Genomic DNA, 57,671 nt, shown 5'->3' on the forward strand with positions numbered 1-57,671 from the left:
AGCAGACCTTTGACGATATCAAGCGCAAGTATCAGACGGATGGCGAATTCCGCCGCGCCGTGGACCGCTACATGGATGACTTCCAGCGTCTTCTCGAGGACGTCGCCCGCAACGACCGTGATAACATGGTAACGCGGACTTACCTCACTTCAGATACCGGCAAGGTCTACACAATGCTTGCTCACGCAAGCGGTCGCCTCCGCTAAGAAACGGAAATGAAGAAAAACGCGGCCTTCGGGCCGCGTTTTTTGTTGGTTGGACTATCGGCCAGCAACAGGCTGCGTCAAACCAAAGAAAAAGGGCCGGCAACTAATCGCCGGCCCTCCTCATCAATCAACTTTCGCGGGCTCAGAGCGTCGTTACCGTCCAGCTCACGATTTCGCTGGCAGTCCGTTCAAAGGCGGCGTCGAGCGCCTTCACATAAGCTGCATTCGTCGCGCCGCCGACGGGAATGGCCGTACGGAAAACACGGGTCGCACGAACCTCCCCGTTCTTATCGTTCATCAGCCTCACGGCCAGCTCGACAACTGCGAGCTTTGGCGAAGCATAAGCCTGAATGCCGAACATTCGAAGATCGGTGAGGATCTGATAATTGATTGCCAGTCCGTCTCCCGGGCGGCCAATCCCGCCAAATATACCGGTATTTTCATAGGCTTGCACCAGACGAGACTGCACGATGTTTGTCAGCCTGTCTCCCCATTGAGCGCCCTTCAGATATTCGATGGAACCCGGTGCGGAACTGACGACTATATTCTCGCTATCAAGCGCCTTGAGAGCGGTTGGCGTCGGAACCAGCAACTGCACATTCTTACGGCTCGGTGAAGTCACACCAGGCTGAGGCGCAGACAGATTGAACGTGTCGAGCGGTGTTGTCGTCCCGCAGCCGGCAAGAAGCAGGCCGAAAATAAAAGGAACCGAAGCTGTGCGGAGAACGACGCGACGTGATTTCATATCATTAAAGCCGGTTTTGAAATTCAATGACGCGTCCTCCCGTCATAACGAGGTACATTCCCCTGACCGCCAAAGATAAGACGCTGGGGATTGCGCTCAAGATCGGTGATAGCTTGTTCTATGCGCTGAATGGAACGGCGGCTGTCAACCACGACGGACTGGACATCCCGCAGTCCCTGTCCGGAAAAACGCTGCAGATTGTCCGCGATAGGTCCCAGTCGCTTGTCGAGATTGTCTGACGTTTGCCGAATGGACTCCAATGTCGCCTTCGCTTGGGCAACAACACCATCCTTGTCATCACTGGACAAAAGCTTGTCGGTCTTGGCCAGGATGGCATCAACGCGCACAGACGCGGCATTCAAGCGAGCCATCATGTCCTTGGCGTCGGTCACGATCTGGTTGATATTCCCGGTATTCTGGCCGAGTTCCTCAATGATGTTGGCATTCTTCGCCAGAGCGTCGGTGAACGTCTTCGTATTATTGATGGTATCTGTCAGTGGGCCGCGCGCATCCTTCACGAAGCCTTCCAACTGACCGAGCACCGAATTTGCGCGGGCAGCAATATCCTGCGCGGTTGCGAGAAGATTGTTGATTGAGGATGGATCGGCATCAATGCGGGCAACACTGTCTACCTTCGCAGCCTCTGTCAGAAGATTGGGCTCATCAAGGCGGCCGCCCTTCAGCTCGATATAGGCCTGTCCTGTCAGCCCCTGAAAACCAAGAGTTGCTGCCGTTGAGCGAGTAATAGGCGTGGTCGCGTTGACGCGGGTCTTGACGATAACCATTTCGGGATTGGTTTCATCAAGATGCAGCGCCCGTACATCGCCAACCTTGATACCGTTGAACAGAACCTGACTTCCGATCGAAAGGCCTGTGACCGAACCTGGAATACGAACGTCGAGTTCCAGAGAATCGCGTGCTTCCCCAAAACGGGCGATCCAGAACACGAAAGCGAAAGCCAATAGGCTGACGATCAGCGTAAAGACACCCACCAGTACGTAATTGGCTTTAGTTTCCATATCTTATCCAGTCTGCAAGCGGCTGCCGGGCCGCCGTCTCGTTGGCGCCGACGGATCGATCTGACGCGCACGCTTGCCCCGAAAATAGGATTTAACCCACGGATCGTCCACCGTCAGCATGTCTTCAATAGTGCCGCTGACGAGCACCTTCTTGCCCCCAAGCACAGCAATCCGATCGCAGATTGCAAAAAGACTGTCGAGATCATGCGTGACCATATAAACGGTCAGCCCCATCGTATCCCGCAGATTGGCGATCAGGTCATCGAATTCGGCTGCACCAATGGGGTCCAGTCCCGATGTGGGCTCATCAAGAAACAAGATATCCGGGTCCAAGGCCAGCGCGCGTGCCAGCGCAGCGCGCTTAATCATGCCTCCGGAGAGCTCGGATGGAAATTTTTCCGCTGTGTCCGGCTTCAAGCCGACCAGATCGATTTTCAGCCGCGCCAGCTCGTCCATCAGTTTCGGTGACAGGTCAAGATACTCGCGCATCGGAACCTGAATGTTTTCAAGAACGTTCAATGCTGAAAACAACGCCCCATGCTGAAACAGAACGCCCATGCGCATATCGATGGACATCTTTTCCAGCTCGTTCAACTGATCGATATTGCGGCCGAGAATCTCGATTTCCCCGGTCTGCTTTTTATTGAGACCAAGAATGGTTCGCATCAAGACGGATTTGCCCGAACCGGAAGGGCCGATAAAACCGAGCACCTCTCCCCGATAAATCTCAAGTGACAACTTGTCGAGTACCGTCTGGCGTCCGAACGAAACCGTTACGTCGCGTACCGAGATCATCGGCACGGCCGTCTGGCGAATGTCTTCATCCTGCGGTTGCGACCGATGGTCGATGCCGTTCTCCATAACCATTCTTTAGCTGAGCTTGGCTTCGGACTGAACCAGTGAACAGGATTGAGGGTTCAATTTTCTGTGCAACTGTGTCTCAAAGAACCCATTAAAAATAAAGAACATAAGCTGCATTTAAAAATTAATAGCCGCATAGAACATTGCGAACAGACCATCCACGACAATAACCACGAAGATTGCCTTCACCACGGAAGCAGTCACGCGGCGCCCGAGTGATTCCGCGCTTCCTCCAACCTTCATACCTTCTACCGAAGCGAGAATTCCGATGATCATCGCCATGAACGGGGCCTTGATAAGACCTGCAAAATAAGTATTCAGCGCCACAGCGTCATGCAGGCGGCTGATGAAAGCATCTGGTGAAATATTGGAATAGAACCAGGCAACACCACCTGCCCCGATCAGCGCGGCGAGATCGGAAACGATAGTGAGCAATGGCAGCACTATGACCAGCGCCACGAGACGTGGAAAGACCAGAACGCCGACCGGATTGAGACCTATGACCGTAAGAGCGTCGGTCTCCTCACGCATTTTCATGGAGCCGATCTCGGCAGTAATGGCGCTTCCTGAGCGCCCCGCGATCATGATAGCCGTCAGAAGTACGCCGAGCTCACGCAACACCAGAATGCCGACCAGATCGACGACAAAGATTTCAGCGCCGAAATAACGCAACTGAAACGCACCCTGCTGGGCAATGATTGCACCGACAATCGTCGACATCAGGATGATGATGGGAATTGCCCCCACCCCCATGCGGTCCATCTGCGTGACAATCGCAGCGAAGGGGATGCCGCTACCGCGTCCGTATTTGAGCTGGGCTCCGCGGATGGTGGCACCAAGAATGTGCATCGCCATCTTGAAGTCACTACCCAAGGAAACAACGCCACCGCCCAGCGCGGCCAGAAATGAAATAAGAAAGAACGGTTTTTTCTGGCGTGGGATGTCCAGGGTACGCTCGACGGCCTGCCCTACTTCCTCCATCAGAGGAAGCCAGGATTGACGCACACCTTCCAGTTGCACTTCCACTTGCTGCGCGACAAGACGCTGCCGCAAGCGTTCAATGAGCCAGGCGCCTGCCGTATCGAGACCGGAAACGCCAGAAATATCAATGATCGTGGCTTCTCGCTTGTCCGCGTTCTCCAGGCGGCGCACCTTGTCATCGACAAGATTGACGCTCTGCGATACCCAGCGACCGTTCATCCGTATATGGCGCACGCCGTCGTGCTCCGCCAGATCAATCTTCGGCGCAGAGTTGTCGGTGGCTCTTGCTTTGTCGGCAGTGTCGGTCAACATGGCCTACCTCATATACGAGTCGTTGAACGACCGAAATACTGCGTCCCAGAGGGCATCTCTATGCACAATACCTTGAATATCACTGTAGAACGCTATCCCATCGCCGGAAAATTCACAATCTCCAGAGGCTCCAAGACAGAGGCCGCTGTTGTTGTGTGTGCGATCAGCAACGGTTCTCGTCAAGGACGTGGCGAATGCGTTCCTTACGCACGCTATGGCGAGAGTATCGAAAGCGTAAGCGCCCAGATCGAGGCCGTCCGCTCCGCTATCGAGAACGGCGCGACGCGACAGGATATTCAGAATTTGATGCCTGCTGGGGCTGCACGCAACGCAGTCGATTGCGCTCTATGGGACCTCGAAGCAAAGCAATCGGGCAAAAGCGTTGCCGATATGCTCGGTATGCCGCCACGCCCCCTCGAAACGGCAATCACCGTTTCGCTCGGCACGCCTTCCGAAATGGCGGAATCAGCGGCAAAAGTCGCCCATTATCCTCTTATCAAGGTGAAAATGGGCGGTGAAAACGATATCGAGAAAATCCGCGCCGTCGCAGATGCTGCTCCGAACAGCCGGATCATCATCGATGCGAACGAGGGATGGACAGCCGACAATATTGCCGAGAACATGCGCGCCGCCGCAGCAGCAGGCGTCGTCCTTATCGAACAGCCCTTGCCAGCCGACAACGATCAGATTCTCAGTGAAATCGAACGACCGGTCACTATATGCGCCGATGAGAGTGTTCATACGTCGGTGGGCCTTGAAGAACTTGCCACACGCTATGACGCAGTCAACATCAAGCTCGATAAAGCGGGAGGGCTGACGGAAGGCCTCATCATGCGGGACAAGGCGATCGACCTGGGGCTTGAGATCATGGTTGGCTGCATGGTCGCCACCTCGCTCGGTATGGCGCCGGCTGTCCTGCTTGCCCAGAAAGCCAATGTGGTCGACCTCGATGGACCGTTGCTTCTGGCCCATGACCGTCACCCCGGCCTGCGTTATGAAGGCGCTCTGGTCTATCCGCCGGAAGCTGCCGTCTGGGGCTGATCTGCGCGTTGATAGCTCTCACTCCCTGCCCCGTTGACTGGAGCGAGCGCACTTTCAAAGATATCGGCGCAGGCATCCCAGGTGAATTGTTTGAGCACTGTTGCAGGCTCAAACGGCTCCATCTCCAGGGCGGCCAAGCATGCCTCGCCTAGGTCTTCGGAAAGAACGCCTGCACCGGTAACACCGACAACATCTCGTGATCCGGGGACCGGATAGGCTGCGACCGGCAGGCCGGATGCAATCGCTTCAAGCAAAACGAGACCGAACGTGTCCGTTCGGCTAGGAAAGACAAACACGTCGGCTGCGGCATAAGTCTGGGCCAGCGCTTCACCTTCGCGTTTCCCGACGAACACCGCTTCTGGAAACCGCGTCTGCAGATCATTAAGGGAGGGGCCGTCTCCAACAATTAGCTTTGTGCCGGGAACATCGAGTTCCAGAAATGCAGGCAGGTTCTTTTCTGACGCGACCCGTCCCACACAGATAAACACCGGTCGGGGCAATTCCTTCAGCACCTCGGGTCGGGGATAGAACAATGTCCGGTCGACACCGCGCGTCCAGAGATCCAGTTGCGTAAAGCCACGGGCCTTGAGGTCATCCAGTATGGATTGGGTAGGCACGAGCGTGTGCCGGGCTGCATTGTGGAAACGCCGAAGGAATGCGTAGGTCCAACTCGGAGGGACCGGAAAGCGTTCCTGCAGATATTCTGGAAAGCGTGTGTGGAAACTCGTCGTGAAGGACCATCCCATTTTCATACAGGCACGTCGAGCCATAAATCCAAGCGGGCCTTCAGTTGCAATATGCACGAAATCCGGCTGCATGGTTTTTAAGCGCCGCTTGAACGCGCCCGGTGTCGTCAAGGCCAGCCGGATTTCCGGGTATGTCGGACACGGAACTGATCTATAGTCTAATGGGGAAACGACAGTGACGTCATATCCCCGTTCGATCATCAGATCATGACACTTGGTCAACGTGCGCACGACGCCGTTGACTTGTGGATGCCAGGCGTCGGTGACGATGACGATTTTCTTCATCGGCGAAGGTTCGCCAATTCGCGAACGGGGCGCGGGAGTTGGATTATCCTGCCCTCGTCATGCTCTTCATTGTCGAAATTGACGCGTCCTGCCTTCGGGCGGTGATCACGGCGTTCGGTCCATTCGATTAGTTCCATCCGACCGTCGAAATGCTCGATCACAGCGGTGCAGCTTTCCACCCAGTCGCCCGTGTTGATGTATTCGACGCCGTTCATGCTTTCGATTGTCGCATGATGGATATGGCCGCAGATCACTCCGTCGACACCAATACGCTGCGCCTCTTCAGAAACCACATTCTCGAACTGGCCGATAAAATTGACCGCCTTCTTGACCCGGAATTTCGCCCAGGCCGAAAATGACCAGTAGCGCAATCCGAAAAGCGAGCGGACACGGCTCATCACTGTGTTTATCCAGATCGCACTGTCATACGCCCAATCGCCGAGATAAGCGATGAAGCGAGCATTGCGGACAACTACATCGAACTGATCGCCATGGATGACCAGAAACTTGCGGCCGTCCGCCGTCTCATGGATCGCCCGGTTCATCACTTCGATGCCGCCGAAATGCGTTCCCTGGAAATTTCGCAGGAATTCGTCGTGGTTGCCGGCGATGTAGATGATATTCGCGCCCTTGCGGCTTTTGCGAAGCAGCTTCTGGACGACATCATTATGTTCCTGCGGCCAATGCCAATTGCGCCGCAGGCGCCATCCATCGACAATATCCCCTACGAGATAGATTGTCTCCGCTTCATGATAACGGAGAAAATCCAAAAGCAGTTCAGCCTGTGCTGCTTTTGAACCGAGATGCACATCCGAAATGAAGAGCGTTCGGAGTTTTCTGGGCTGCGGAGCATCTGCGCTCATTGGTTGTCCCCTTCAATGGCAACCTGATCTGAGCGCAGAAAACCCGATTCCTGTCACAGCGATATGACAGCTGTTTTTATGGTGCGATGAGCAGCTTCACACAGCTTCGAATGCACTGACTATGTTTCAAGCAACCAGCTCCACCTTTGGACCAACATAACGCGATTGCGGACGAATGAGCTTGTTCGTCGCGATCTGCTCTCGGCAGTGAGCTATCCACCCCATGGTTCTGCCCATTGCAAAGACGCAGGTGAATGCCTCGCGAGGGAAACCCAGTTGCTCAAGCAAAAGGGCGGTATAGAACTCGACATTGGTTTCGAGAGCCCGATCCGGCTTGTGGCGCCTAAGAATTGCTATGGCTGCCTTTTCCACGGCCTCCGCCAACTCAACCCGGTGTTTTCCACGCTCATGCCCAAGGGATTCGATACGCTTCAACGCGCCCTTCAGGGCGTCGGCACGCGGGTCGCGCACACGATAGACCCGATGGCCGAAACCCATCAACCTTTCTCCGTCGGCAATTGCCGATTCAAGCCACCATTCAGCGTTATCGGGCCTGCCAATGGCATCAAGCATATCGAGTACCGGGCCCGGAGCTCCACCGTGTAACGGCCCTTTCAGCGCACTGATTGCGGCGAGCAGGGAAGAAGTCAGGCCAGCACGTGTCGATGCCACGACGCGGGCGGCGAATGTTGAGGCGTTCAATCCATGATCGCAAACCGCCATGAGATAAGTATCCAGCCCGGCAACTTCCACTTCGTCAGGCATTCCGGCATTCATCATGCGGAGTATGTCCGCACTATGCGGCAGTGTGGGATCAGGGCGGATGGGGCGCCGCCCCTTGCGTTCACGCAAAATGGCGGTTGTGAAAACCGCCGGTGCGGCCATCAAATGCAAGGCGGCTGTCAAATCGCCCTCGTCCGGGATGCGAGCCATCAAGGCACGCAGTGCTTCCAGCGGCGACAATTCCATCAGTGCGTCATCAAGAGCATCCGTGTGATGAAATACCTGCAAGCGGGCTTCGCCGAGCGCCTTCTGAAGCTCTTCTCCTGTCGGGAGTTGTTCGAAAAATCCGTCCCACAAAAGTTCAATTCCATCTTCGACGCTGCTGTGGGGGACCAGATCATCCAGCGATCGACCGCGGATGACCAGCCTGCCTGCAAGCCCATCAACATCAGACAGCACGGTTTCGGCAGCAACCACATCTTCAAGTCCGCTATTCATGGTATTTCTCCTTGTTTGCCTTTCGACATTGGTTCCAAGTATAATTGACGTCAATCTTGATGAAATCGATCAATGTTGGGAGCAATAATGATCTGGCTCACAGCGGAGGAAGCGCTTTCCATTCTTCAGACAAAGCCGCAAACCCTTTATGCCAACGTCAGCCGCGGCCGCATTCGTTCCAAGCCGCTGCCCGACGACCCCAGACGCAGCCTCTACAGATCGGAGGACGTGCATCGATTGGCCGAGAGGCGTCCCGGTCGTAAAAGAGACAGCGTTGTTGCTGCCGATACTATTCGTTGGGGGCTTCCCATCATGCGTTCGGGCATTTCGACCATTGTCGACGGTCGCCTGCTCTATCGCGGTCGTGACGCGGTCGAACTGTCCGAAACGGCAACCTTGGAAGAAGTGGCCGCTCTGCTATGGCAAATGAATTTCGATACGAGTGCCAGCAATCTCGACGAGACGAAATTAAGCAGACATCAGCCACAGTCTTCACCGTTAGAGCGGCTGTTTACCGTCTTTGCCATTCGGGCAGCGAACGATCTGCCCAGTTCCGGACGTTCCGCGGCAATCCTGCAGCAAGAGGCTTTCGCTCTGCTGCAGTTATTCCACAATACGATCCTTGACGTTCCCTCATCCAGCGCCCCTATGCATGAACGCATTGCGTCAGCCTGGCAAAAGCCGCGGGCGAGCGATGTGATCCGGCGTGTACTGGTGCTTCTGGCCGATCACGAGCTCAACGCATCAGCCTTTGCCACCCGCGTTGCGGCCTCGACAGGAGCGCCACTTTCCGCAGCAGTTCTTGCCGGGTTATCTACATTGATCGGCCCGCGACATGGACGTGCCGCAACTGCCGCAACGACAATTATCGCACAAGCCCGTCAGATAGGCGCGGAAGCCACCATCAAGGACCTGCTCAGGCAAGGTGCCCAATTTCATTTGTTCGGCCATCCGCTTTACGGCGAAACCCGGGGATATCCGTGCTTCCGCCATGCTGAAACATCTGGAACTGCCCGCGCCTTATCGCGATCTTGAACAATCCGCTGCAGACATTCTAGGTGAGAAACCGAATGTCGATTTCGCCCTCGCCGCAGTGACTGAAATCTATGGACTGCCGTCAGATGCGCCACTGTTGTTGTTTGCGCTCGCGCGGATCGCAGGGTGGCTCGCTCATGCGCTGGAACAGGCGGATAGTGGATCGCTGATACGGCCAAGAGCAGAGTTTACGCCTCCGCTTGAATAGCGGAACTCACCAAATTTTGTTCTCGAGTAACGCGGTTTCTGCCCTAAAAGGTGGACATATGAGCCGATGAACCAGAATCCGGTTGATCAGACTGCTTGCTTGGTGGCATGTCTTGAAAACTGAATGAATTGCGAGGACGAAGCCGTGGATTTGGGCCTGAAAGGTCGAAAAGCAATTGTGTGCGCTTCCAGCAAGGGGCTCGGACGAGCCTGTGCAGAGGCACTCGCCGAAGCCGGGTGCGACCTGGTTCTCAATGGGCGAAATGAACAAACCCTCGCAGAAACCGCGAAAGCAATTCGGCAGGCATTTAATGTAAGGGTTGACGCTGTTGCCGCGGATGTATCCACCGCTGAAGGACAGGCTGAACTGCTTTCCGCCTGTCCTGCGCCTGACATTCTCGTCAACAATAACGGCGGACCGGCCTTCAAGGATTTCCGCCGTCTCGACCGCGATGCGATCCTTCAAGGTGTAACGCAGAATATGGTTACTCCTCTGGAGTTGATCAAAGCCGTGATCGACGGAATGGTCGAGCGCCGGTTCGGTCGTATCGTCAACATCACATCGACGTCTGTATACGCGCCTATTCCTGGCCTCGATCTTTCATCCGGGGCTCGCGCCGGTCTCACCGCGTTTCTCGCGGGTGTCGCCCGTACGGTCGCAGCCTCCAACGTGACGATCAACAACATCTTGCCCGGCGCTTTCGACACAGACCGGCTTCGCAGCGGCTTTGCATTTTCCGCCCAGAAGAATGGCACAACGCCCGATGCGGAGGCTGCGAAGCGAGCGTCGGCAATTCCTGCCGGGAGAATTGGCCAGCCGAAGGAATTTGGGCAGGCATGCGCCTTCCTTTGCTCGGAACATTCCGGGTTCATTACCGGGCAGAATCTCGTTATCGATGGCGGCGCTTATCAGAGTGCGTTTTAACAGCACCAAACGATAGATCTGCAAATTTGGAAAAACTCATTCTCGAAAACGGGCCTACTGAGACTTGAGCCGATAGACTAAGAACAATAATGGCCCAGCGTGCGGAAGTTGTGAGCGAAAGCTGCGTGCAGAAACGGGATGTCACCGTTTCCTCCACGTGCAAACAAGCTTTTGCCCTGCACAAGAGATTTTGGAAAGCGATGCGACCATGACCAAGAAAACACCTTCCACTTCCCGTTCGGATTTCGATGAAGCAGCCTTGTTCTTTCACCGTTATCCGAAGCCCGGAAAGCTGGAAATTCAGGCGACAAAGCCCCTTGGCAACCAGCGAGATCTGGCGCTCGCCTATTCGCCCGGTGTAGCCGCTCCCTGCCTCGCGATCCACGAAGACCCTGCAACGGCTGCCGAATACACCGCCCGGGGGAACCTCGTCGCCGTCGTATCGAACGGCACTGCGGTTCTTGGCCTTGGCAATATCGGTGCACTTGCTTCCAAGCCGGTCATGGAAGGCAAGGCCGTCCTTTTCAAAAAGTTTGCCGATATCGACGTGTTCGATATCGAAATCGACGCGCACGAAATCGATCGCATCGTCGATGTAGTCGCTGCCCTGGAGCCGACTTTCGGCGGCATCAATCTTGAAGATATCAAGGCTCCCGAGTGCTTCGAAGTTGAAGAGCAGCTTCGCGCAAAAATGAACATCCCTGTCTTCCATGACGACCAGCACGGCACGGCGATTATCGTGGCTTCCGCAGTGCTGAACGGCCTGGAACTCGCTGGCAAGAAAATCAGCGACGCAAAGATTGTCACCTCCGGAGCAGGTGCAGCGGCCCTTGCCTGCCTTAATCTTCTCGTCAATCTCGGTGCAAAGCGCGAAAACATCTGGGTCTGCGATCTCGAAGGTGTCGTATACGAAGGCCGTAACACGCTGATGGATCGCTGGAAGGAAGTTTACGCCCAAAAGACCGACGCGCGCGTTCTGGCAGACGTTATCGGCGGAGCCGATGTGTTCCTCGGCCTTTCGGCCGCTGGCGTGCTGAAGCCCGAACTTCTCAAGCAGATGGCCGAAAAGCCTCTCATCATGGCACTCGCCAACCCGAAGCCGGAAATTATGCCGGAAGAGGCCCGTGCCGCCCGCGCCGATGCCATGATCTGCACCGGACGTTCGGATTATCCGAACCAGGTCAACAACGTCCTCTGCTTCCCTTATATCTTCCGTGGCGCGCTCGATGTCGGTGCCACTGCAATCAACGAAGAAATGAAGCTCGCGGCGGTTCGCGCGATTGCGGCGCTCGCCCGCGAAGAACCTTCCGATGTCGCCGCACGCGCTTATTCCGGCGATACGCCCACTTTCGGACCCGACTATATCATCCCCTCGCCATTCGACCAGCGCCTGATTCTCCGCATCGCCCCGGCAGTGGCCAAGGCCGCCATGGAAACAGGCGTGGCGACGCGCCCGATCGAAGATATGGAAGCTTATCTCGATCGCCTCAATCGCTTCGTTTTCCGGTCTGGCCTCATCATGAAGCCGGTCTTTGCCGCGGCTCGCGCACAGGAAAAGCCGAAGCGCGTAATTTATGCCGATGGCGAAGATGAACGCGTGTTGCGTGCAGCCCAGGTCGTGATCGAAGAGCGCGTCGCTGCTCCGATCCTCGTCGGTCGTCCACAGGTTATCGAAACGCGCCTGCGCCGCTACGGCCTGAAAATCCGTCCGGGAACGGATTTCGAACTCATCAATCCCGAAGACGACCCGCGCTATCGCGACTACGTCGATCTCTATCTGTCCTATACTGGCAGACAGGGCGTCACGCCGGAAGCCGCGCGCACCATCGTACGTACGAATTCGACCGCGATTGCCGCCCTGGCCGTCATGCGTGACGAAGCTGACGCCATGATCTGCGGTCTTGAAGGCCGCTTCGAACGCCACCTTCGTGTCGTGCGCCAGATTATCGGCAAGGTTCCCGGCATCCGCGACTATTCCGCTTTGAGCCTGCTCATCTCGCAACGCGGCGCGCTGTTCCTCACAGACACTTATGTCAACGTCGAACCGAGCGCGAACGAAGTCGCCGAAATGGCAATTCTTGCCGCCAAAGAAATCAGCCGCTTCGGTATCGAGCCGAAAGCGGCGCTGGTGTCGCATTCGAATTTCGGATCGAAAGAATCAGCAAGCGCGGAAAAAATGCGTGAAGCAGCGGCAATTCTCGCCGAAAAGGCGCCGGAACTTGAGTCTGATGGTGAAATGCATGGCGATTCGGCACTCTCGCAGGCGCTTCGCGACCGCGTTTTCCCGAACTCGCGTCTGAAAGGTGAAGCCAACCTTCTCGTGTTCCCGAACCTCGACGCTGCAAACATTACGCTGAATGTGGTCAAGATGGTTACAGACGCGCTGCATGTGGGGCCAATTCTGCTTGGGGCAGCTCGGCCGGCTCATATTCTGACCCCTTCAGTCACCTCACGTGGCGTTGTCAATATGACCGCTCTGGCAGTGGTTGAGGCTTTGCAGAAATCCGGAGAAACTCTTCGCAAAAGAGGTTAATCATCCAAAACTAAGTTAGAATTACTTAATATAAGTATAGTTGGTGGCGAGTATATTTAGGTATACTCGCCATTAATATTTAATTTACTATATTCTTCAAACATGTTTTCATCGCTATCACACACGAGGAAATCATGTCTATTATTTCACAGTGTTCTAATAGAAATTTGTTTTACTCAGTACTTTTGATAGTTTCGGGAGCGTTGGCCGGCTGCACGACGGTACCTCCCGCAGAATTGTGCTCGCCCAAGGAGCAGAAGCAGCTTAGGAAGCAACTTCTCATTACCCAGTCACTTCTGGATCGAAACGAAACCAATCTCTCGGTTTTGCGAAAGATAGCAACTCAGGATCGTTGCCTGGGAACTTTGTTTGCTCCAGCGGCAAAATCAGCCCAGTGCACCAAATTGCTGACAAAGATGGATCGGCTGACAGCGGAAACAAGAACTTTGCACGAGCGCATTCACGAGTTGAATATGGCACTTGCCGGACGCCCGTCACCGTCCAAGCATGTCAAATCATGCAAAGCCTCTTGGGTCGTCCTCACCAAGAAAGTTCAGCCGAAAGCCGCCCACATTGCGCAGCGGAAGATCAAGACCCCCGCCAGGCCGATCACCAAATCCGTCGCCACGATTACATTACCGGTCTATGAAACGCCCGCTCCCGTCAAAGCCGAGGAAGTGAACTATAAGCCCTCCCCGATAACGCAAACGTCAAACGCACCGACCTATGTTGCGCCGGTCACATCCACCCCGCCTGCTGAGCGCGCCTATACCGCAAACACAAAAGTCAGGGTCGTCGGCTCAGAGTTCTTTCCGGACCAATCAGCACTAGCAAGTCAGCCAACTCCGGACCATGCGCCTGCCCCGTGAGTGCCAGGCGTAGCGGCATGAAAAGATTCTTGCCTTTGCGACCCGTTGCTCCCTTCACGGAATCAGCCCAGATTTTCCAGGTTTGATGATCCCAGGGCGCTGGCGGCAGAAGAGTGAAAGCCTCTCTCAGGAAAACGCGATCTTCTTCCGAGAAATCCGGCGTTTCTGGCAACTCGCCATCCACGATAGACCACCAATGAGCCGCATCCTTGAAGCGGTCGAGATTTCCCCGTACCGCGAGCCAGAAGGGTTCGGCCTTGTCGCCGGAAATACCCAGTGCCGCCAAGCGCGGCTTTGCGTCTGAAAACGGCATCTCGTGTAGCAGGGCGCGATTGAGTGTATCGAGTTCCGCGGGGTCAAATTTCGCCGACGACTTCGATATCGAAGCCAGATCGAATCGCTCAGCCAGGCTTTCCATATTTGGGGAAGCCGAAACACTTTCCGATGTGCCGATCAGAACAGCAAGCGAAGCTACTGCCATAGGCTCGAATCCACCTTCGCGCAACGATCCTACCGATAGAGCTCCAGTCCTCTTTGAAAGCCCCTCGCCTGAAATCGTCGTCAGCAGATTGTGGTGACCAAATACGGGCGCTTTGGCACCAAGAGCTTCGAATATCGCGATCTGCACACCCGTATTGGTCACGTGGTCATCACCACGAATAATGTGGGTGATGCCGAGATCAATGTCATCGACCACAGACGGCAGCGTATAGAGGTAGGTGCCATCCTCGCGCACCAGTACCGGATCGGACATCGAGGCAAGATCCACCGTCTGCGGGCCGCGGACCAGATCGTCCCAATGCACCTCAGTACGCCTGGTGTTAAAAGGATCGGCATCGAAATTTGGCAGCAGGAAACGCCAATGGGGCTTGCGCCCCTCCGCTTGGAAGGCTGCTTTCTCTTCGTCCGTGAGCTTCAAGCCCTCGCGGCCATAAACGGGTGGCAAGCGACGCGCGAGGCGAAGCTTACGACGGCGCTCCAACTCATCCGCCGTTTCGTAGCAGGCATAAAGCAACCCGGCCTGCTTCAGCTTTTCGACCGCCCTGCCGTAGACATCGAAACGTTTCGACTGATACTCTACGCGATCCGGTTTGACGCCCAGCCAATCAAGATCGACTGCAATTGCCTGCGCATACTCGTCCCTGGAGCGCTCAACATCGGTGTCGTCATAGCGCAGAATGAACTTGCCGCCATTCTTTTGCGCGAAGAGCCAGTTTGACAGCGCTGTACGCGTATTGCCAATATGAATATAGCCCGTTGGCGACGGAGCAAAACGAACGGTCACAGTCATTTTATTGTCTTTCAGCGGTCGCGGAAGCGGTTCGTTATAGGGTAGCGGCGATCGCGTCCGAAATTCTTCTTGGTAATTTTTACACCAGGTGCCGACTGACGGCGCTTGTATTCAGCCAGATAGAGCAGATGTTCAATCCGTTGGACTGTTTCGAGCGAATGCCCCCGCGCAGCGATCTCGGTGTTGCTCATTTCGTTTTCGACAAGGCATTCAAGGATGTCGTCCAGAACCGGGTAAGGCGGCAGACTATCCTGATCGGTCTGGTTTTCGCGCAGTTCGGCCGATGGCGCCTTGGAAATGATATTTTGCGGGATCACTTCTCCTGATGGTCCAAGCGCACCAGTCGGCACATGGTTGTTACGCCATTCCGACATTGCATAGACCTGCATCTTGTAGACGTCCTTGATCGGGTTGAACCCGCCGTTCATGTCGCCATAAAGCGTGGCATAGCCCACCGACATTTCGGACTTGTTGCCCGTTGTAACAACCATCGAACCGAACTTGTTCGAAACCGCCATTAAAATGGTACCGCGTGCGCGGCTCTGCAGATTTTCTTCGGTGACACCGCTTTCGGTTCCCGAGAACAGCGGATACAGCGCTTCAAGAAAACCTTCGACCGGTGCAGCGATCGGCACAATATCATATCGAACCCCGAGCGCTTTTGCACAGTCAGCTGCGTCTTTCAGCGACTCGTCGGATGTATAGCGGTAAGGCAGCATGATGCAGCGCACGCGATCCTTGCCAAGGGCGTCTACACCCAGTGCCGCACAGATCGCCGAGTCGATGCCGCCCGAAAGCCCAAGCACCACATCCTTGAAACCATTCTTGTTCACATAATCCCGCAAACCGAGCATGCAGGCGGAATAATCAGCTTCGAGTCCTTCTGGAAGATCAGCTTTCTCGCCCTCTTCGCAGCGCCAGCCATCATTGTTCCTATGCCATACGGTGAGTACGATTTGCTCCGCAAACTGCGGCATTTGCAAACAGAGCGACCGGTCGGCGTTGAAGGCGAACGATCCACCATCGAAGACCAACTCATCCTGCCCGCCGACCTGATTAGCATAGACCATCGGCAATTCGGTTTCGATCACCTGCTTGAGAACCACCTGATGACGCCGATCCATCTTGGCGCGGTGATAGGGCGAACCATTCGGCACAAGCAAAATCTCGGCGCCGCTCTCCGCCAGCGTTTCAGCTACACCGAGTTCACCCCAAATGTCTTCACAGATCGGTATTCCGATGCGAACGCCACGGAAGTTGACCGGGCCCGGCATCGGGCCGGATTGAAATACCCGCTTCTCGTCAAACTCCCCATAATTTGGCAGATCCACCTTGAACCGTTCCGCAATAACCTCGCCGCCATCCAGAACGGCAATGGAGTTATGCAGACCACTTTCACGACTGAGCGGCGTACCAATAATGACGCCCGGCCCTCCGTCTGCGGTGTCGTTCGCCAAATCACGAACAGCCTTTTCGCACGCAGCAAGAAAAGATGGTTTCAGAACCAGATCTTCCGGCGGATATCCTGAGATGAACAATTCCGTAAAAAGAATGAGATCGGCTTGCATTCTGGCGGCTTCAGCGCGCGCGGCACGTGCCTTTGCCAGATTTCCGGCGATATCACCCATGACGGGATTGAGTTGCGCAACGGCAATACGGAGCATGGCGAGATTCTCGTGAGAGGCTAACATGCCCAAGCTTTAGCGCGCTTGGGCAAGCAAATGCAACGGATGCAATCAATCAACGCTTTGTTTGTCAGGCCAGATAGGTATTGGCGAGAATGTAGCCCCAGACCGCAACGACGAACACAATGGAAATCAGGACAGCGAGCGACCCGCAGTCCTTTGCAATCTGGATCTCCTTGTGAAAATCCCGGGAAACGGCATCACAAGTCGCCTCGATACCGGTGTTCAATACTTCCACGAGGAGAAGAAAGAGGATCGAGCCGACCATGAAGAGGAAAGCGAGCCAGGTCGGCGCAAGAAAGTACGCCACCGGCAACGACAGAAGAAACAGCACCAATTCCTGTTGGACGGCCTTTTCATGTCCCGCGAGATATTTCAGTGCCCGCATGGAGTTGAGAAAAGCCAGAAAAATGCGCTGCATGAATACCCCCAATATGATCGGTCACGGCAATCAATAGGCGAGTTTTCGTGAAAAGCAACAGGGCGGAGATCGAAATCGCTAGGTTACCTGCCCATCGGCGTGCATCTTCGATGTTGTTCCGATTACGTAAGTCATTACATCTAAATAGGGATAATATAATTAATTAATAGCTATCCATCGTCAAAATAGTAGCCTGAATATTTTTGGAGTATATCAAAACCACAAACTTTCGTATGTATTGAATGTCAACTACAAGGAAAGATTTATGTTTAAAAGAGCATTATTTCTTACATTCGTTTCCACATTAACGATTCTTTCCGTCGAAAAAAGCTACTCCAATGAAGGGCAGCAATTCGGCGAGAGCAAATCACAATCCTGCATGAAATACGCCACCATACAGTGCAAACCGTTTGAGAAAAGCCCCATACATGCACAATGTATAGATCAAAAATACAATGAATGCATGAGTAAGTAATTTAAACAGTATTTAGAAGATAATAATGGATGTGCGTTTTGATGCTCAACATCAAAACGCACTATCTTTGCAGGATCAGGCGATTTCCGCCAGTTGGGCACTTCCAGCATCGCGCTCCTTCTTGAGGAGTTCAGCCAGCAGAAACGCCAGTTCCAGCGCCTGATCGGCGTTCAAACGTGGGTCGCAATGCGTATGGTAGCGATCATGCAGATCCTCGGCCGAGATCGCACGTGCGCCGCCTGTGCATTCCGTTACGTTCTTACCGGTCATTTCGACATGGATGCCGCCCGGATGCGTGCCTTCGGCACGATGTATCGCGAAGAAAGATTCCACTTCCTTGAGGATACGGTCGAACGGACGGGTCTTGTAGCCGCCAGCAGTGATTGTGTTGCCGTGCATGGGGTCGCATGACCATACGACCTTACGGCCTTCCTTCTCGACAGCACGAATAAGCTGCGGCAGATGATCGCCGACCTTATCGTAGCCAAAGCGCGCAATCAGCGTCAGACGACCTGCTTCATTTTCGGGATTCAGAAGATCGATCAGGCGGATGAGATCATCCGGCTGCAAAGACGGGCCGCATTTGAGACCGAGCGGATTCTTGATGCCGCGGCAGTATTCAATATGCGCGTGATCGGCCTGGCGGGTGCGGTCGCCGATCCAGATCATGTGACCGGACGTGCCATACCAATCGCCAGAGGTCGAGTCGACACGGGTCAGCGCTTCCTCATATCCAAGAAGCAGCGCTTCATGGCTGGTGTAGAAATCGGTTTCGCGCAACGAATGATTGCTGTCAGCCGTTATCCCGATTGCACGCATGAAGTTCATGGTTTCGGAAATACGCTGAGCCAAAGCTGCATAGCGTTCTGCCTGTGGGCTTTTGCCGACGAAGCCGAGCATCCACTGGTGGACGTTCTCCAGATTTGCGTAGCCGCCCTGAGCGAAAGCGCGCAGCAGATTGAGCGTCGCCGCCGACTGACGGTATGCCATGTCCTGGCGCTGAGGATCGGGTGTGCGCGAAGCTGAATCAAATTCGATCCCGTTGATGATGTCACCACGGTAAGATGGCAGTTCTACGCCATTCAGCGTTTCCATGTCGGACGAACGCGGCTTGGCGAACTGACCGGCGATACGGCCAACCTTCACAACAGGCTTCGATGCGCCAAATGTAAGCACGACGGCCATCTGAAGGAACACACGGAAAAAGTCGCGGATATTGTCTGCGCCGTGTTCCGCAAAACTTTCGGCGCAATCACCGCCCTGAAGCAGAAATGCCTTACCTTCCGCAACCTCGGCCAACTGCTGCTTGAGCTTGCGCGCTTCACCTGCAAAAACCAGCGGCGGATAGGTGCGAAGACGGGCCTCAACGTCGTTCAGAGCCTGTGCGTCCGGATAAAACGGCACTTGCTTGATCGGTTTGCTTCTCCAGGAATGCGGGGTCCAGTTCTTCGTCATTTGAGCACCTGTTTGCTTCTATCCGCTCGATTTCTCTCGGATTATATCCTCCTTGCACGAAAGCCGGAATCCCTTAACGGACAGCCCCATCTGACAAAGATGACAGCATATCCCGGAAAACCGGCGTGCGTGATCGCGCTGATATAATGCACGCTGAAACTTTATGCCAGCAATATTCGTTAACCGAAGAAACCGGCCGCGAAAGATTTATCCGGCGACTTTCTCACCATTCACAACCCGATAGGTCGGCTTGTACATGGTGACCAGTTCTTCGGCCGCAGTCGGATGAACCGCCATCGTGCGATCGAAGTCATCCTTGGTCGCGCCAGCCTTGAGCGAAATGCCCAGAAGCTGGGCCATTTCACCAGCATCCGGCCCCATGATATGGGCGCCGATCACACGGCGGCTTGCTGCATCCACGATGAGCTTCATCAGCATTTTCTCGTTTCGACCGGAAAGGGTGTTCTTCATCGGACGGAACAGTGCTCTGTAGACTTCAAGCTCCGGATACTTCTTCGCAGCCTCATCTTCCGGCAAGCCGACAGTACCGATTTCCGGCTGCGAGAAGACGGCCGTCGCGATCAGTTCATGATCCGGCTTCGTCGGATTGTTCTTGAAGGCTGTCTCGAGAAAGCACATTGCTTCATGGATTGCCACGGGCGTCAGCTGAACACGGTTCGTGACGTCGCCCACTGCCCATATATTCGCGATATTGGTGCGTGAATAATCATCCACAAGAATGGCGCCCAGCTCATCCGTCTTTACGCCGGCCCTCTCCAGACCGAGACCAGTCGTGTTGGCTTTGCGCCCAATAGCCATCATTGCCTGACCGACTTCCAACGTGTCGCCATTATTCAGCGAAATCTTCAGGTTGCCGTCGGACTGCTTCTCGATTTTCTCGAAAACCGCTTCGCAAATGATACGGATGCCCTTTTCTTCCATGGTTTCGTGCAAGAGATGGCGCAAGTCGGGATCGAAACGGGAAAGAATTTCCTTGCCGCGATAGACGAGCGTGGTCTCGACGCCAAGACCATGGAATATGTTCGCGAACTCAACAGCGATATAACCGCCACCTGCGATGGCGATCGCCTTCGGCAGCTCGGCGAGATGGAACGCTTCATTGGAACTGATGCAATATTCATGGCCCGGCATGGTTTCCGGCATCGTCGGGTGACCGCCCGTCGCAATCAATATCTGGTCGGCCGTTATGCGGCGTCCCTCCGCCTTCAGTTCGACGGTATGCTCATCGATCAATTCAGCCCGGCTGGCGAAAATCTCGACCTCAGAATTCTGGAGCCCCTTGGTGTAGAGCCCCTCTAGCCGTGCAATCTCCTTGTCCTTGGCATCGATCAGCTTTTTCCAATCGAATGCCAATGCACCAACATTCCAGCCGTAGCCAACAGCATCTTCGAAATGTTCTGGGAACTGCGAGGCATAGACAAAGAGCTTCTTCGGGACACACCCACGGATAACGCAAGTTCCGCCCATGCGATACTCTTCAGCAAGGGCGACTTTCTTACCCATCGCTCCGGCAAGACGGGCAGCCCGGACCCCTCCGGACCCGCCGCCGATAACAAAAAGATCATAATCGAAGCCGGACATGGGATTCTCCAAAAAACATTAGGTTGGCCGATATGTAGGCAAAAGAAAAAGCCCGGCCAAGTGACCGGGCTTTCAAATTCCGTGTTACCGCTAAATTTACTGCTGTGCAGGCTGTGCCGGAGCGGCAGCAGCGCCGGCCTGTGCGGCCAGAACTTCTGCCACGCTGGTTGCCAGATCCCGGGCGATGCCGTTCTGCCAGATATTGGCGGCCTTGACGACTTCACGTGTTACAATCGGGCCTTCCGACAAAAGCTTCTTGCCAGCAGACGACGTATAGAATGCTGCGATAGCCTTCAGTTCGTCTTCCGAAAAAGCCTTCGCGTAAGCGCGAGCGGATTCGGTTTCGAGATCTGCGCGGCGGGAAGCAAGAGCCAAAGCCTTGTCATCAACTGTCTTGGTGATGAGGGCTTCCAGATTCGGATCCTTCTGAATCAGCTCGCCCTTCAGGGAGCGCGCCGCATTCGGAAGAATTTCGTCGAACTGCTCGGTGGCATTAATGGCAGAAATAGCAGCGCGGGCAGCTTCCAGATGGGCTTCAGAGATTTCCTGTGCCGATGCTGCGTGAATGCCCGACATCAGTACGAGCGCGGAAAACGGTGCAATCAGACGGCGAAAGCCAGTTGCCGGGATCATAAGTCAGTACTCCGTTCAATCAGTTCAAGACCGGTTCATGGTGCGGATGCCGTCGTTGCCGGCAATCACTGCCGCACGCGCGAGTCCGATGAAAAGTCCGTGCTCGACAACGCCTGGAATTGCGAAGAGAGCGTCAGATAGTGTCTTTGGATCGGGAATGCGGCCAAAAGATGCATCCACGATATAATGCCCACCATCTGTTACGAAGGGTGAGCCATCTTTTAAACGCAGTGCCAGCGGGCCTGCAAGGCCACACTTTGCAGCTGCTTCCTCGATAGCGCGGAAGGTCGCGCCAAGACCGAAGCGGTTGACTTCCACTGGCAGAGGAAAACGTCCGAGCGTCTCGACCACCTTGGAGCTGTCGGCAATGACGATCATTGCATCAGAGGCAGCAGCAACGATCTTTTCACGAAGAAGCGCCCCACCTCCGCCCTTGATGAGCGAGAGATTGGTATCGACTTCGTCCGCACCGTCAACCGTGAGATCGAGATGGGGCGTTTCGTCAAGCGTTGTAAGCGGAACTCCGAGTTCCTCACAAAGCTTGGCGGTACGTTCGGAAGTGGGTACGCCAATGATCTTGAAGCCGCCACTTACCTTTTCAGCAAGCAGTCGCACAAACTCCTCGGCAGTTGAACCGGTACCGATTCCCAGACGCATTCCGTCCTTGACGTGTGTGAGTGCTTCTGCGGCGGCTGCAATTTTTAACTTGCGAGCTTCATCCATACCAAGTTCCCCGAAATCCCAGCGGATTCTCATTGTCATCCGGTTCGCCTCTAGCATGCGGGCGCGGCGCAACAAAGCTTCTATTCGAACTATGACGCAGAATTTCGGATTTTAAGCAAATCTGATCGCGAGGTTGAGCCGGGGACGACAATCAGATAGGAGTTCTCTATTCCCTATTTTCACATACGAGAAGCTAATGTCTGCTGCTAATCCCAAGCCCATCATCGTTTTCGATCTCGACGGAACCATCGTCGATACAGCACCAGACCTTCTCGATAGCCTCAATCACTGCCTGGCGATATCCGGACTGAAAACAGCCGACCGTGAATCGTTGCGCAAATTCGTGGGACAAGGCGGACGCGTCATGATCGAACGCGCATTCGCCGCGCAGCAGAAACAGGCTGACGACGCGCAACTCGATAACCTCGTAGAAGAGTTCCGGGAACATTATGCGAATAATATGCCGGGGCATTCCACTTTCTTCCCAGGCGTACTGGACGCAATGGACCGCTTCTCCGCGAGCGGTTACGAACTGGCGGTCTGCACGAACAAATTCGAGGCCCTGTCGGTAAAACTCCTGACTTCGATGGGCGAAGCCACGCGATTTGCAGCGATCTGCGGGGCAGATACATTCGCTTATCGTAAACCCGATCCGCGTCACCTTACTGACACCATCGCACGTGCAGGTGGCAATCGCGAACGAGCCATAATGGTTGGCGACAGCCGCACCGACATCGACACTGCGAAAGCGGCTGGCATCCCAGTTGTTGCGGTCGATTTCGGATATACTGATCTGCCCGTGCATCATTATGGTCCTAGCCGCGTCATCTCGCATTTTGACGAGTTCACTCTCGAAATGGCGGGCGAACTTATCGCTGCCGTAACCGATCCAGTGTAACGGGAAGCAGAAAATGTCTACGCTGCGGATTCTAGTATCGGGCGCGATTTTCTTAGCCGCATTATCAACGGCGTCTGCGAATGATGGATCTCCGGGTTTGCCCGGCGTGCAACCGCAAAAACCAATCGTGGCCGCTCCACCGCCCGCTCCTGAACCGGATCAGGCACAAAGCGGCAACTGGAGAAATTTTCGTGTCGGTAACACCGACGTGTCGATTTCGGGCAGCATTAGCGTCGATGTCGGCACCGGAAACAGTCGCTCGTCCCGCCGCTAATTTCGGGAGGCTCGGGCCAGCGCCGACAGGACGGCTGGCAGTTGAGCGGGCAAATCTTCGGCGATAAGCCCATGACCGAAACGGCGGGCTGCGTCGGCATGTATCCACACAGCAGCACAGGCTCCCGCGAATGCGGGCATGCCCTGCGCAAGCAGGCCGCAAACAATTCCGGTCAGAACATCGCCTGATCCTGCCGTTGCAAGCAAAGGAGTTCCATTGGCGTTGACCACGGCCACCCCGCCCGGTTCCGCAATCACGCTATCAGGCCCCTTATATACAATGACAGCGTTGGCGCGCCTTGCCGCCTCACGCGCCTTTTCAATCTTCGAGACCGCAGCCTTTGCAATATCGGGAAAAAGCCGTCGAAACTCACCTTCATGTGGCGTCAGCACAAGTGCAGACCGGGCATCCTGCCGGCGATCGAAAAGCTCGTTTGGGTTCTGCTCAAAGGCCGTGATTCCGTCAGCATCGAGGACCAGTCCGTGGTATCCCTCTAGTCCGCCATCGGCGAGAAATAGTGCGTGCTCACGCGCAAATGCAGGATTCCCGTAGCCCGGACCGAGGACCGCCGCTCCAACCTTGCGCTCGGCAAAAAACTGTCGAACATCCTTCAAGCTGCGGGTTTCGCGAACCATGATGCTGGTCAGATTGGCAGCATTAATCGCCATCGCATCGGGCGGAGATAAAAGCGTAACCGCCCCTGCCCCAATGCGTGCTGCGGCGAGAGCCGAAAGACGCGCAGCGCCAGTCGAATGAGGGCCACCCGAAAACACGGCTGCGTGGCCGCGACTATATTTATAAGTTTCAACGCCCAGCACAGGAAGGGCACCTTCCCAAAGCTCGGGAGCATTTTCAAAAGTGTGGGGCTCGATGGCTGCAAGTATATGATCGGGAATGCCGATATCCGCGACGTGAAGCACCCCGCAATGCGCCCTTCCCGGCTGCAGCAGATGGCCGGGCTTCTTTCGAAAGAAAGTAACTGTGGCGCGCGCCCGGATCGCTGTTCCCAGGACTTCTCCGGTCTCACCCGATATGCCGCTAGGCAAATCAACAGCCACCACCGGTACGTCCGAACTGTTCAGCGCATCAATCGCAACGGCTTCGGCCCCTTGAATATCGCGGGCGAGCCTGCACCGAATAAAGCATCGATCACGCCCCCAAAACTAACGGCTGAAAACTCACCCAGATTCGAGACAGGCCCCTTGTAAAAAAGCGATGCGCGCATGGCATCCGAACCTTTTTGCGGAGGAGCCGATGCAAAACACATGACCTCCAGACCGGCTTCCAGCAGAAATTGCGCCGCGACATAACCGTCACCGCCATTATTGCCGGGTCCGCATAGAACTGCGACTGGCGAAGTGCGGGCGAACATTCCCTGAGCAACCTCCGCGACGGCGCGTCCTGCCGCTAACATTAGCGAAAAGCCATCCTTGATACCAGCCTTTATCGTCTGGCGATCCGCTTCTGCCATTTCGTGCGGGGTCAGCAACTCGTACATCGCGTACCTTTTGAACATGGGTGATTGGCGTGATTAAATACGCGGCAGCGGGCTTTATGCAAGCTTGCCTTCTTTTGAGGCGAAGTGACTATTTTTTAGCCAGAAAGCCGCGTTGATAGAACCTCTTTTCTTGCGCGTCGCCTGAGTGGCGCTTGCACTAGCATCACGATTAGTGCCAATCTCCCTCCAGATGAAGGAAATGGAAGAGAATTTTCACACCCCATTCAAACTGGCACAGTTCATGCTTCTCTATGGGTGAAGCGGGCACAATGCTCATTTCCGAAGAAGAGCGGAGACCATTCTCTGATGAAAAAGATCGAAGCCATCATAAAGCCCTTCAAGCTGGATGAAGTGAAGGAAGCCCTTCAGGAAGTCGGCTTGCAGGGGATCACTGTCATCGAAGCCAAGGGCTTCGGGCGACAGAAGGGTCATACCGAGCTTTACCGCGGCGCCGAATACGTCGTCGACTTTCTTCCCAAGGTGAAAGTTGAAGTCATCGTCGCAGACGAAACCGTGGACAGCGCTATTGAAGCCATCCGCAAGGCTGCCCAGACGGGACGCATCGGCGATGGCAAGATTTTCGTCTCCAACATCGAAGAAGTTATCCGTATCCGTACCGGTGAATCCGGCGTGGATGCCATCTGACAATACCTGCGTACAATCCATCGTCGTGCAAACAGGGAATTAATATGACGACTGCCAACGATATTCTGAAACAAATCAAAGACAACGACATCAAGTTTGTCGACCTTCGCTTCACCGATCCGAAGGGTAAGCTGCAGCACGTTACGATGGATATCGGCCTCGTCGACGAAGACATGTTTGTCGACGGCGTGATGTTCGACGGCTCTTCCATCGCTGGCTGGAAGGCAATCAACGAATCCGACATGGTTTTGATGCCGGATCCGACGACCGCCCATATCGATCCGTTCTTCGCTCAGTCTACACTCGTCATCCTTTGCGACATTCTCGACCCCGTTTCGGGCGAAGCCTATGGCCGCGATCCCCGCACGACCGCGAAGAAAGCCGAAGCCTACATGAAGTCGCTCGGTATCGGCGATACGGTCTATGTCGGTCCGGAAGCTGAATTCTTTGTCTTCGATGACGTGAAATACAAGGCCGACCCGTACAATACTGGTTTCAAGCTCGATTCGACCGAACTTCCGTCGAATGACGACACCGATTATGAAACAGGCAACCTCGGCCACCGTCCGCGTGTTAAGGGCGGCTATTTCCCGGTTCCGCCAATCGACAGCGCGCAGGACATGCGCTCGGAAATGCTGACCGTTCTCACCGAAATGGGTGTGACTGTCGAAAAGCATCACCATGAAGTGGCTTCTGCCCAGCACGAACTCGGCGTCAAATTCGACACGCTCGTGCGCAATGCAGACAAGATGCAGATCTACAAGTATGTCGTGCATCAGGTTGCCAATGCTTATGGCAAGACGGCGACCTTCATGCCGAAGCCTATCTTCGGTGACAACGGCTCGGGCATGCATGTCCACTTCTCGATCTGGAAAGAAGGCAAGCCGACCTTTGCTGGCAATGAATATGCCGGCCTGTCGGAAAACTGCCTCTATTTCATCGGCGGCGTCATCAAGCACGCAAAGGCCGTGAATGCATTCACCAATCCGTCAACCAACTCCTACAAGCGCCTGGTTCCGGGTTATGAAGCTCCGGTTCTGCTTGCCTATTCGGCTCGCAACCGTTCGGCCTCCTGCCGTATTCCGTTCGGCAACTCACCGAAGTCCAAGCGTCTGGAAGTTCGCTTCCCTGACCCGGCTGCCAACCCTTATCTGTGCTTTGCTGCCCTGCTGATGGCTGGTCTTGACGGCATCAAGAACAAGATTCATCCGGGACAGGCCATGGACAAGGATCTTTACGATCTGCCCGCCAAGGAACTGAAGAAGATTCCAACCGTCTGCGGTTCGCTGCGCGAAGCCCTGCAGTCGCTCGACAAGGATCGTGAATTCCTCAAGGCCGGCGGTGTGTTCGACGACGATCAGATTGACAGCTTCATCGAACTCAAGATGGCCGAAGTGATGCGTTATGAAACGACGCCGCACCCGGTCGAGTACGACATGTATTACTCGGTTTAAAAAAATGCGCGGACGCCGGTTCAGGTAGTCCGCGCGTTTTTTGCCTTCTACCTAGGCCCCCCAAAAAAGAAACCCCGGCAACGCCGGGGTTTCTTTGTTAGACCAATGCAATAGACATATTATTTAAAGTGCTGCGAGCACGCGGGCAGCCATCATCATTTCGATTTCACGGTTCCTGCGGCGCTCCACTGCTTCCGCATCGGCTCCCCAATGTTCGATGGTCCAATCCTCATCGATATGGGCCAGCTGCCAGCCTTGTTCCGCGGTTACTTCGCCTTTTGCTATAGCCAGTGCAATAATCGCTGACCCCGTCAGTGTCGTCATCGTATGCAGAGACGCCAGTGCGATTGGATCCTTGAAAGCAGACAGATGCACACCAAAGGCTGCTATGGCTTCACGCGGCTGCTCAATATGCATTACACCTTCGGCGAGCGAAAACCGTGCGCCAAGCCCTTCCATCCAATCGATCAGCGGGTCCCATTGCTGCGTCTGCCGAGAAACGAGTTCCTGCGGACTGTCGGCGCGATAGCAAAGCATATCTGTACCCGCAAAACGTAGAATATCCTCGAAAACCGCCTGCGGGTCCTGCGCAATTCCGTCGATTGCCGTATTGACCAAACGCGTTGCTGGCATTTTTCCGGGATCGATGACCTTTTCCTGAGCAGCAAATTCGTCCGCCACGATCACGGCAGCTGCCTTCGTCGGCAACCTCAGCAGGCTACGCGCTGGCGTCTTGACCGGACGACCGTCCAGATGGACTGCAAAACCGCCTTCAACTTCGGCTACTTCTGCTTTCTCGTAGAATCGTTTGGGCAGCTGCGCCAGCATCTGCTTTTGCGCACGCACGATGGGGTTCTCGTCGGAAAGCTGCTTTCCCGCTTCAAGATCACTCAGAATATCACGCATAGATTTATCCAGTTCTGTATCGCTGACTTGGCAGAACGTCTGAACAACTAGAGGACCTGTTCGTCCATAGTCTGCAGCAATGCATGGAGTTCGGATGGCACTTCCAGAATATGATGAGCGCCAGCTTCGATCAGTCCCTGCCGGTGATGATAACCCCACGAGACGCCTGCGGCCACAGCGCCCGCCGAGCGTGCCATCTGCATATCATAAACAGCATCGCCGATAACAATCGTTCGATTGGGTTCTATTCCCATTTCAGCACAGGATTCAAGCACCATAGCCGGATGCGGCTTCGACGGGCAGTCATCGGCGGTACGTGTGACCACGAAATGGTGCCCTATACCGTGACGTTCGAAAACAGAGCGGACGCCGCGCTGGGACTTGCCGGTTACGATACCGAGCAGAAGGTCATCCCTCGCCCCAAGCTCGCCCAGGAGCGGAAGGATTCCCTCATAGAGCGGCTCTGCGAAATCCGGCGCCTGTCGCAACATCACAAAGTTTTCCTTGTAACGTTGGGTCAGCCAGTGGACCTGCTCGTCCGGTTCCCGATTCAACAGCTTCGCAATGGCAAGATGCAACGACAGGCCGATGATCGAATGCGTTTCCTCGATTGCAGGAGGTTCCAGACCAGCATCGGCAAAACTGGTTGCCATGCATCTGTGAATGAAGTCGCCGCTGTCGACGAGCGTTCCGTCGCAATCGAAGAGTACAAGTTTCATCGGGCGTTGGATACCTTTGCCGGCTTGTTGATAATCATCAGTCCGCAACCGATCAACGCGAGAGCCGCAAATATTTTCCAGCTCAATGGCTCGTTCAGGATGAGGCCGCTCAATAACACGCCGAAAGCAGGCGTGAGAAAGGCAAAATTTGAAAGTTTCGACACGGGGTATCGGCGTACCATCCAGAACCAGAGCGGATAGGTAAATGCCACAACGAATACCGCCTGAAACAGAAACGCTGATATGGACCAGACATCTGGGCTGCGAAGCAACGGGCCACTCAACGAAATGAACGGCAACGGCACCAGCGTCGCAATCACCAACTGGTAAAGAAGTGTCTTCTCCGGCGCTGTAAAGGCCAGCCGGGTCCGCTTGATGACCAGCGTGGTTAAACCCCACAACACACCAGACACCAGCGCTAGCATATCGCCATATATTGCATGCGGTCCCGGCCTGCTGACATGATCGGAAAAGACCAGAAACACGCCCAGAAAGGCGATACACATGCCGATGAACGCACGAACAGACATGCGTTCGCCCAAAAGGAAATGACTGCCGATCGCGACCCAGAACGGCATGACATTCATCATGAGCGTTACACGTCCCACGCTTGTCAGCTCCATCGCCAGAAAAATCAGGACGAACTCGGTGCCGAACAACAATCCGGCGGTTATTCCCGCCGCAAGCGTGCCATCACGCCTGAAAAGCGGGATACGGCGCCAACAACACCAGACAAAGACACACATGCCGCCGAGCGCAGAACGTCCCGCCGCCATGAGCATAGGGTTAAAACCTTGATTGCCGATCTTGATGGCAACCTGATTAAGCCCCCAACTGAACATGATGAACACGACCAGCATGATGGCCAGCCCATCGAACGAAACTCGTCCTTCGGACGATCCCCCCGCTTCGCCTGACATTTTTAATCTTCCGCGCTTTCCTCGTCAAAGCCGAGCAGATTCCACGACTGCACCATGTGTGGCGGCAAAGGAGCCGTCACATCGATGATGCCGCCCGACGGGTTCGGAATGCGAATGCGGCGTGCATGAAGATGCAGCCGTTTCTGAATCCCGCCCGGAAACTCCCAATTCTGGTCAGCTTCAAAATATTTTGGATCACCGATAATTGGATGACCGATATAAGCGGCATGAACGCGCAACTGATGGGTTCTGCCGGTATAGGGTTCCATCTCGAGCCAGGTCAGGTTGTTCCCTGCCTTCTCAATGATGCGATAATAAGAGACCGCATGATCAGAGTCCGGTTCGCCATGCTGGCAGACACGCATCTTGTCACCGTCGGGCGTCTGATCCTTGACCAGCCACGTGGAAATTTTGTCCTCGCGCTTGCGTGGAACACCTTTTACCAAGGCCCAATAGGTCTTCTTGGTATCGCGCTCGCGAAAAGCGGCGGTTAACGCTTGTGCCGCGCCGCGGGTGCGCGCCACGACCAGCACACCCGACGTGTCACGGTCGATGCGGTGCACAAGACGCGGCTTTTCGCCCTTTTTGTTGCGCCACGCCTCCAGCATACCGTCGATATGTCGCGTTACGCCGGACCCGCCCTGCACAGCGAGACCTGCCGGCTTGTTGAAAACATACACTTTCGGGTCTTCGTACAGAAGCATCTGCGAAAGCACATCACCGTCCTGCTGGCTGCGGATTGTTCGCGCCGTAACCGGTCCAGTGGCTTTTTCATCGACGCCGAGCGGCGGAATGCGAACAGTCTGCCCGGCTTGAACACGTGTATCCGCCTTTGCCCGGGAGCCGTCGATACGGATCTGGCCGGACCGCAGAAGTTTTTGCAGGTGACCGAAACCCAGGCCTGGATAATGGACCTTGAACCAGCGGTCGAGCCGCATGCCCGCCTCGCCTGTATCCACAATCTTCTGTTCAACGACTGCCATGGAGAAACCCGATCAACTCTTCCTAATACGGCGCGTACTAGCCCGCCGGTCATTTAGTCATCTCAATAGACGCGAGTTTCGCGGATTGCTAGGCGGAATTCCCGAAAACCGAAATTGGCTGCTTTGAAGGAAACCAGTTCTCTTTCTCCAAAGAGTTTGACTTCCACACATAAACTTCACGCTCGGTTACATACGTTTTTAATTTATGGTCGGTCTTGACACCCAATCGCCACTTCTTGTCGCCATCTGATATTGATAGAACAAGCGGGCTATACCATTTAGCCCGTGAATACACGAGCGGGAGTGCGAAAGTGTCATTGCTCAAAATCTACTGGCGAGCCATGGAATATCTTGCGGTTGAGAAGGCTGCAACGATAACCATGTGCGTGGCCAGCGTCCTGGTTGCCCTGGTCACACTTGCCGAACCAATTCTGTTCGGCCGGGTCATTCAGGCTATCTCCGACAAGGGTGACATTTTCTCGCCCTTGGCGATGTGGGCTGCACTCGGCGGCTTCAACATTGTTGCCGCCGTCTTTGTGGCCCGTGGCGCAGACCGTCTCGCACACCGCCGCCGTCTGGGCGTGATGATCGATTCCTATGAACGTCTCATCACGATGCCGCTTTCGTGGCACCAGAAGCGCGGCACGTCCAACGCGCTCCATACGCTGATCCGCGCAACGGACTCGCTTTTCACCCTCTGGCTCGAATTCATGCGCCAGCATCTGACGACAATCGTTGCTCTGGCGACGCTTATTCCTGTCGCGATGAACATGGATATGCGCATGTCGCTGGTGCTTATCGTGCTCGGCGTCATCTATGTGATGATCGGGCAGTTGGTCATGCGCAAGACCAAGGACGGCCAGACAGCTGTCGAAAAGCACCACCACAAGCTTTTCGAGCATGTCAGCGATACGATCAGCAACGTCTCGGTCGTGCAGAGCTACAACCGTATCGCGTCGGAAACGCAATCCCTGCGCAATTATGCCAAGAATCTCGAGAAGGCGCAGTTTCCGGTTCTCAACTGGTGGGCACTTGCCAGCGGCCTGAACCGGATGGCCTCGACCTTCTCGATGGTGGTTGTCCTCGTCCTGGGCGCCTACTTCGTCACCAAGGGTCAGATGCGCGTCGGCGACGTGATCGCCTTTATCGGTTTTGCGCAGCTGATGATCGGCCGTCTCGATCAGATCAGCGCCTTCATCAATCAGACCGTAACCGCACGCGCCAAGCTTGAAGAATTCTTCCAGATGGAAGATGCGACTGCTGACCGTCAGGAACCGCAGGACGTTTCGGACCTCGCCGACGTCAAGGGCGACATCGTTTTCGACAACGTTACCTTCGAGTTTCCGAACTCCGGTCAGGGCGTCTATGACGTGTCTTTCGAGATAAAGCCGGGGCAGACGGTGGCTATTGTCGGCCCGACCGGCGCGGGCAAGACCACGCTCATCAATCTGCTGCAACGGGTCTTCGATCCGGCAGCCGGTCGCATCACCATCGATGGAACCGATACGCGTACCGTCAGCCGTCGCTCCCTGCGTCATGCTATTGCGACGGTCTTTCAGGACGCCGGACTGTTCAATCGCTCTGTGGAAGAGAATATCCGCGTTGGGCGTGAAGACGCCACATCTGAAGAAGTGCACGCTGCCGCTCGCGCTGCTGCCGCCCACGACTTCATTCTGGCCAAGAGCGATGGCTACGATACCGTTGTCGGCGAACGTGGCTCGCAGCTTTCAGGCGGCGAACGCCAGCGTCTCGCGATTGCGCGTGCTATCCTGAAGGATTCGCCCATCCTCGTTCTTGACGAAGCCACCAGTGCGCTTGACGTCGAAACCGAAGAGAAGGTGAAACAGGCGGTGGACGATCTGAGCCATGACCGTACGACCTTCATCATCGCGCACCGTCTTTCGACGGTTCGCTCGGCCGATCTGGTCCTGTTCATGGACAAGGGACATCTGGTTGAAAGCGGCAGCTTCGATGAGCTTGCCGCACGCGGCGGTCGCTTCACCGACCTTCTGCGCGCTGGTGGTCTCAAGCTTGAAGACAAGGCTACCAAAGTCATCGAAGGTAGCAACGTCATGCCTTTCCCGACCAAAGGCGCAGTTGGCTAAAATCAGACATGTTGCAAGCGAAAAGCCCGCGGTGATCTCATCGCGGGCTTTTGCTTTTTACCAACACGCCTGAATTTAAAGCGGCACCTCGAAGCGGAGTCCATCATATCCGGGCTCCACATTGTCCGGTGTCTCACGCAAGACGGTTTCATAATCGAGCGGAACATGCATATGCGTGAGAACGGCGCGCTTGGGCGCCAGCTTCTCAATCCATTCGAGCGCCTCGCTGAGTGAGAAATGGCTCGGATGCGGGCGGTATTGCAATGCATCGATTATAAGGACATCGGCTCCGCCCAAATAGTTGAGGCTTTGCTCGGGAAACGCGCTCACATCGGTGCAATAGACCACCGAACCAATGCGAAATCCGAGCGACTCGATATCGCCGTGCATCTGGCTGAATGGCTCAAAACGAATTGCACCGCCGGCCCCCGATATTGAAAACGGGGTTTCGGGGGCAATATCGTGCATGCTGAGGATCGGCGGATAGCTCGATCCGGCAGGTGTCTCAAAACAATAGCCGAAGGCCTCGAAGAGCCGATTACGCGTCAGCCGATTGGCATAAACATCCATCAGACGACGATTTTCGACGACGTAGGTGCGAAGATCGTCGATTCCATGAATATGGTCCGCATGCGGGTGGGTGTAGACAGCCGCATCGAGGCTGTGTGCGCCCGCATCGATCATCTGGGCGCGGAAATCCGGGCCCGTATCGATCACAACCGTTGTGCTCTTGCCGTCAATGTCAAACCGCTCAACCAGAAGCGATGCACGACGACGCCTGTTCTTTGGGTTCTGGGGATCGCAACTGCCCCAATCGCCATTGATACGTGGGACGCCGGGAGAAGAGCCGCACCCCAGAAGCGTAAAGCGCAGGCAGTTTCGGGGAAAATTCACGCTCATTTTTCCTCTGAGGGCCGAGGCATCTTGGAAAACAGCCTGAACACGTTATCACTCGTGATACGCGCAACCTCGTCATTGCTCACGCCAATCGTTTCGGCCAACACGGCGGCCGTATGTTGAACGAAAGACGGCTCATTGCGCTTGCCGCGATGCGGCAACGGGGCAAGGAACGGCGCATCTGTTTCCACCAGCAGGCGATCACGCGGAACGATGGATGCTATTTCTCGGATTTCCGGCGAGTTCTTGAATGTCAAAATGCCGGAAAAGGAAATATAGCCGCCCAGTTCAATCCCTTTTTCAGCCAGCGCTCGTCCGGAAGAAAAACAATGGAGAATGAACGGAAAAGTACCCTTCTCCGTCTCCTGCTCAAGGATTTCAGCCATATCGTCGTCTGCACTGCGTGCATGTATAACAAGTGGCAACTGGGTCCGACGTGCGGCTTCGATGTGAACGAGAAAACCTTGACGCTGCGCTGCCGGCGGAGCGTAGTCGTAGTGATAATCGAGACCTGCTTCGCCTATGGCGACAACCTTCGGATGTTCCGCAAGGCGCACGAGATCGTCAGCCGTAATGTCCAGTTCTTCATGCGCATTGTTCGGATGGGTACCGACGGAACAATAGACGGACTCATAGGCTTCCGCGACGGCACGGATCGTATCGAATTTCCTGACCCGCGTGGAAATCGTCACCATGCGCTTGATCCCGGCATCGAGCGCGCGCTGCACAACGGCATCGCGCTCCGGCTCGAAATCGGCAAAGTCGAGATGACAATGGCTATCGACAAGCATCATCGAACTCAGTTCTACTCTTCTGTTTCCACATAACGCGGGAATACCGGCTGCGGAGCTGGCAGATCGGTACCGCCGACAAGTTGGCTTGCCGTAACGTCAGAGAACTGACGCTTGTCGGCAGGAATTGCCAATATGTCTAGGAGCTTTTCAGCCGACTGCGGAATGAACGGCTGTACCATGATGCCGACACGACGGATCACTTCCGCGGTCACATAAAGGACGGTTCCCATACGCGCCGGATCGGTCTTGCGCAATGCCCAGGGCTCCTGCCCCGCAAAATAGCGGTTTGCTTCGGCAACGACAGCGAAGATCCCACCGAGCGCCAGATGCAGCGCCTGATCGTCCATTGCCTTGCGCGCGGTATCCAGCGCTGCCTCGGCCTGATCCAGAATAGCTTTATCAGCTTCCGAGAATTCACCTGGAACCGGGACTTTGCCTTCGCAATTCTTGGCGATCATCGACAGCGAGCGCTGGGCAAGATTGCCGAGATCATTCGCCAGGTCGGCATTGGTGCGATTGACAATAGCGTCATGGCTGTAGCTGCCGTCCTGACCAAACGGTACTTCGCGCATCAGGAAGTAGCGCAACTGATCGAGCCCATAGCGCTCAACGAGACCGAACGGATCGATCACGTTACCGAGCGACTTCGACATTTTCTCGCCGCGATTGAACAGGAAGCCATGTGCAAAAACCCGCTTCGGCAACGGAATACCAGCCGACATCAGGAATGCGGGCCAATAGACAGCATGGAAGCGAGAGATGTCCTTGCCGATGATGTGCGCATCGGCAGGCCAATAGCCCCATTTACCGTCCGTAGTGTCCGGATAGCCGAGGGCCGTGATGTAGTTTGTCAGGGCGTCGACCCAGACATACATGACATGCTTTTCGTCACCCGGCACCGGAATGCCCCAATCGAAGGTCGTGCGGGAAATCGACAGGTCCTTCAGCCCGGACTTGACGAAGCTCACGATCTCATTGCGACGTTCCGCAGGCATGATGAAGCCGGGGTTTTGCTCGTAAAGATCGAGCAGCCTGTCCTGATAGGATGAGAGACGGAAGAAATAGCTTTCCTCCTCAACCCACTCGACAGGCGTCCCCTGCGGGCCGTAACGAACGCCGTCCTCGCGAACTTCTGTTTCCTCTTCACCGTAATAGGCCTCGTCACGCACCGAATACCAACCGGCATATCCACCCTTGTAGATATCGCCATTATCAGCCATTGCTTTCCAGATAGCCTGGCTGGCCTTGTAGTGGCGCTCTTCCGAAGTGCGAATATAATCGTCATTGGAGCTGTTCAGCACGTCTGCCATCTGCCGGAACGCAGCCGTATTGCGGTCGGCAAGCTCGCGCGGCGTGATGCCTTCCTTGCGCGCGCTCTGCAGCATCTTGATGCCGTGTTCGTCCGTACCGGTCAGAAAGAAAACATCCTTGCCGTTCAGTCGCTGAAAACGTGCCATCGCATCGGTCGCGATCAGTTCATACGCGTGACCGATGTGTGGCTTTCCGTTGGGATAAGCAATCGCGGTGGTGATGTAATATTTTTCGCGGCTCATTATGGACCCGGTCTTTCGATGTTTGGAAGCGCGCACTCTGAACAAAACAAGGCACACGCGGAAGAAAATTCGTCAGCGGTGACATAACGCATGTCAGCGGCCATGTCACGCAAGTGGAGGCAGACCGGAACGAAAAGCGCGATGAGTTTTTTCCAGAAGGATTACCACAGCTTGCCGACGGTCGAGATTGTAGGTTTCGGCATCCACGGTTTCGCGTGACAGATCGCTCCAGAATCGCGACCAGCGGTCTGCATCATGCAGTTGCCCGGCCTCGGCGCGACGCCGAGCTTCCATTGCAACCCGCCCCAGCAGGTGGTCGCGAAACAGCTCATACTGAACTTCCGACTCACGGCCATTCAATATGCCGCCAAGCGCCTGTGCTTTCGGCAGATCGAAATTCTGTCCTTCAAGAAGGGTGTCGACCGTGTCGGAGATTTCGATACCGCCATTTGCCACCAGCAAAAGTGCCTTGCGCACACTGCCTTCCGATCGCTGGAGCAGCGTTTGCGTTACCCTACCAGCCTCCATTCCGACACCAGGACCGACATGAGACAAGGCGTCCGTAAGCGCCTTATCGTCAAGCGGCTTGAAACCAATGCTCTGGCAGCGCGACCGGATTGTCGGGAGCAAGCGTCCAGACGAGTGGGAAATGAGGATAAAGAGCGCCCGTGCGGGAGGCTCTTCCAGCGTTTTCAACAAAGCGTTGGCGGCATTGCGGTTCATATCGTCGGCTGGATCGACAATAACGATGCGCCAGGCGTGGTCCGATGCCGTTCTGGTCAGAAAATGCGTGACACGGCGAATTTCCTCCACGGGGATGCCGGTTTTGAACTTTCCGGTCTTCTGATCGAACGGACGGTTGATATGCAGGACAGCCGGATGCATGCCGCCCGCAATCTGACGCCAGAGCGGTCTTGCAAAATCCGGAGCGGTAATATGTTCTGGCGCCTGTCCATTGTTGCCATGCGCCAGCATATGGCCTGCGAGGTGAAAGGCGAGCGTTGCCTTGCCGATGCCCTGCGCACCTTCAAAGAGCAGCGCGTGATGCATGCGCCCCTCACGATAGGCTTGAGCCAGAAAATCACTGATCTCGCGGTGTCCGGAAACATAATCGCTCGCGGATGGCTCAGGCACACCCTCAATCGAATCGTGAGCTTTAGGGACGTCGAGTTCCTCGATCACAACAGCCCCCTTTCCTTTAGAACACTATCGATCTCTCTTGCGATCTCGCTCGCGATCGCGTCTTGCGGGCGATCGGCGCCGATTACCTTGCAGCGCCGAGGCTCTGCTTCCGCGATTGCGAGGAAGGCCTGCCGCCGTGCCTCGTGCACTGCGATATCTTCCTTCTCGAACCGGTCCGCAGTTTCGCTGCCGCGCCGTTTTCCGGCACGTGACAATCCCTTTTCCGCTGGAATATCGAGAATGATCGTCATATCTGGCATGATACCGTCGATAGCAATACGTTCCACTGCCGACATATAGGTGCTGTCGAGATTGCCGGTAACCCCCTGATAAGCGCGGCTGGAATCGATGAAGCGGTCGCACAGAACCACACGTCCCTCGTCCAATGCCGGGCGGATAAGCTGGTCCACATGGTCTGCTCTTGCAGCGGCAAACAGCAGCGCCTCCATCGCCGGACCGTATTTCTCCGCATTGCCGCTCAATATGACGTGACGAATTGCTTCCGCACCAGGAGAACCGCCAGGTTCTCGTGTGATGACCGGATCGAAGCCGCTTGCACGCAGGTGCTTGGCCAGCAACGCAATTTGCGTTGATTTGCCCGCTCCTTCGCCGCCCTCGAATGTGATGAACAATCCCGACAAGCCAACTTCCAAATGTTTGAATCGATGTCCAGATGGACTTCTGTGAAAGTTATTATCGGCCTTTGGTTATCAGGTCGAGCCTGGATTACGCATGGCGCAGGCTAAAGGTATTTCCGTAGCCAACCTGTGGAAAGCTCCATCGCCGCCCCCAAGGCGCGCTTTGAAAGGCTTCCCTCATCGACAGATTGAGCCGTAAAAACAGGCACATCGCGGAGAATGCTTCCATTCAGCTCAAGCTGAAGAACGCCGACTTGCTGATCGTCGGCAACGGGGGCATCAAGTGGGCCCTTATAGACGATACGCGCTTTAAGCCTATCGCGACCATTCTTCGGCAGCAACAACTCGACACGGTCCTTGACCTTCAGCGGCACATGCGCGAGCGCACCTCCGAAAACCTGCGCTTCACCAATAATTTCGTTTGGGGGATACAGCAGCACATCGTCAAATGCCGTCATCCCCCATTGCAGGAGCCGCTTTGCTTCCTCCTCACGCTCCTTGACGCTGGAAAGGCCGCTCATCGCCAGATAGAGCCTGCGGCCATTCTGCTCAGCAGACCCAACGAGTGCAAAGCCGGATGCCTCCGTAAATCCTGTACCCATGCCGTCAGCTCCCACATCAAGCCGCAGCAATGGATTGCGGTTGCGTTGCATGATGTTGTTCCAGGTGAAAGCTGGTTGAGCATAATATTTATAGTATTCCGGATGAGCGGTCCGGATATGCTGCGCCAATCTGACCAGGTCCTGGAGAGAAACCGTCTGCCCTTCAGCAGGTAACCCTGTGGAGTTGACGAATCTGGAGGCGGCCAAGCCAAGCTCCCGCGCCCGGTCGTTCATCCGCTCTGCAAAAGCGCGTTCGCTGCCTGCCAGCCCTTCCGCCAGCACGATGGCCCCATCATTCGCCGCCTGAACGATCATTCCCTGCAACAGATCAGCAACCGTCGGCGACGATTTGATGCGCGCAAACATCGTAGACGTTCCTGAAGGAGCGCCGCCCGTTCTCCAGGCGTTCTCGCTGACGGGATAAGCAGTATCGAGTGTGGTAAGTCCCTTTTCGAGAGCTTCAAATACCACTTCAGCCGTCATCAGCTTGGCCAGGGAAGCGGGAGGAATCGGTACATTGGCATTCTTGGAGAGGAGCACCGTTCCGCTCCGGTCATCTAGGAGCAACACCTGCGGCGCTTTCGTAACGAATGCTGCGTCAACAGGGGCTGGCGAACAAATAGCTGGCACCAAAACCGCCACCGAAATGCCAGCGGCAGCGGCACGGACGAATACCAGTGTTTTTGATAACAGCCCCATGCGAACCCCGTTACGTGAGCAATGTTAGAGCTTACGCAACGAATCTGACCAAAATCAATATGGCAGCTCTTATCACCGCATCGTGAGCTCAATCGAGGCGAACGACAAACGCATTCACTGCACCAGCCTTCCAGGCCGCGCGCAACAGAGCATCGTTTCCACCCTTCGTCGCCACCGCCGTCAACTCAAAGGTTGCGCCGGTTTCGGTCGGAAGCTTGGTCAGTGTGAATCTGGTCGAGCGAGGCAGCGATGACTGAATCTGTTTTGCCTCTTCCAGCGTTTCGAAAGTACCAAGCTCGACATATTCTCCATGTTCTTCAGCCAGGCGACGCTTCCACGCGCTTGAGATCGCATCCTTGGACAAGATGCTGCCATACGCACGCTCCTCAGCATAAGCAGCCACAGCAAGCCGATCGGTGGCATAACCGGCAAGACCGCTCACACCGGCAGCATTCGCCACGCCGAAGCTGGTTGCCGGACGATGCGATGGCACAGGAACGTTTGCTGGCAGCAACGGAGCTGCCCCACCAGACGGATCGCCATAGGCAGGATCGACCGCAAAAGGTGAATTTTCAGGTATAGGCGCAGAGGCCGGAACCGCTTCCATCACAGGCATCGGAACACGAGACTTCGGCGAGGTAGGCGTCGGTCCGTTCATCGCCATCATGACGCCGGTTGCCGGCTGGCCGATCGCATCACCACCTCCGGGACGGTAAGAGGCCATCAGGAATGCGTCGTCGTTCCCGTCGAGAGGCGCTCTTCCAACATACTCGACCTTCACATTCGCGGTACCGTGGTGCTGGTAATCGAGCATTTCGGCAGCTTTCTGGGAAAGATCGATGACGCGGTCGAATTCATACGGACCGCGATCATTTACGCGCACGATGACCGAGTTGCCATTGGCAAGATTGGTGACGCGAGCATAACTGGGCAATGGCATAGTTGGATGCGCGGCGGTCAGGTGCGCCATGTCGTAAACTTCACCGTTCGCCGTCAGGCGGCCATGAAAAGCTTCACCATACCAGGAGGCATGGCCAACTTTGACATAGTTCTTGTCTTCCTTGGGATAGTACCAGCGTCCCTTAACCTTGTACGGCTGACCCGTCTGATCTCGTCCGCCGCCACGCGGCAAGGGCTTTCCTTTTGCAAAAGCCACGCGGGGACTGGACTTCACACCGTATTTGGACTCGGCGAAATATTCCTTGGATCGCTTGCTCTTCGATTTCGGCTGCGGCGCCGATGCGCAGCCCGCCAAGGCGACAGCAATAGCCATGAATGACAATAAGGCGACTGAACTGCGCTTGTCTCGCAGCTTAGCCGTCTTTCCGTTGACCGAATGTTTCAGCCCTCGTTTCGAATCCATACGCCACACGCCCGTTACTCAACAAACGCAACCGGAAACGCTGGTTGCGCCTTTTTAGATTTTAGTGATGTCACCGATTCATTGACGGATCATTAAAGTTTTCGGAATTCTGCCAATTTGAGTCGCGTTGCCCTCTACTCAACTCCGCCGCACCACGTTCGTCCTGCCCGATGGAACAATCGTTCATCAGAAACGTTGAATTTTCAACAGGAAGGAGAAAACAAATGTTCAGAGCAATGATCCTTTGGCTGATGGGCGTCCCGCTCATTCTCGTGCTGCTTATCTGGTATTTTTTCTTTTGACGGTGGAACGTTCGACCCTTTGAACCGTTATTCCTACGGCTCAAATGACCTCCGAGCCAGTCACCTAACGTCATGGATTAGGCCCGTCTCGAAAGGCGGGCCCTTTTTTTCGCGCAATCGCGTTACGGCCTCGCCGTGGGATCGGGCATATAGACTTGTATTGCCTTGCGCAGCAGGCGGAAATGGGCGGGCGTCCATGTCGACAACTCCCCGTCAGTATTGACGGCGCGAGGTTTCTTGGTGCGGACAATCACCTCCGTTGTCGGAAAGGCCCGTACATCATCCCATTTCGAATGCGTACCACGACGGAGGCTTGGCAGAAGACGCAACAGCTTCCACCAGTGATCGACTTCCAGGCTGTAGAAATCGAGTTTACCGTCATCCACAGTGGCATCCTTCTCCACGGCCATGCCGCCGCCGTAGAATTTTCCATTCCCCACAGAGACCTGCAACGTACGGATTTTTTCCGTCATGCCGTCATGTTCCAGATAGGCCGTAAATAGCTCCGAACGCATGAGAATCCGTGCCGCGACAATCGCGTAGCCGAGTTTACCCCATTTCTTCTTCGCCGCGGAACTCAGCTGCTGTGCCAGTTCGGCGCTGAAACCTATGCTCGCGACGTTGAAGTAAAGATGACCGTTCACCTCGCCAAGATCGATGGGGCGCGCCTCATAAGAAGCAATGCGCCGCGCCGCCTCAACCGGATCGGCAGGAATGCCGACGGTCCGGGCAAAATCGTTTGCGGTTCCAAGTGGCAGAATTGCGAGCGGCAGTCCCGTTTCCATCAATCCTCTGGCCGCAGCATTCAACGATCCGTCGCCACCACCAACGATGACGAGATCGCAATCTCTTTCCCCAAGGATCACATCGGAAATCGTCTCGTCATCTTGCGGGCTTCGCTCGACGAGTTGGAGCCCGCCGTGCTCCAACGCGGAACGAATGTCCGCACCGTATCCCCTGCCATTTCGGGCATGTGGATTTACTATAAGCAGTGCCCGCCGCATTGTGGTCTTGCCCATGGATTTCCTGTCATCTGCAACAGCCTGCAATCTGGCTGCATGGTTGAGAGCGCCATTTGCAGATGGCCCCTCGAACTCGGATATCAATGGGACAGGTCATGAAAGATTTGTCACGGCGCTGTAGTGTTTCGTGAGGCGATGAGATCAATTGGAATGAACAAGCCAAGGCTGTCGACAAAACAGTTTGACGAGCCCAGAAAGAGAACATAGGTTGTCAAAACCAACTGTAAATCGTTCTGAAGTGACCTTCTCAGATTTGTCGCTAATTTATTGAAATGTATTACAGTTTGCGGGTATGATGTAATGGTAGCCTGTCAGCTTCCCAAGCTGAACGCGCGGGTTCGATTCCCGCTACCCGCTCCAGCCGGCCCCACTCAAAAGCGAAAGTCTACCGGACATTTTCTCCGGTCTTGGGATCGACTTTGACCTCCACCTTGGCGCCAGCCTTGGTGACATACTCGATCTCATAATATCCGCGGTCGTTCCAGTCGACTTCATCGATAAAAGCCGTATCCGCCTTCTGTTCGATTTTTGCGATTATCTCCGAAAGCTTGGAGCCTTCCGGTGGCGGTGCGGCATAAGCGGCAGCGGCGGATAAACCAATAAACAAGGTCGTAGCGGCAAGACGCATGATCTTCTCCTTTATCTACCGTAAAGGATAGGGGTTCAGGCGCCGTCTTCAAGCCCAACAGACAATTACTTGATGATAGGGCTGATCGAACCGGTGAAGGTTTGATCGATCATGGCAGAGAGTTTCGGCTCTGCTCCGGATAAAATCACAACGATGGCAAGCATCAATATCAACGGTGCGGCAAGAATGCCGCTCCTTACAGCCGGTTCAAGAATACGCCGGGTTCTGTTGTGTCGTATTGATTGCCGATTTCTCATACAACCGACAGTAGCTGAACAGACTTAACCGCCCGTTAAATAACGTAGTTAATGGGTTTTCAGCACCTGATTGTCGCTAATTTCCCTTGTTTCCGCGATATATATTCACACCGAGTTCACGAATTTTCTTGCGCAGCGTATTACGGTTCAGCCCCAGAAGATCGGCCGCCTTGATCTGATTTCCCCGTGTCGCCGTAAGGCACGCCAGGATCAGGGGATATTCCAGTTCTGCCAGAACCCTGTGATAGAGGCCCGGCGGTGGCAAATCCGAACCGAACGACGCAAAATAGCGCTGCATGTTCTGCTCGACCGCCTGTGAAATGGAGATATTTTCGATATCTCCGGCGCCTGCTGGAACCACATCCGGTTTGGTAAGCTCGGCCCGCAACTCCGTTTCGATAATTTCGGGTGAAATTTCTTCTTGCGGATAAAGTGCCGCAAGTCTTCGCACGAGATTTTCAAGCTCGCGGACATTGCCCGGCCATGGATAGCGGCGCATCATTTCCAAACCGGCAGTGCTGATGCGTTTCTCCGGCAGTCCTTCTTCAGCAGCCCGCTTGAAAAAATGGCGCACGAGATCGGCTACGTCCTCGCTGCGCTCGCGAAGTGGCGGCAGACGCAGAGGTACGACATTCAGCCGGTAATAGAGATCCTCGCGAAACAGTCCTTGCGCGATCAGCTGCCGCAAATCCTTGTTGGTTGCAGCAACGATACGCACATCTGTCCTGATCGGCGTGCGTCCGCCGACTGTCATATACTCGCCCTGTTGCAGCACACGCAGAAGACGGGTTTGCGCTTCCATTGGCATATCGCCAATCTCATCAAGAAACAGCGTGCCGCCATTTGCCTGCTCGAAGCGGCCGCTCGAGCGGTTTTGTGCTCCGGTGAAAGCGCCCTTCTCATGACCGAACAGTTCAGACTCGATCAGATCGCGCGGGATTGCCGCCATATTGATCGCAACAAAGGGTCCTTTTCGGCGACGCCCGTATTCATGAAGGGCGCGCGCAACCAGTTCCTTGCCCGTACCGGATTCACCTGTCACCATGACGGTCAAATCCGTCTGCATCATGCGCGCCAGCAAACGGTAGATTTCCTGCATCGCAGGCGAGCGGCCAACCAGCGGCATGTTGTCTGCCTGCTCGTCGGAAAGGGCTGCGGCGGGCTTGTTCTTGGGCTCCGACAGCGCTCGACCGGCTATATTGATGAGCTCCGTGAGATCGAATGGCTTCGGCAGATATTCGTACGCTCCCGCCTCGGATGCCCGGATTGCCGTCATGAATGTGTTCTGCGCACTCATGACGACGACCGGAAGGTCCGGGCGCATCTTCTTGACGCGCGGGAGAAGGTCGAAGGCGTTTTCGTCGGGCATATTGACGTCGGTAATGACCAGATCGCCGTCACCTGCCGCCACCCACCGCCAGAGCGAAGCAGCATTGGAAGTCACGCGTACATCGTAGCCTGCACGCGACAAGGCCTGGTTCAGCACTGTCCGAATGGCGGCATCGTCATCCGCCACCAATATGGTTCCAGACGGACGTCCTGCGATCATGCGTTATCTCCAGTATTTCCAGACGTATTTTTCCATGCAGGCATCAAAACCCGAAAAGTCGTGCGCGAAGGATGGCTGTCGCATTCGATGATGCCGCCATGATCACCAATGATCTTCGCGACCAGCGCCAGGCCGAGCCCGGAACCGTTAGTCTTCGTCGTCACGAAGGGATCGAACAGATGCGGGAGCATGTCCTGCGGCACTCCCGGCCCATTATCATGCACGCAGAACTCGAGAGGCAGCGCCACCCTGTCCCGCGCGCCCGGGACCTGGAGGCGAATGCCAGGACGATAGGCCGTGGACAGAACAATCTCGCCGCCCTCACGCTCACCGATGGCTTCCGAGGCATTCTTAAGCAAATTGAGAAAAACCTGCACGAGTTGGTCACGATTGGCGAAGACCGGCGGGAGCGACGGATCATAATCTTCCACGAAACGAATCTTCCGCGCGAACCCGTTCTTCGCAATTGCCTTCACATGATCCAGAACCGCATGAATATTGACCGCAGAGCGCTCGATAGGACGTTCATCCGAGAAAACTTCCATGCGGTCGACAAGTGAGACTATCCGATCCGTTTCGTCAGTAATAAGCCGCGCAAGGGCGCGGTCCTCGTCACTGACAACCTGCTCCAGCAATTGCGCCGCGCCACGGATACCAGAAAGCGGGTTCTTGATTTCATGGGCCAACATCGATGCAAGCCCGGTCACCGACCGTGCAGCGCCGCGATGCGTCATCTGCCGATCGATCTTTTCGGCCATCGTCTTTTCCTTGAAGAGGATGACCACCGCTCCCGGCAGTTCTGCGACGGGCGCCACGTAAATATCAACGATACGTTCGGCCCCAAGACGCGGCGACGAGACATCCACGCGATATTCATTCACCGGCATCTGGCTGGTGCGAACCTGATCGACCAGCGCCAGAAGCGGACTGCCGAAAGGCAGAAAGGATTCCAGTCGGTTGCGCGCCAGAATAGACGAGCCGGAACGAAAGAATTGTTCCGCATCCAGATTGGCATAGGCGATATAATTCTCGGCGCTGACCATGATGACCGGCTGGCTGATGGCATCGAGCACGACGGAAGGAATGCCGTTCGCTTCTGTTCTTTCGCGCATCAGGCAACCTCTTTGAGCGCGACTTCCGGAACTTCGCGCGTGAAGATGCGGCGCAAAGCATCGATAACGGCTTGCCGGTCGGTTTGAGTCATAACATCCGCTTTCTCGGCAGGCATACATGCCGCACCCGCATGACGATCAAGATACCAGCCAAGATGTTTACGGGAATGACGGACACCCGTCGTGCTTCCATAGTGGTCGAGCATATCTTCGTAATGCTTTATAATATATTCGAGAACTTCACTTCGCGACTTTGGGGCAAAATCACTTCCTGCGATTGCGCCGGCCAACCACGGCTGGCCATAAGAAGCACGTCCCACCATCACGGCGTCCGCCCCGGAACGGCGCAGAATTTCCTCGGCATCCTCCCGACACGCCACATCCCCGTTGGCGACTAACGGAATCTTGACCGCATCGCGAACGGCGCGAATTGCATCCCAGTCCGCCTTGCCTTCATAAAACTGGCAACGGGTCCGCCCATGCACAGTCACCATGGCGATACCGGCGCTTTCCGCCCGCCTTGCGAGTTCAGGCGCATTGATGCTCTTCTCATCCCATCCCAGCCGCATCTTGAGCGTAACCGGAACGTTGACCGCATTAACGGTGGCCTCCACAAGCGTCATTGCGTGATCAAGATCGCGCATCAATGCAGACCCGGAATAACCGCCCGTCACTTTCTTGGCTGGACAGCCCATATTGATATCGATGATATCAGCACCTTCTCCTTCGGCGATCCTGGCCGCTTCGCCCATCCAATGGGCTTCACGTCCCGCGAGTTGCACAACGTGTGTTCCAAGCCCTTCTCCGGAAAGGCGCAGAAGACTTTCCCTGTGGCGGTTGCACAGTTCGGCGCTGGCGACCATTTCAGACACCACCATGCCCGCGCCAGCCTCTGCGGCACGCCTGCGGAAAGGAAGGTCCGAAACGCCCGACATAGGCGCGAGAAAGACGCGGTTGGCAAGCGCCACACCGCCGATGTTCAAAGGTTGATCGAGAAAACTCACCAATAATGCCTATTTGATGTGCATAGTGCGATTAGCACATACATTAATCAGTCTCACTTTTCAACGCAAGGAAAAGCGCGCGCAAGATTACGATAAATCAATTGTCGTCTGGCATTTATCCGCGCAAGGCATTATTCGGCTTGGGAACACAACCCTTGGCAGAGGCGACAACCATTACAAAGATTGCAGCAGTCATTGTGGCAGCTGGCCGCGGAGAGCGAGCCGGGCAGAGTGTCGAGGGGCCGAAACAGTACCGGCGCATCGGCGGCGAAGCCGTGCTTGCCCGTACTTTGCGCGTCTTTATCGACTGCCCGCTGGTTGATAGTATCGCTGTTGTGATTCATCCTGACGATCATGCGCTTTATGAACGCGCCCTTCCGGAAAACAGAAGCAATATTCTGGTTGTGAACGGCGGCCCCACCCGGCAGGAATCCACTCGTCTTGGTCTCCGTGCGTTGCAAGACTCTGCGCCGCAATATGTCATGATCCATGATGGCGTGAGGCCGTTCGTCGGTCAGGACTTGCTGAAGCGTATCGTTGAAAACCTTGCGCCGGATGAAGGCGTTCTGCCCGCATTGGCTGTCTCCGACACGCTCAAGCAGTCGTCCACGGACGGAACCGTAAAAACGACTGTGCCCCGCGCCGGTCTTTTTGCGGCGCAGACACCACAAGCGTTTCCCTACGCGCCGATCCTAAACGCGCATGAAAAGGCCTTCGCAATCAATCGTTCTGATTTCACGGATGATGCCGCCATTGCCGAATGGCAGGGCATTGCTGTTCGCATCATCGAAGGATCGGCAGACAATACAAAGCTTACCTGGGCAAAGGATATTGAAATGGCTGACAAGCGCCTGCGGCAAGACCACGTTTCGTTTCCCGACATTCGCACCGGCAATGGCTACGACGTTCATTCTTTTGAACCCGGCGATCATGTGACGCTGTGCGGTGTGAAAATCCCCCATGAAGCAAAACTCAACGGCCATTCAGATGCCGATGTCGGACTTCATGCGCTGACCGACGCCCTGCTTGCAACACGGGGAGCCGGCGATATCGGCACGCATTTCCCTCCTTCCGATCCGCAATGGAAAGGTGCGGCTTCCCGTATATTTGTCGAACATGCCGCCAATATCGTGCGTGAAGCAGGCGGTCGTATCGCCAATGTCGATGTGACCTTTATCAGCGAAGCACCAAAGATCGGCCCGCATCGCATAGCAATGACAGAAGCGCTTTGCGACATGCTGGGCATTGCAGCGGACCGCGTTTCCGTCAAAGCCACGACCAATGAAAAGCTGGGCTTCGTGGGACGTCGTGAGGGTATCGCAGCAATCGCAACGGCAACCGTCATCTATCCCGGCGAGGTTCCCGAATGAGCGCACTCATCGCAGAAGAAAAAGCCATTGTCGTGCTGGAGGCATGCCGCAACGCCGGTGCAATGATCGCAACGGCTGAATCCTGCACAGGTGGGTTGATAGCCGGAGCCTTGACCGATATCGCCGGGTCATCCGATGTCGTGGATCGCGGTTTTGTCACCTATTCCAATGAAGCAAAAGCCGAAATGATCGAAGTTCCGATGGAATTGATCAATCGCTTTGGCGCGGTTTCGAAAGAAGTAGCACTTTCCATGGCTGAAGGAGCACTTGCGCGGTCCCGCGCCGGTGTAACTGTGGCTGTTACCGGAGTTGCCGGACCTGGTGGGGGCTCCGATGAAAAGCCTGTGGGCCTTGTTCACATCGCCTCGGCGCGAAAAGGCTACACGACGCTTCACCGCGAATGCCGTTTCGGTCAAAAAACCAGAGCTGACATCCGCCACGCAACGGTTCTTGCTGCATTGGACCTCGTTCTGGAAAACCTTCGACAGCCCTGAGACGTACACTTTTATCTGCCGCGCCCTACCTTTGTCTTTGGTCAAGATAAGGAGAACATGGCGATGCGTTTCGACGGAAAGGTGGCAATCGTTACCGGTGGGGCAAGCGGCATTGGTGAAGCAACCGCTCGAGCTTTCATTCGCGAGGGAGCGAATGTCGTCATCGCCGATTATTCTGATCACGGCCAGCAGTTGGCAAATGAGCTTGCAGGCGGCAGCGAGCGGGCATTATTCGTCAAGACCGATGTGGCCGACACGAAAGCCGTGCAGGCGCTGATTGCTAAAACCGTCGAAACCTATGGGCGCCTCGACATCATGTTCGCCAATGCAGGCATCGCCGCAGATGGCCCGATTGATGAACTGGACGAAACTGCATGGCAGAAAACCATCGATATCAATCTTACCGGCGTCTATCTTTGCGATAAATACGCCATCGACCAGATGCGTTCGCAAGGCGGCGGTGTGATCGTGAATTGCGGGTCCATCCATAGTCATGTCGGAAAATCTGGTGTCACGGCTTATGCGGCAGCAAAGGGAGGTGTGAAACTCCTGACGCAGACGCTCGCAATTGACTATGGAGCGCAGAACATTCGGGTAAATGCAGTCTGCCCCGGCTATATCGACACACCGCTGCTCAAGGATATACCCGAAGACAAGAAAGAGGCTCTGGTAGCCTTGCATCCAATTGGCCGGCTCGGACGCGCCGAGGAAGTTGCCAGCGTCGTGCTCTTCCTGGCGAGCGACGAGGCTTCCTTCGTCACCGGTGCGTCCATATTGGTCGATGGCGGTTATACGGCGCAATAAACAGAGCTCCGAAAATCTGGGCTACATTCAGGCCGTTCCGTAAATCTGATCGGCCCGTTTCTCGAAAGCTTCGGAAAACTTCTTGAAAGCTAGATCGAACATGGTTCCCATGAGAAGACCAAGCGTCCGGCTCTTGAACTCGTAATCGATGAAGAACTCGACATCACATTCGCCGCCATCACCCACGGGTTTAAAGGTCCAGCGATTGTCGAGATAGCGAAACGGCCCGTCGAGATACTTAACATCAATGACATTATCCTCAGGCTTCAGCAGAACCTGGCTGGTAAATGTCTCGCGTATGAGCTTGTAACCAACCGTCATGTCGGCAATGAGAAGGGCCTTGCCGTCACGCTCCTTGCGGGAGCGAACCGACAAAGCCTCGCACATTGGCAGAAATTCCGGATATTTCTCCACATCCGCTACGAGCCCGAACATCTGCTCTGCCCGGTGATGCACCCGCCTGACGGTTGTGAACTGCGGCATGTCTGATCTAGGCCCTGGCTGCGATCTGCGCCTCGCGGGCTGCCCTCAGCTTGGCAAAATCATCGCCAGCATGATGCGACGAGCGGGTCAACGGGCTGGATGCGACCAACAGGAAGCCCTTCGTCCGGCCAATCGTTTCGAACGACTTGAATTCATCAGGGGTCACGAAGCGAATGACAGGATGATGCTTGCGGGTCGGCTGAAGGTACTGACCGATGGTCATGAAGTCCACATCAGCCGAACGAAGATCATCCATCAGCTGAAGGATTTCATTCCGCTCTTCGCCAAGGCCAACCATAATGCCGGACTTGGTGAAAATGGTTGGATCGAGCTCCTTGACGCGCTGCAGGAGGCGGATCGAATGGAAGTACCGGGCGCCGGGACGAACCTTGAGATACTTCGAAGGAACGGTTTCCAGATTGTGGTTGAACACGTCCGGACGTGCCTTAACGACGATTTCAAGAGCGCCTTCCTTGCGCAGGAAATCCGGCGTCAGGATTTCGATCGTGGTCGCAGGCGTGGCTTCGCGGATAGCCTGAATAACCTCCGCAAAATGCTGGGCACCACCGTCGGCAAGATCGTCGCGATCCACCGAAGTGATGACCACATGCGTCAGGCCCATCTGCTTGACGGCCTTCGCGACATTTTCCGGTTCATTCGGATCAAGTGCGGTTGGAATGCCGGTCGAGACATTGCAGAATGCGCAGGCGCGTGTGCAAATCTCGCCCATGATCATGAAGGTGGCGTGCTTCTTTTCCCAGCACTCGCCGATATTCGGACAACCAGCCTCCTCACAAACCGTAACCAGCTTGTTCGAGCGAACGATATCGCGCGTTTCGCTATAGCCACGCGAGACAGGAGCCTTGACGCGGATCCAGTCCGGCTTCTTCAGGACAACATTGTCCGGACGATGCGCCTTTTCTGGATGCCGTTCGCGCTTGCCTTGGTTCACCAGATCGAGAACTGTAACCATGCTTTCCCTGCCTATCCGGGCCATTTTCAAGAATGGACCTGAAATGCTTTCAAAATTGGGCTTGGGTCCTAATCCCTGCCCTCTACCCTGTCAACTTGAGCGATTTGCTACTCATCGCCGCGTTGCCAGTCCGAGAGCGCGGAAGACCAACGCCCATATGAGGCCAAATACCAAACCAGCAGTCCCCAGCGCTAAGGTGAGCATCCACACGCCATACCAGCCGGCCAAGGCCATTCCGTTGATCGATATGGTGTTCCCGCCAAGAACACTCAAGGTGCCGGTTGCAAACCCCAGCACCAGTCCTCCAACGGTGCACCATTTGATAGTGGGCCAGGCGGCACGCCGCCAAGGCCCTCCGTTTTCGATCAGCGGAATGAGCGTCTCTCCATCTTATGCATTCAGCACGCGACCATAAGCGTCCAGAACGCTTTCCTTCATCATTTCCGAAAGCGTCGGATGCGGGAAGACCGAATGCATCAGTTCTTCCTCAGTTGTTTCAAGGTTCATGGCGATCACGAACCCCTGGATGAGTTCGGTCACTTCCGCTCCGACCATATGGGCGCCGAGCAGCTGTCCCGTCTTCTTGTCAAAGACGGTCTTGACCAGTCCCTGGTCTTCACCAAGCGCAATCGCCTTGCCGTTTGCGGCAAAGGAATAGCGGCCGACGCGAATATCGTAACCCTTTTCCTTGGCCTTTGCTTCGGTCAGACCAACCGACGCAACCTGCGGATTACAATAGGTGCAGCCCGGAATCATGTTCTTTTCGAGCGGATGCACATTCGGAAGACCGGCAATCTTCTCGATACAGATAACTCCTTCATGCTCAGCTTTGTGTGCAAGCATAGGCGGGCCGGCAACGTCGCCGATAGCATAGATGCCCGCAACATTGGTCTTGCCATAACCGTCGATGACAACGCATCCACGGTCGGTTTTTACGCCGAGAGCTTCGAGGCCGAGGTTTTCAATATTCCCTTGAACACCAACAGCCGAAATCATGCGGTCAACGGTTAGCGACTGCGTCTTGCCGTCCTTGGTCTCGATGTGAGCGGTCACATTATTTGCGCCCTTCTCCACCTTTGTAACCTTGGCATCGGTAATGATCTTCAGGCCGCGCTTTTCAAGCTGCTTGCGAGCGAGTGCGGAAATTTCCGCATCCTCAACAGGCATGATCTGCGGCATCAACTCCACGACCGTCACGTCGACGCCCATGTCGTTGTAGAAAGAGGCAAACTCGATGCCGATTGCACCCGAGCCCATCACAAGCATGGATTTCGGCAGTTCCTGCGGAACCATTGCCTCGAAATAGGTCCAGATCAGCTTGCCGTCCGGCTCGATGCCCGGCAGAGAACGCGGACGCGCGCCGGTGGCGACGATGACATGCTTCGCCTTGTAGCTGCCCTCGCCCAGAACGCCCTTGGGAACGGGGTTCTGCGGCTGCATCGGCTGCTTTGACGACTTCCCGACCGAAATCTCGACCGGATTGCTGCCCGAAGCAGCGTTTACCAGCTTTGCCTCACCCCAGATCACATCAATCTTGTTCTTCTTCATCAAGAACCCGACGCCGCCGTTAAGCCGGGCCGAAACACCGCGCGAGCGCTGTACGACAGCCTTCACATCAGGTGTGATCGTACCATCCAACTTGAGGCCGTAATCCTTGGCATGTTCGCCAAAATGCAGGATTTCCGCCGAGCGCAACAGTGCCTTGGTAGGAATACAGCCCCAGTTGAGGCAAATGCCGCCCAGATGTTCGCGCTCGACGATAGCCGTCTTGAGGCCAAGCTGCGCAGCGCGGATTGCGGTTACATAACCACCCGGGCCCGAGCCGATAACAATAACGTCGTAAATGTCGGCCATATTGTCCTGCCTTTGCTCAGTGCACTTCTCGGGTGAGCAGCACCCAGTCGTGTCTTTTGTCCTGCCCAATGCGTTCTATCGCTTCGAGCCGCTCAATTTCCTTGAAACCATGGGCGCCGTAAAGGGAGAGCGCCACATCGTTGTGGCTTTCGGTTATCAGACTGATTCCCGGATTACCGTTCCGGCGTGCCAGTTCGATTTCATTGGCGACAAGGGCGCGGCCAATTCCTTTGCCGCGAAACTCCCGATAAACGCCAACGCTGTCTATGAAACGGTTGCCTATCACCGTGCGCTGCAGGTCGATCAGCTGATCGAGAACCGGATGCTGCGGCGGGGTGTCGTTCAAACTGTTATCGAGTGTGAAGCCGATCGAAAGTCCGGCAATGTCGCCTGCCCATTCGGCAATCGTAGTGCTCTGCCAGCCTTCGGTCCCGTCAGCGCGCATATACTGCCGCCCCCGTTCCATGGCCGTTTCAGTCCGTCCATCGAGAACGGCCCCGTACCAGAGCCATGACGCAAAACCGTGCGAAGAGATATCGACAAGAATGGCGATCTCTGCGGCTTCACGGCGTTGAGCCGGGCGTAGGTTCAGTTGTCCAGCCATTAAAAAACCTCAGGCGTCGAGTTCATTGGAACGCGACGCCCTTGAAGTTGATCGATCAGACCAGCATACCCATCGGGTTTTCGATGTGGCGCTTGAAGGCCTGTGCAAGTTCCGCAGCCAGCGCCCCGTCGACAGCACGGTGGTCGGTTGAAAGGGTTACGGACATAACCGTCGCAACCTTGATTTCACCGTTCTTGACCACTGCACGCTGTTCACCGGCACCGATTGCGAAAATGGTCGCATGCGGCGGATTGATGATAGCGGCAAAGTCCTTCACACCGAACATGCCGAGGTTGGAAACGGAGGTCGAACCGCCCTGATATTCCTCAGGCTTAAGCTTGCGGTCACGCGCGCGCTTGGCAAGATCCTTCATCTCATTCGAGATGGCGGAAAGAGTCTTCGATTCCGACTGACGCACGATTGGCGTAATCAGACCACCCGGGATCGACACGGCAACACCGACATCCGCACGCTTATGCTTCACCATGCCGCCTTCAGTCCAGGAGACATTGGCTTCAGGAATGTCACGCAGCGCAAGAGCAACAGCCTTGATCACCAAATCGTTGACGGAAAGCTTGTAGGCGGGAACCTCGCCCTTCTCGGTCTTGATCATCGGTGCAGCGGCATTGATCTGCGAACGCAGAGCCAGAAGCGCATCCAGTTCACAATCGATCGTCAGATAGAAATGCGGAACAGTCTGCTTCGATTCCACCAGACGACGTGCAATCGTCTTGCGCATGCCGTCGTGCGGAACAATTTCGTAGGTGCCTTCCTCAAAAAGCTTGAGAACGGCATCGTCAGACATCGGCTTCGGAGCGGCAGGGGAGACAGCTTCGGCCTTCGGCGCAGCGGCCTTTACGCCACCCGACGCGAGGGCAGCTTCCACATCCCGCTGGACGACACGTCCATGCGGACCGGTGCCCTTCACAGCAGTAATATCGACACCGGATTCCTTGGCAATGCGGCGCGCGAGCGGTGACGCAAACACCCGGTCACCCTTGTTCGCAGCAGCGGGCTGCTCTGCCCTGGCTGGTGCAGTGGCTGCCACAGGAGCGGCAGTTGGCTTTGGCTCTTCCTTCGGAGTTTCGGCCTTTGCTTCAGCCTTAGGGGCAGAAGCTGCACCTTTGGCCGCAGCAGCCACGTCCTCGCCTTCCTCGGCGAGGATGGCGATCAACGCATTGACCTTGACGCCTTCGGAACCCGCGGGAACGACGATCTTGGCAATCGTGCCTTCATCCACGGCTTCCACTTCCATCGTGGCCTTGTCGGTCTCGATTTCAGCGATGACATCGCCAGGAGCGATCTTGTCGCCTTCCTTGACCAGCCATTTCGACAAATTGCCTTCTTCCATCGTCGGAGAAAGCGCTGGCATGGTGATATTGATCGGCATGTCCAGACCCTTTCTGTTTAAGCGGTATAGGTAACGGATTTCACCGCTTCGACCACTTCGGCGACAGTCGGCAGCGCCAGCTTTTCCAGATTTGCCGCGTAAGGCATCGGAACATCCTTACCGGCAATGGTCAGGATCGGCGCATCGAGATAATCGAAAGCCTGCTGCATGACGCGGGTAGCAATTTCCGTACCCACCGACGACTGCGGGAAACCTTCTTCCACTGTCACCAGTCGGCCAGTCTTCTTGACCGATTCGATGACTGTCGGAATGTCCATCGGACGGATCGTGCGCAGATCGATGATCTCGACATCGATGCCCTGCTCGGCCAGCTCTTCTGCTGCCTTGACAGCATAAGTCATGCCGATACCGAACGAAACGATGGTCGCGTCCTTGCCCTGCTTGTGAATCCGGGCCTTGCCGATCGGCAGAACGAAATCATCAAGCTTCGGCACATCGAAATGGTGACCGTAAAGGATTTCATTTTCGAGGAAGATCACTGGATTCGGATCGCGGATAGCTGCCTTCAGCAAGCCCTTGGCGTCAGCAGCCGTGTACGGCATGACGACCTTCAGACCGGGAATATGGCTGTACCAGGCAGCGTAGCACTGCGAGTGTTGGGCAGCAACGCGAGCAGCCGCACCGGATGGACCGCGGAAGACCATCGGAGCGCCCATCTGCCCGCCAGACATATAAAGCGTCTTGGCAGCGGAGTTCACGATCTGGTCAATTGCCTGCATGGCAAAATTGAAAGTCATGAATTCAACGATCGGGCGCAGTCCTGCGAAAGCCGCACCAACACCAACGCCGGCAAAACCATGCTCGGTAATCGGGGTATCGACGACACGCTTGGGACCGAACTCATCGAGAAGGCCCTGCGTTACCTTGTAAGCGCCCTGATATTCTGCAACTTCTTCACCCATCACGAAAACGTTCGGGTCACGGCGCATTTCTTCAGCCATCGCATCGCGAAGCGCTTCACGAACCGTGGTGGAGACCATTTCGGTTCCAGCCGGAATGTCTGGATCGGACGCCACTTCGAGCGCGGGAGCCTTCGGCGCAGCCGGAACAGCGTCGGCCTTCTTTTCTTCGGCCTTGGGTTCTTCCTTGGCTTCGGCCTTCGGCGCTTCAGCCTTGGCGGCAGGAGCAGCACCGATATCGGAAGCGCTTTCCCCGTCACCGAGAAGCACGGCAATCGGCGTATTGACCTTCACGCCTTCCGTGCCTTCATCGACAAGGATCTTGCCGATCGTGCCTTCATCGACAGCTTCGACTTCCATCGTCGCCTTGTCGGTTTCAATTTCAGCGATCACATCGCCGGACGTAACCTTGTCGCCTTCTTTCTTCAGCCACTTGGAGAGCTTGCCCTCTTCCATGGTTGGGGAAAGTGCGGGCATGAGAATTTCTACGGGCATGGCAACACCTTCCTGGAATTAGAGCAGAATATCCGTGTAGAGCTCGGATGCATCCGGCTCCGGATCGTTTTGAGCGAAATCGGCAGAATCGGCGACAATGTCGCGAACTTCCTTGTCGATTTCCTTCAGCTCTTCCTCGGTTGCCCAACCCTTCTCGATCACACGCTGCTTGACCTGCTCGATCGGATCGTGTTCGGAGCGCATCTTCTGCACTTCCTCCTTCGAGCGATACTTGGCAGGGTCCGACATCGAGTGACCGCGATAGCGATAGGTCTGCATGTCGAGAATGATCGGCCCCTTGCCGGAACGCGTCCATTCTACAGCCAGGTCGGCAGCAGCCTTGACTGCACGAACATCCATACCGTCGACCTGGATGCCCGGAATATTGAAAGAGAGACCGCGCTTCGAGAAATCGGTTTCAGCGGACGAGCGCGAAACCGATGTACCCATGGCGTAGCGGTTGTTCTCGATGATGTAGACCACCGGCAGCTTCCACAGCGATGCCATGTTGAAGCTTTCGTAGACCTGCCCCTGATTGGAAGCGCCGTCACCGAAATAGGTCAGCGTGACATTGTCGTTGTCGCGGTAACGATTCGCGAAAGCCAGACCCGTGCCGAGCGAAACCTGCGCGCCGACGATACCGTGACCACCGTAGAAATGCTTCTCTTTGGAGAACATGTGCATGGAGCCGCCCTTGCCCTTGGAAAGGCCACTGCGGCGTCCGGTCAGTTCGGCCATGACGCCACGTGCGCTCATGCCCGCTGCAAGCATATGGCCATGATCGCGATAGGCGGTGATAACCTGATCACCTTCCTTCAGCGCCATCTGCATTCCAACCACCACGGCCTCCTGGCCGATGTAGAGATGGCAGAAACCGCCAATGAAGCCCATGCCGTAAAGCTGGCCGGCCTTTTCTTCGAAACGCCGGATCAACAGCATTTCGCGATAAGCGTCCAGCTCCTGCTTCTTGTCGAAGTTCGCAGGTGCAGGTGCCTTGGGTGCAGTTACAGAAGACGCCTGCGCTTTGTTAGCAGGCGCCTTTTTAGCCCTCGGTGCCATTTCTCGCTCCCTAAATTGTCGTTCTATTGTGACGTTATACGGGCGCACCACAAGATACAATATGCGCCCAGAGCATAGCTGCTATGTCGCCAAACCGTTAAAAACATATCACAAAAAGACAATTAACCGGATTTCAGTTAATTCGATCGATCTTCCCGGGAAGTGATAATTGTCACTTCATCGGGATGGGAGAGATTAAGCGCCCTGCGGGCCTGCTCGTCAAGCATATCCTTTTCGATGGAACCGTCACGTAAAAGTGTGACTCGCTTTTCAAGCGCGCTGCGATCGGCAGTTACCTGTTCGAGCTGCTTGGCCAGAAGGCTTTTCTGCTCTTCCAGCTGGATACGGGAATAAAGACCAAATTCGCCATGATAGGCGTGAAAGCCAAAATAGCTCAGAAACGCAGCCGTCAGGATAGGCAATACAAAACGCCCACGGATCGATTTACGCTTCTGCTTGGTCCACATTTCGGCTTCCTTCCCGGATATTCGGAGCCACGGCGAATCCTGCGAAAGGCAGCATTCCGAATTCCACCATCAAGCATTATTTTGCTTAACAGAGATTTACCAAGGACCCTCGCTACGGCCAGTGGGGCAGCGTTTTTGTTGTATGCTCAAAAAGCGGAAAGACGCGGAGCGGCCAGAATAGGAAAGCGGCTCGCCGTCAGAATAAGCCGCTTCCTCGTTTGCATAGAAAGTCTTTAATCTGATCAGACATCAACGATGGTGGAAAAGCCGCCAAATATCATGCGCTTGCCATCAAATGGCATCTGGTCGCCCATTGCTTTCATGCGCGGGTCACTCATCATCTTGCTGTTTGCAGCATCCCGCGTTGCCTTGTCGGGATATTCGAACCAGGAGAACACAACCTCCTCGTCGGCTTCAGCCTTAACAGCACGTCGAAAATCGGTGACCTTGCCATCCGGCACATCATCTCCCCATGCTTCGACCATGCGCGTCACGCCGAATTCCTTGAACAACACAGCCGCTTCGGCGGCATGTTTGCGATAGAGTTCCTTGTTCGCCTTGGGGACCGCGACAACAAATCCTTCAATATAAGCCATCTTCTCTCTCCCGTTGCTAGCTCC

52 protein-coding genes, 1 tRNA gene and 2 pseudogenes (1 of these 55 cut by a window edge) are annotated in these 57,671 nt (G+C 55.4%); 15 read left to right on the forward strand and 40 right to left on the reverse strand.

Annotation, left to right across the window (positions count from 1 at the left end; all coding sequences use genetic code 11):
• A protein-coding gene (locus OINT_RS05975; protein WP_006466870.1) for an apolipoprotein A-IV repeat region-like domain-containing protein crosses the window boundary here: on the forward strand, positions 1-206 show its 3' end. The gene continues 4,657 nt to the left of window position 1, outside the view; only the last 206 of its 4,863 coding nucleotides appear in the window; the start codon falls outside the window, past its left edge; its stop codon occupies positions 204-206.
• A 142-nt stretch (positions 207-348) separates the two neighbouring features.
• Here OINT_RS05975 and OINT_RS05980 read toward each other — a convergent pair whose 3' ends face one another.
• The 4 genes from OINT_RS05980 to OINT_RS05995 all read right to left on the reverse strand — a co-directional run bounded on the left by OINT_RS05980 (position 349) and on the right by OINT_RS05995 (position 4,124).
• Positions 349-951, reverse strand: a complete 603-nt coding sequence (locus OINT_RS05980; protein WP_006470506.1) for an ABC-type transport auxiliary lipoprotein family protein — start codon at positions 949-951, stop codon at positions 349-351.
• A 23-nt stretch (positions 952-974) separates the two neighbouring features.
• Positions 975-1,970: an MlaD family protein gene (locus tag OINT_RS05985; protein WP_006466872.1), complete on the reverse strand. Its 996-nt coding sequence runs from the start codon at positions 1,968-1,970 to the stop codon at positions 975-977.
• A 3-nt stretch (positions 1,971-1,973) separates the two neighbouring features.
• Positions 1,974-2,837 (reverse strand): ABC transporter ATP-binding protein, encoded by an 864-nt coding sequence (locus OINT_RS05990; RefSeq protein ID WP_006466873.1) that lies wholly within the window; start codon positions 2,835-2,837, stop codon positions 1,974-1,976.
• A gap of 111 nt (positions 2,838-2,948) precedes the next feature.
• A complete protein-coding gene (locus OINT_RS05995) occupies positions 2,949-4,124 on the reverse strand; it encodes an ABC transporter permease (protein WP_006466875.1) in 1,176 nt (391 codons plus the stop codon).
• Positions 4,125-4,184: 60 nt separating this feature from the next.
• On the opposite strand from OINT_RS05995, the gene dgcA reads away from it, so the two are divergent.
• Positions 4,185-5,165, forward strand: coding sequence for an N-acetyl-D-Glu racemase DgcA (gene dgcA, locus OINT_RS06000; protein ID WP_006466876.1), 981 nt, complete (start codon positions 4,185-4,187; stop codon positions 5,163-5,165).
• Here dgcA and OINT_RS06005 read toward each other — a convergent pair.
• The 3 genes from OINT_RS06005 to OINT_RS06015 form a co-directional block, all read right to left on the reverse strand.
• Entirely contained in the window at positions 5,135-6,196 is a 1,062-nt protein-coding gene (locus tag OINT_RS06005) for a glycosyltransferase family 4 protein (protein ID WP_006470508.1), read from the reverse strand. The genes dgcA and OINT_RS06005 overlap by 31 nt on opposite strands.
• A complete protein-coding gene (locus tag OINT_RS06010) occupies positions 6,193-7,059 on the reverse strand; it encodes a UDP-2,3-diacylglucosamine diphosphatase (RefSeq protein WP_006466877.1) in 867 nt (288 codons plus the stop codon). Before OINT_RS06010 ends, OINT_RS06005 begins: the two co-directional genes overlap by 4 nt.
• A gap of 126 nt (positions 7,060-7,185) precedes the next feature.
• Positions 7,186-8,280, reverse strand: coding sequence for a citrate synthase/methylcitrate synthase (locus tag OINT_RS06015; RefSeq protein WP_006470509.1), 1,095 nt, complete (start codon positions 8,278-8,280; stop codon positions 7,186-7,188).
• 87 nt (positions 8,281-8,367) lie between these two features.
• Between OINT_RS06015 and OINT_RS06020 the strand changes: the two are divergent.
• The 4 genes and pseudogenes from OINT_RS06020 to OINT_RS22840 all read left to right on the forward strand — a co-directional run bounded on the left by OINT_RS06020 (position 8,368) and on the right by OINT_RS22840 (position 13,849).
• Positions 8,368-9,523: pseudogene (locus OINT_RS06020) on the forward strand (citrate synthase).
• Between the two features lie 144 nt (positions 9,524-9,667).
• Entirely contained in the window at positions 9,668-10,447 is a 780-nt protein-coding gene (locus tag OINT_RS06025; RefSeq protein ID WP_006470511.1) for an SDR family oxidoreductase, read from the forward strand.
• A 208-nt stretch (positions 10,448-10,655) separates the two neighbouring features.
• Positions 10,656-12,980: an NADP-dependent malic enzyme gene (locus OINT_RS06030; RefSeq protein WP_006470512.1), complete on the forward strand. Its 2,325-nt coding sequence runs from the start codon at positions 10,656-10,658 to the stop codon at positions 12,978-12,980.
• Between the two features lie 134 nt (positions 12,981-13,114).
• Positions 13,115-13,849, forward strand: coding sequence for a hypothetical protein (locus OINT_RS22840; protein WP_077684370.1), 735 nt, complete (start codon positions 13,115-13,117; stop codon positions 13,847-13,849).
• On the opposite strand, the gene gltX is transcribed toward OINT_RS22840, so the two are convergent.
• The 7 genes from gltX to rpiA all read right to left on the reverse strand — a co-directional run bounded on the left by gltX (position 13,767) and on the right by rpiA (position 22,134).
• Complete coding sequence (gene gltX, locus OINT_RS06035; RefSeq protein WP_006466882.1) at positions 13,767-15,140, reverse strand: glutamate--tRNA ligase; 1,374 nt, start codon at positions 15,138-15,140, stop codon at positions 13,767-13,769. The two genes, OINT_RS22840 and gltX, sit on opposite strands and share 83 nt — an antisense overlap.
• Before the next feature lie 11 nt (positions 15,141-15,151).
• Positions 15,152-16,831, reverse strand: a complete 1,680-nt coding sequence (locus tag OINT_RS06040; protein ID WP_006470513.1) for an NAD+ synthase — start codon at positions 16,829-16,831, stop codon at positions 15,152-15,154.
• 64 nt (positions 16,832-16,895) lie between these two features.
• Positions 16,896-17,246: a diacylglycerol kinase gene (locus OINT_RS06045; protein WP_006470514.1), complete on the reverse strand. Its 351-nt coding sequence runs from the start codon at positions 17,244-17,246 to the stop codon at positions 16,896-16,898.
• Positions 17,247-17,796: 550 nt separating this feature from the next.
• Positions 17,797-19,176, reverse strand: coding sequence for a class II 3-deoxy-7-phosphoheptulonate synthase (locus tag OINT_RS06055; protein ID WP_006466885.1), 1,380 nt, complete (start codon positions 19,174-19,176; stop codon positions 17,797-17,799).
• Positions 19,177-19,383: 207 nt separating this feature from the next.
• The gene (gor, locus tag OINT_RS06060; RefSeq protein ID WP_006466886.1) at positions 19,384-20,778 is read right to left on the reverse strand and encodes a glutathione-disulfide reductase; all 1,395 of its coding nucleotides are present in this window, start codon (positions 20,776-20,778) and stop codon (positions 19,384-19,386) included.
• A gap of 96 nt (positions 20,779-20,874) precedes the next feature.
• Positions 20,875-21,411: a DUF2059 domain-containing protein gene (locus OINT_RS06065; protein WP_006466887.1), complete on the reverse strand. Its 537-nt coding sequence runs from the start codon at positions 21,409-21,411 to the stop codon at positions 20,875-20,877.
• 24 nt (positions 21,412-21,435) lie between these two features.
• On the reverse strand, positions 21,436-22,134 hold the full coding sequence (rpiA, locus tag OINT_RS06070; protein WP_006470515.1) for a ribose-5-phosphate isomerase RpiA: 699 nt from the start codon (positions 22,132-22,134) through the stop codon (positions 21,436-21,438).
• Positions 22,135-22,330: 196 nt separating this feature from the next.
• Here rpiA and OINT_RS06075 point away from each other — a divergent pair, with 196 nt between their 5' ends.
• Both OINT_RS06075 and OINT_RS24065 read left to right on the forward strand, forming a co-directional pair.
• Positions 22,331-23,032, forward strand: coding sequence for an HAD family hydrolase (locus OINT_RS06075; protein ID WP_022570567.1), 702 nt, complete (start codon positions 22,331-22,333; stop codon positions 23,030-23,032).
• Positions 23,033-23,045: 13 nt separating this feature from the next.
• On the forward strand, positions 23,046-23,306 hold the full coding sequence (locus OINT_RS24065) for a hypothetical protein (protein ID WP_100229456.1): 261 nt from the start codon (positions 23,046-23,048) through the stop codon (positions 23,304-23,306).
• On the opposite strand, the pseudogene OINT_RS06080 reads toward OINT_RS24065, so the two are convergent.
• Positions 23,303-24,804, reverse strand: a pseudogene (locus OINT_RS06080) (NAD(P)H-hydrate dehydratase). The gene OINT_RS24065 and the pseudogene OINT_RS06080 overlap by 4 nt on opposite strands.
• Before the next feature lie 306 nt (positions 24,805-25,110).
• On the opposite strand from OINT_RS06080, the gene OINT_RS06085 reads away from it, so the two are divergent.
• Positions 25,111-25,449 carry a P-II family nitrogen regulator gene (locus OINT_RS06085; RefSeq protein ID WP_002964122.1) on the forward strand — a complete coding sequence of 113 codons (339 nt, stop codon included), beginning with the start codon at positions 25,111-25,113 and terminating at the stop codon, positions 25,447-25,449.
• Between the two features lie 44 nt (positions 25,450-25,493).
• Positions 25,494-26,903 carry a type I glutamate--ammonia ligase gene (gene glnA, locus OINT_RS06090; protein WP_006466891.1) on the forward strand — a complete coding sequence of 470 codons (1,410 nt, stop codon included), beginning with the start codon at positions 25,494-25,496 and terminating at the stop codon, positions 26,901-26,903.
• Between the two features lie 123 nt (positions 26,904-27,026).
• On the opposite strand, the gene OINT_RS06095 is transcribed toward glnA, so the two are convergent.
• The 4 genes from OINT_RS06095 to OINT_RS06110 are packed head-to-tail and all read right to left on the reverse strand — an operon-like array spanning position 27,027 to position 30,431.
• A complete protein-coding gene (locus tag OINT_RS06095; protein WP_006466892.1) occupies positions 27,027-27,809 on the reverse strand; it encodes an ATP12 family chaperone protein in 783 nt (260 codons plus the stop codon).
• Between the two features lie 47 nt (positions 27,810-27,856).
• Positions 27,857-28,528 (reverse strand): HAD-IA family hydrolase, encoded by a 672-nt coding sequence (locus tag OINT_RS06100; RefSeq protein ID WP_006470518.1) that lies wholly within the window; start codon positions 28,526-28,528, stop codon positions 27,857-27,859.
• The gene (locus OINT_RS06105) at positions 28,525-29,448 is read right to left on the reverse strand and encodes a DMT family transporter (RefSeq protein ID WP_006466894.1); all 924 of its coding nucleotides are present in this window, start codon (positions 29,446-29,448) and stop codon (positions 28,525-28,527) included. The genes OINT_RS06100 and OINT_RS06105 overlap by 4 nt, the downstream gene beginning before the upstream one ends.
• A gap of 2 nt (positions 29,449-29,450) precedes the next feature.
• A complete protein-coding gene (locus tag OINT_RS06110; protein ID WP_006466895.1) occupies positions 29,451-30,431 on the reverse strand; it encodes an RluA family pseudouridine synthase in 981 nt (326 codons plus the stop codon).
• Positions 30,432-30,742: 311 nt separating this feature from the next.
• Between OINT_RS06110 and OINT_RS06115 the strand changes: the two genes are divergently transcribed.
• Positions 30,743-32,536, forward strand: a complete 1,794-nt coding sequence (locus tag OINT_RS06115; protein ID WP_006470519.1) for a glucan ABC transporter ATP-binding protein/ permease — start codon at positions 30,743-30,745, stop codon at positions 32,534-32,536.
• A 75-nt stretch (positions 32,537-32,611) separates the two neighbouring features.
• Here OINT_RS06115 and OINT_RS06120 read toward each other — a convergent pair whose 3' ends face one another.
• The 8 genes from OINT_RS06120 to OINT_RS06155 form a co-directional block, all read right to left on the reverse strand.
• A complete protein-coding gene (locus tag OINT_RS06120; protein ID WP_085979552.1) occupies positions 32,612-33,430 on the reverse strand; it encodes an MBL fold metallo-hydrolase in 819 nt (272 codons plus the stop codon).
• Positions 33,431-33,432: 2 nt separating this feature from the next.
• Positions 33,433-34,224, reverse strand: coding sequence for a TatD family hydrolase (locus OINT_RS06125; RefSeq protein ID WP_006470521.1), 792 nt, complete (start codon positions 34,222-34,224; stop codon positions 33,433-33,435).
• A gap of 14 nt (positions 34,225-34,238) precedes the next feature.
• Positions 34,239-35,780, reverse strand: coding sequence for a methionine--tRNA ligase (gene metG / locus OINT_RS06130; RefSeq protein WP_006470522.1), 1,542 nt, complete (start codon positions 35,778-35,780; stop codon positions 34,239-34,241).
• A gap of 105 nt (positions 35,781-35,885) precedes the next feature.
• Positions 35,886-36,962 carry a DNA polymerase III subunit delta' gene (locus tag OINT_RS06135; protein ID WP_006466901.1) on the reverse strand — a complete coding sequence of 359 codons (1,077 nt, stop codon included), beginning with the start codon at positions 36,960-36,962 and terminating at the stop codon, positions 35,886-35,888.
• Entirely contained in the window at positions 36,959-37,603 is a 645-nt protein-coding gene (tmk, locus tag OINT_RS06140; RefSeq protein WP_006470523.1) for a dTMP kinase, read from the reverse strand. The genes OINT_RS06135 and tmk overlap by 4 nt, the downstream gene beginning before the upstream one ends.
• A 101-nt stretch (positions 37,604-37,704) precedes the next feature.
• Entirely contained in the window at positions 37,705-38,901 is a 1,197-nt protein-coding gene (locus OINT_RS06145; protein WP_006466903.1) for a D-alanyl-D-alanine carboxypeptidase family protein, read from the reverse strand.
• Positions 38,902-38,989: 88 nt separating this feature from the next.
• Positions 38,990-40,264: a septal ring lytic transglycosylase RlpA family protein gene (locus OINT_RS06150; protein WP_006470525.1), complete on the reverse strand. Its 1,275-nt coding sequence runs from the start codon at positions 40,262-40,264 to the stop codon at positions 38,990-38,992.
• Positions 40,265-40,688: 424 nt separating this feature from the next.
• Positions 40,689-41,585 carry a lipid kinase gene (locus OINT_RS06155; protein WP_006470526.1) on the reverse strand — a complete coding sequence of 299 codons (897 nt, stop codon included), beginning with the start codon at positions 41,583-41,585 and terminating at the stop codon, positions 40,689-40,691.
• A gap of 289 nt (positions 41,586-41,874) precedes the next feature.
• Here OINT_RS06155 and OINT_RS06160 point away from each other — a divergent pair.
• Positions 41,875-41,948, forward strand: a tRNA-Gly gene (locus tag OINT_RS06160).
• 25 nt (positions 41,949-41,973) lie between these two features.
• Here OINT_RS06160 and OINT_RS06165 read toward each other — a convergent pair.
• The 4 genes from OINT_RS06165 to dusB all read right to left on the reverse strand — a co-directional run bounded on the left by OINT_RS06165 (position 41,974) and on the right by dusB (position 46,138).
• Entirely contained in the window at positions 41,974-42,216 is a 243-nt protein-coding gene (locus tag OINT_RS06165; protein ID WP_006466907.1) for a PepSY domain-containing protein, read from the reverse strand.
• 333 nt (positions 42,217-42,549) lie between these two features.
• Positions 42,550-44,022, reverse strand: coding sequence for a nitrogen regulation protein NR(I) (gene ntrC / locus OINT_RS06175; RefSeq protein ID WP_006466909.1), 1,473 nt, complete (start codon positions 44,020-44,022; stop codon positions 42,550-42,552).
• Complete coding sequence (locus tag OINT_RS06180) at positions 44,019-45,134, reverse strand: two-component system sensor histidine kinase NtrB (protein ID WP_006466910.1); 1,116 nt, start codon at positions 45,132-45,134, stop codon at positions 44,019-44,021. The genes ntrC and OINT_RS06180 overlap by 4 nt, the downstream gene beginning before the upstream one ends.
• Entirely contained in the window at positions 45,134-46,138 is a 1,005-nt protein-coding gene (gene dusB, locus OINT_RS06185) for a tRNA dihydrouridine synthase DusB (RefSeq protein WP_172491096.1), read from the reverse strand. The genes OINT_RS06180 and dusB overlap by 1 nt, the downstream gene beginning before the upstream one ends.
• A gap of 140 nt (positions 46,139-46,278) precedes the next feature.
• Between dusB and OINT_RS06190 the strand changes: the two genes are divergently transcribed.
• The 3 genes from OINT_RS06190 (at position 46,279) to OINT_RS06200 (ending at position 48,806) form a co-directional block, all read left to right on the forward strand.
• The gene (locus OINT_RS06190; RefSeq protein WP_050791014.1) at positions 46,279-47,508 is read left to right on the forward strand and encodes a bifunctional 2-C-methyl-D-erythritol 4-phosphate cytidylyltransferase/2-C-methyl-D-erythritol 2,4-cyclodiphosphate synthase; all 1,230 of its coding nucleotides are present in this window, start codon (positions 46,279-46,281) and stop codon (positions 47,506-47,508) included.
• Positions 47,505-48,002: a CinA family protein gene (locus OINT_RS06195; RefSeq protein ID WP_006466913.1), complete on the forward strand. Its 498-nt coding sequence runs from the start codon at positions 47,505-47,507 to the stop codon at positions 48,000-48,002. Before OINT_RS06190 ends, OINT_RS06195 begins: the two co-directional genes overlap by 4 nt.
• A 63-nt stretch (positions 48,003-48,065) precedes the next feature.
• A complete protein-coding gene (locus OINT_RS06200; RefSeq protein WP_006470528.1) occupies positions 48,066-48,806 on the forward strand; it encodes an SDR family NAD(P)-dependent oxidoreductase in 741 nt (246 codons plus the stop codon).
• Between the two features lie 27 nt (positions 48,807-48,833).
• On the opposite strand, the gene OINT_RS06205 is transcribed toward OINT_RS06200, so the two are convergent.
• The 9 genes from OINT_RS06205 to OINT_RS06250 all read right to left on the reverse strand — a co-directional run bounded on the left by OINT_RS06205 (position 48,834) and on the right by OINT_RS06250 (position 57,647).
• Positions 48,834-49,289, reverse strand: a complete 456-nt coding sequence (locus tag OINT_RS06205) for a type II toxin-antitoxin system RatA family toxin (RefSeq protein WP_006466915.1) — start codon at positions 49,287-49,289, stop codon at positions 48,834-48,836.
• 7 nt (positions 49,290-49,296) lie between these two features.
• On the reverse strand, positions 49,297-50,262 hold the full coding sequence (lipA, locus tag OINT_RS06210) for a lipoyl synthase (protein ID WP_006470529.1): 966 nt from the start codon (positions 50,260-50,262) through the stop codon (positions 49,297-49,299).
• Positions 50,263-50,652: 390 nt separating this feature from the next.
• On the reverse strand, positions 50,653-52,116 hold the full coding sequence (gene lpdA / locus OINT_RS06220; protein WP_006470531.1) for a dihydrolipoyl dehydrogenase: 1,464 nt from the start codon (positions 52,114-52,116) through the stop codon (positions 50,653-50,655).
• Positions 52,117-52,132: 16 nt separating this feature from the next.
• Positions 52,133-52,720 carry a GNAT family N-acetyltransferase gene (locus tag OINT_RS06225; protein ID WP_006470532.1) on the reverse strand — a complete coding sequence of 196 codons (588 nt, stop codon included), beginning with the start codon at positions 52,718-52,720 and terminating at the stop codon, positions 52,133-52,135.
• 55 nt (positions 52,721-52,775) lie between these two features.
• Positions 52,776-54,110: a pyruvate dehydrogenase complex dihydrolipoamide acetyltransferase gene (locus OINT_RS06230; RefSeq protein WP_006466919.1), complete on the reverse strand. Its 1,335-nt coding sequence runs from the start codon at positions 54,108-54,110 to the stop codon at positions 52,776-52,778.
• Between the two features lie 17 nt (positions 54,111-54,127).
• Positions 54,128-55,525, reverse strand: a complete 1,398-nt coding sequence (locus OINT_RS06235; protein WP_006466920.1) for a pyruvate dehydrogenase complex E1 component subunit beta — start codon at positions 55,523-55,525, stop codon at positions 54,128-54,130.
• Positions 55,526-55,543: 18 nt separating this feature from the next.
• Entirely contained in the window at positions 55,544-56,584 is a 1,041-nt protein-coding gene (gene pdhA, locus OINT_RS06240) for a pyruvate dehydrogenase (acetyl-transferring) E1 component subunit alpha (RefSeq protein WP_006470533.1), read from the reverse strand.
• A 137-nt stretch (positions 56,585-56,721) separates the two neighbouring features.
• The gene (locus OINT_RS06245) at positions 56,722-57,051 is read right to left on the reverse strand and encodes an FtsB family cell division protein (protein WP_006466922.1); all 330 of its coding nucleotides are present in this window, start codon (positions 57,049-57,051) and stop codon (positions 56,722-56,724) included.
• 242 nt (positions 57,052-57,293) lie between these two features.
• Positions 57,294-57,647 carry a DUF1428 domain-containing protein gene (locus OINT_RS06250; protein ID WP_006470534.1) on the reverse strand — a complete coding sequence of 118 codons (354 nt, stop codon included), beginning with the start codon at positions 57,645-57,647 and terminating at the stop codon, positions 57,294-57,296.
• Positions 57,648-57,671: the final 24 nt, after the last annotated feature.

Origin of the sequence: Brucella intermedia LMG 3301 (genome assembly GCF_000182645.1) — a bacterium.
Taxonomy (GTDB): Bacteria; Pseudomonadota; Alphaproteobacteria; order Rhizobiales; family Rhizobiaceae; genus Brucella; species Brucella intermedia.

What these genes read in the sequence shown, in the direction of transcription:
- OINT_RS06180 (WP_006466910.1), bottom strand. Translation starts at nt 45,134, where the DNA reads ATGCGCGAAAGAACAGAAGCGAACGGCATTCCTTCCGTCGTGCTCGAT.
- OINT_RS06030 (WP_006470512.1), top strand. Translation starts at nt 10,656, where the DNA reads ATGACCAAGAAAACACCTTCCACTTCCCGTTCGGATTTCGATGAAGCA.
- lipA (WP_006470529.1), bottom strand. Translation starts at nt 50,262, where the DNA reads ATGGTTACAGTTCTCGATCTGGTGAACCAAGGCAAGCGCGAACGGCAT.
- OINT_RS06145 (WP_006466903.1), bottom strand. Translation starts at nt 38,901, where the DNA reads ATGGGGCTGTTATCAAAAACACTGGTATTCGTCCGTGCCGCTGCCGCT.
- lpdA (WP_006470531.1), bottom strand. Translation starts at nt 52,116, where the DNA reads ATGGCCGACATTTACGACGTTATTGTTATCGGCTCGGGCCCGGGTGGT.
- OINT_RS06245 (WP_006466922.1), bottom strand. Translation starts at nt 57,051, where the DNA reads ATGTGGACCAAGCAGAAGCGTAAATCGATCCGTGGGCGTTTTGTATTG.
- OINT_RS06155 (WP_006470526.1), bottom strand. Translation starts at nt 41,585, where the DNA reads ATGGGCAAGACCACAATGCGGCGGGCACTGCTTATAGTAAATCCACAT.
- glnA (WP_006466891.1), top strand. Translation starts at nt 25,494, where the DNA reads ATGACGACTGCCAACGATATTCTGAAACAAATCAAAGACAACGACATC.
- OINT_RS06005 (WP_006470508.1), bottom strand. Translation starts at nt 6,196, where the DNA reads ATGAAGAAAATCGTCATCGTCACCGACGCCTGGCATCCACAAGTCAAC.
- OINT_RS05980 (WP_006470506.1), bottom strand. Translation starts at nt 951, where the DNA reads ATGAAATCACGTCGCGTCGTTCTCCGCACAGCTTCGGTTCCTTTTATT.
- gor (WP_006466886.1), bottom strand. Translation starts at nt 20,778, where the DNA reads ATGTCCGGCTTCGATTATGATCTTTTTGTTATCGGCGGCGGGTCCGGA.
- OINT_RS06165 (WP_006466907.1), bottom strand. Translation starts at nt 42,216, where the DNA reads ATGCGTCTTGCCGCTACGACCTTGTTTATTGGTTTATCCGCCGCTGCC.
- OINT_RS06235 (WP_006466920.1), bottom strand. Translation starts at nt 55,525, where the DNA reads ATGCCCGTAGAAATTCTCATGCCCGCACTTTCCCCAACCATGGAAGAG.
- OINT_RS06205 (WP_006466915.1), bottom strand. Translation starts at nt 49,289, where the DNA reads ATGCCGCAGTTCACAACCGTCAGGCGGGTGCATCACCGGGCAGAGCAG.
- ntrC (WP_006466909.1), bottom strand. Translation starts at nt 44,022, where the DNA reads ATGATCGCAGGACGTCCGTCTGGAACCATATTGGTGGCGGATGACGAT.
- OINT_RS06150 (WP_006470525.1), bottom strand. Translation starts at nt 40,264, where the DNA reads ATGGATTCGAAACGAGGGCTGAAACATTCGGTCAACGGAAAGACGGCT.
- OINT_RS06015 (WP_006470509.1), bottom strand. Translation starts at nt 8,280, where the DNA reads ATGAATAGCGGACTTGAAGATGTGGTTGCTGCCGAAACCGTGCTGTCT.
- OINT_RS06195 (WP_006466913.1), top strand. Translation starts at nt 47,505, where the DNA reads ATGAGCGCACTCATCGCAGAAGAAAAAGCCATTGTCGTGCTGGAGGCA.
- OINT_RS06055 (WP_006466885.1), bottom strand. Translation starts at nt 19,176, where the DNA reads ATGACGAAGAACTGGACCCCGCATTCCTGGAGAAGCAAACCGATCAAG.
- OINT_RS06230 (WP_006466919.1), bottom strand. Translation starts at nt 54,110, where the DNA reads ATGCCGATCAATATCACCATGCCAGCGCTTTCTCCGACGATGGAAGAA.
- OINT_RS06105 (WP_006466894.1), bottom strand. Translation starts at nt 29,448, where the DNA reads ATGTCAGGCGAAGCGGGGGGATCGTCCGAAGGACGAGTTTCGTTCGAT.
- OINT_RS22840 (WP_077684370.1), top strand. Translation starts at nt 13,115, where the DNA reads ATGTCTATTATTTCACAGTGTTCTAATAGAAATTTGTTTTACTCAGTA.
- dgcA (WP_006466876.1), top strand. Translation starts at nt 4,185, where the DNA reads ATGCACAATACCTTGAATATCACTGTAGAACGCTATCCCATCGCCGGA.
- pdhA (WP_006470533.1), bottom strand. Translation starts at nt 56,584, where the DNA reads ATGGCACCGAGGGCTAAAAAGGCGCCTGCTAACAAAGCGCAGGCGTCT.
- OINT_RS06085 (WP_002964122.1), top strand. Translation starts at nt 25,111, where the DNA reads ATGAAAAAGATCGAAGCCATCATAAAGCCCTTCAAGCTGGATGAAGTG.
- OINT_RS06250 (WP_006470534.1), bottom strand. Translation starts at nt 57,647, where the DNA reads ATGGCTTATATTGAAGGATTTGTTGTCGCGGTCCCCAAGGCGAACAAG.
- OINT_RS06100 (WP_006470518.1), bottom strand. Translation starts at nt 28,528, where the DNA reads ATGAAACTTGTACTCTTCGATTGCGACGGAACGCTCGTCGACAGCGGC.
- OINT_RS06110 (WP_006466895.1), bottom strand. Translation starts at nt 30,431, where the DNA reads ATGGCAGTCGTTGAACAGAAGATTGTGGATACAGGCGAGGCGGGCATG.
- gltX (WP_006466882.1), bottom strand. Translation starts at nt 15,140, where the DNA reads ATGACTGTGACCGTTCGTTTTGCTCCGTCGCCAACGGGCTATATTCAT.
- OINT_RS05990 (WP_006466873.1), bottom strand. Translation starts at nt 2,837, where the DNA reads ATGGTTATGGAGAACGGCATCGACCATCGGTCGCAACCGCAGGATGAA.
- OINT_RS06075 (WP_022570567.1), top strand. Translation starts at nt 22,331, where the DNA reads ATGTCTGCTGCTAATCCCAAGCCCATCATCGTTTTCGATCTCGACGGA.
- OINT_RS05985 (WP_006466872.1), bottom strand. Translation starts at nt 1,970, where the DNA reads ATGGAAACTAAAGCCAATTACGTACTGGTGGGTGTCTTTACGCTGATC.
- OINT_RS06095 (WP_006466892.1), bottom strand. Translation starts at nt 27,809, where the DNA reads ATGCGTGATATTCTGAGTGATCTTGAAGCGGGAAAGCAGCTTTCCGAC.
- OINT_RS06065 (WP_006466887.1), bottom strand. Translation starts at nt 21,411, where the DNA reads ATGATCCCGGCAACTGGCTTTCGCCGTCTGATTGCACCGTTTTCCGCG.
- OINT_RS06125 (WP_006470521.1), bottom strand. Translation starts at nt 34,224, where the DNA reads ATGCTTGTCGATAGCCATTGTCATCTCGACTTTGCCGATTTCGAGCCG.
- rpiA (WP_006470515.1), bottom strand. Translation starts at nt 22,134, where the DNA reads ATGGATGAAGCTCGCAAGTTAAAAATTGCAGCCGCCGCAGAAGCACTC.
- OINT_RS06225 (WP_006470532.1), bottom strand. Translation starts at nt 52,720, where the DNA reads ATGGCTGGACAACTGAACCTACGCCCGGCTCAACGCCGTGAAGCCGCA.
- OINT_RS06200 (WP_006470528.1), top strand. Translation starts at nt 48,066, where the DNA reads ATGCGTTTCGACGGAAAGGTGGCAATCGTTACCGGTGGGGCAAGCGGC.
- OINT_RS05995 (WP_006466875.1), bottom strand. Translation starts at nt 4,124, where the DNA reads ATGTTGACCGACACTGCCGACAAAGCAAGAGCCACCGACAACTCTGCG.
- OINT_RS06045 (WP_006470514.1), bottom strand. Translation starts at nt 17,246, where the DNA reads ATGCAGCGCATTTTTCTGGCTTTTCTCAACTCCATGCGGGCACTGAAA.
- OINT_RS06010 (WP_006466877.1), bottom strand. Translation starts at nt 7,059, where the DNA reads ATGAGCGCAGATGCTCCGCAGCCCAGAAAACTCCGAACGCTCTTCATT.
- OINT_RS06040 (WP_006470513.1), bottom strand. Translation starts at nt 16,831, where the DNA reads ATGTTAGCCTCTCACGAGAATCTCGCCATGCTCCGTATTGCCGTTGCG.
- metG (WP_006470522.1), bottom strand. Translation starts at nt 35,780, where the DNA reads ATGAGCCGCGAAAAATATTACATCACCACCGCGATTGCTTATCCCAAC.
- OINT_RS24065 (WP_100229456.1), top strand. Translation starts at nt 23,046, where the DNA reads ATGTCTACGCTGCGGATTCTAGTATCGGGCGCGATTTTCTTAGCCGCA.